This window comes from Pinisolibacter sp., from assembly GCF_036782435.1.
In the GTDB taxonomy this organism is placed as follows: Bacteria; Pseudomonadota; Alphaproteobacteria; order Rhizobiales; family Ancalomicrobiaceae; genus CALBKH01.
In genome coordinates, this window is record NZ_DAIPZB010000011.1 from 55,693 (window position 1) to 106,375 (window position 50,683).

The following is a 50,683-nucleotide window of genomic DNA, read 5'->3' on the forward strand; positions in this document are numbered from 1 at the left end:
CGCGGCGGTGGTGGCCGCCGTCCTTCTCGCCGCGATCGGCGGCGAACTGTTCCTGACCGGCGTGCTCGGGACGGCGAAGACGCTGCGCCTGCCGCGTGGCCTCGTCGCCACCACACTCGGCGCCGCCGCCACCTCGGCACCGGAACTCTTCGTCTCGGTCGTCGCCGCCGGTTCCGGCCGGCCGGAGATCGGCCTCGGCGACACACTCGGCAGCAACGTCGTCAACATCGCCCTGGTGCTCGGTCTCGTGCTCCTCCACCGCTCGGTCACGGCCGGAACGACCGAGCGCACCACCGCAGCCGCGGCGCTGATCGCCCCCTTCGTGCTCTTCGTCCTCCTTCTCGACGGTCGTCTCGAACGCTGGGAGGGCGGGTTGCTCCTCGCCCTCTTCGTCGCCTGGGCGATCGTCGGTTTCCACACCGGCCGCCGGCGTCACACCGCCGAGGTCGAGGAGATGGCGGCCCTGCCGCGCCGCTCGATGGGCATGGCGGCGGCCTATCTCGCCGTGGGCGTGATGATGTTGGTCGGCGCCGGCCGCCTCTTCGTCTTCGGCGCCGTCGGGCTCGCCACCCGCTTCGGCATCGACGACTACGTCATCGGCGCCACCGTGGTGGCGATCGGCACGTCGCTGCCGGAGCTGACCACCGTCGTCGCCTCGCGCCGCCGCGGCCACGACGACATCGGCCTCGGTACGCTCCTCGGCAGCAATCTCTTCAACGGCCTCGCCATCGTCGGCGTCGCCGCGACGATCACGCCGATCGTCGTGCCGGTCGCCGAGGTCGGCATCGCTCTCGCCTTCGGCTGGGTGAGCATGATCCTCGTCCTGCCGCGTGGGCGGGTGGTGCCGAGGAGCCGCGGCGCGCTGCTGCTCGCCGTCTATGTCGCCTATGTGCTGGCCACCCTCGCCGTCACCATCGCCGAGGCGGTGTGATACCATCGGTCATCGAAAATGGCCGATGGCATTCTTGGCGCGATTTTCTCGCGCCACCGATGCGGATGAGAAATTCGCGCGTCTTCAGAAGGCCGGGCGCTTCGACGCCTTCCGCCTCCGGTGTGACCGAACCGGCCTCCGACGGGGATCAAACCGCCCCTTCGTCGGCGATGTTCAGGATCTCGCCGCAGGCCTTGCAGTGAACGGCGTCGTGATCGTGGCGGGTGAGGCCGCAGCGCGGGCAGCGGTGCTCGACCTTCGGCGGCCGGAGCATCACCTGGACGAGACGCAGGAAGAACGACACGCCGAAGATCATGATCACCACCGAGATCATCCGCCCGCCCCGGCCGTCGAGCGTGATGTCGCCGAAACCGGTGGTCGTCAGCGTCGTCACCGTGAAGTAGAGCGCATCGGCATAGTCGTTGATCTTGTCGTTGGCGTAGTGCTGGGTCTCGTAGACGATCGCCGTCATGACGAAGATGAAGACCGCGAGGTTCACCGCGGCGGTGATCGTCTGCTCGTTGCGCCGGAAGAAGACGAAGTCCTGCCGGAGCCGCCGCATCGTCTGGTAGGAGCGCAGCAGCCGCAACATGCGGGCGACCCGCAGGAAGGCGAAGCCTTCGCCGACCACCGGCGCCAGCAGCGAGCCGATCACCACGATGTCGGCGATACCGAGAGGGTGGACGAGATCGGCGAGGCGATGGCGGCTGATCCACAGCCGCGCGGCGAAGTCGACGACCAGCACGATGCCGATCACCGCGTCGATCGCCTCGATCGCGAACGAATGGTCGGTGAAGGACGAGCCGACGAGGAAGAGGATGGTGACCACGTCGAAGGCCAGGAGCCCGTAGCGGAATCGGACCGCGTCGCGGCTCTCGCCCTCGTAGAGTTTCCTGACCCTGGCCTTCATGCCCGTTCTTTCCCCGCGGTCCTGCCGATCGGTCTCTCCCGACTTCTAGAGCATGTCGCCGATGAACTGAACCACCGCGCCGGGTCGATCATCGACCGCCGGCGGGGTCGGTCGTCCGAAGCCGTCGGCAGGGGGCGAGAAACGAAGACGGGCGGGCCCCGTCGGACCCGCCCGTCGATCGCGTTCGTCGTTCCGTCTCACGCCGGCGCGGAGGTGCGGATCAGGTGGTCGAAGGCCGACAGCGCCGCGGTGGCGCCGGCGCCCATGGCGATGATGATCTGCTTGTAGGGCACGGTGGTCGCGTCGCCGGCGGCGAAGACGCCGGGCACCGAGGTCGCGCCGCGGGCGTCGATCTCGATCTCCTTGCGGTTGGAGAGCCTGACCGCCCCTTCCAGCCACTCGCTGTTGGGCAGGAGACCGATCTGCACGAAGATGCCTTCGAGGTCGACCGCGTGGATCGAACCGTCGACTCGGTTCTCGTACCTGAGGCCGGTGACCTTGTCGCCGTCGCCGACGACCTCGGTGGTCAGCGCCGAGACGTGGATGGTGACGTTCGGCATCGAACGCAGCTTCTTCTGCAGCACCTCGTCGGCCCGGAGCTTCGAATCGAACTCGATCAGCGTGACGTGGGCGACGATGCCGGCGAGATCGATCGCCGCTTCGACGCCGGAGTTGCCGCCGCCGATCACCGCGACGCGCTTGCCCTTGAAGAGGGGACCGTCGCAGTGCGGGCAGAAGCACACGCCCTTGGCCTTGTACTCCTGCTCGCCCGGCACCCCCATCTCGCGCCAGCGCGCGCCGGTCGACAGGATCACCGACTTGGCCTTGAGCGAGGCGCCGGAGGCGAGTTCCACCTCGATCGGGTCGTTCGCGGAAGCCCCCGCCTTGAGGCCGGTCGCCCGCTGCAGCTTCATCACGTCGACCGAATAGTCGGCGACGTGCGCCTCGAGCGCCGCCGCGAGCTTCGGCCCTTCGGTGTGCGGCACCGAGACGAAGTTTTCGATCGACATGGTGTCGAGCACCTGGCCGCCGAATCGCTCGGCGACGACACCGGTGCGGATGCCCTTGCGCGCCGCATAGATCGCCGCCGCCGCGCCGGCCGGTCCGCCGCCGACGACGAGCACGTCGAAGACGTCCTTCTCGGCGATCGCCGCCGCCGCCCGCTCGGCCGCGCCGGTGTCGAGTTTGGCGAGGATCTCCTCCAGCCCCATGCGGCCCTGGCCGAAGACGGCGCCGGCGAGATGCACGGTCGGCACCGCCATGATCTTTTCGCGCTCCACCTCCGCCTGGAACAACGCGCCGTCGACCATGGTGTGGCGGACGTTCGGGTTGAGCGCCGCCAGCAGGTTCAGCGACTGCACCACTTCCGGGCAGTTCTGGCAGGAGAGCGAGATGTAGGTGACGAAGTCGAACGACCCCTGGAGCGCCTTGGCGCCAGCGATCACTTCGTCGGAGACCTTGGGCGGATAGCCCGAGGCCTGCAGCAGGGCGAGCACCAGCGAGGTGAACTCGTGACCCATCGGCAGGCCGGCGAAGGCGATACGCGGCGTCTCGCCGGTGCGACCGATGGTGAAGGACGGCTTGCGGGCGTCGCTGCCGTCGAACCGCGCGGTGATGCGCGAAGACGTCGAGGCGATGTCCTCGATCAACGTCCGCATCTCGGTGGAGGCGGGCGTTTCGTCGAGCGAAGCCACGAGTTCGATGGGCGAGACCAGACGCTCCATGTAGGCGCGCAGTTGTTCCTTGATGCCGGCGTCGAGCATGGCATGCCTCCGAAGACGGTGATGATTGCGAGGAGGATACGCCGGGGATCGGGAACCGTCCGGCGTCTCGTCGTCGCAATCGCCGAGGGCGATGGGATCGAGAGGGGGGCGTCCGGAGCCCGAAGGCTCCGGACGCGAAAGATCGATCAGATCTTGCCGACGAGGTCGAGCGACGGAGCGAGGGTCTTCTCGCCCGGGGTCCACTTGGCCGGGCAGACCTCGCCCGGATGCGAGGCGACGTACTGCGCCGCCTGCACCTTGCGCAGCAGCTCCTTGGCGTCGCGGCCGATGCCGAGGTCGTGGATCTCGGCGACCTTGATCACGCCCTCCGGATCGCAGACGAAGGTGCCGCGCAGCGCCAGACCCTCTTCCTCGATCATCACGTCGAAGGCGCGCGTGATGGCGCCGGTCGGGTCGCCGATCATCGGGTAGTTGATCTTCTTGATGGTCTCGGAGGCGTCGGCCCAGGCCTTGTGCACGAAGTGCGTGTCGGTGGAGACCGAATAGCACTCGACGCCGAGCTTCTGGAACTCCGGATAGAGGTCGGCGAGGTCGCCGAGCTCGGTCGGGCAGACGAAGGTGAAGTCGGCCGGATAGAAGAAGAAGATCGACCACTTGCCCTTGACGGCGGCGTCGGTCACCTCGACGAACTTGCCGTTGTGATAGGCCTGGGCCTTGAAGGGCTTGATGGTGGTGTTGATCAGAGACATGGAACAGCTCCCGCTGGTTGGTCGATGATGCCTGCTTCCTGGCGGTCCCCGCACCGTCGCCGAGGCGGCGGTCTCTCCGGCGGTCGTCGATTCGAACCCTCGGTCCGAAGTCGCTCTCCCGCGGAGCGGACGGTTCGAAGAACCGCGAACCTCCTCGCCCCGCGAAGCCCTCGCCTCTCGGGACGAGGGCAAGCTAACGCGGGGCAGGACATCGTTCAAATAGATTGTCCCTGTTTTTTCGATCGGTGAGACCGATCGAAAAAACAGATCATCGGCGATGGCGATCGAGGTTCAGATTGAACTGGGTGCAACTCGACGTGTAGAGCCCGCCGGTGTGCATGCTGGCACCGAAGCGGCCGACGAAACCGTTGCGGTAGTCGACGCCGCAGGCCGCCGGGCTGGGTGCGGAGAAGAGCGTGACGACGCCGGATTTCGGCGCGCGGCCGCGGATCATCCGCTCGACCCGAACATGGATGACCGCCGCCTTGTGGCCGGCGAGGTCGATGCCGGGACGCTGATCGACCACATGGCCCTCGAAGAGCACCTCGACCCGCGCCGCCACCCGTTTCGGGTTGGGCGGACCGCAGGAGCAGGCGAGCGCCGGCGTGGCGGCGAGAAGCAGGGCGATGGTGAGTGGGAACAGGATACGGGTCATGCGAGAGCCTCCCGTCTCCGGCGGCCTCGCGTCCTCACGACGCCGTCACGAAGCGGAAACATGGACCCTACACACGCTGCGGGCAATCGGGATGTTTCCCAGCGCGGCGACGCGTCGCCGCGCCACCTTCTCGAACCCTGCGGCGACGCGTCGCCGCGCCCCTCCACCGAACCCTGCGGCGACGCGTCGTCTCACCGACCGGATGAAATTCCGACTCGTATCGACGTAGAATTTTCGAAGACGCTCGCATCCGGTCCTCTCCCCCTTTGTGGGGGAGAGACAGAGAGAGGGGTCACGAAGGCTCTTCGGGCGCCGAATTGGCCGATCGACCGCATACCCCTCTCCCTCCTCCACGAGGGGGGAGGGGACGTCGGAGCACCGACCTTCGAAACAGATGCGCCTCCCGAAGGGGCGGAACTTCATACGGCGGGTTTCACACCGCGATCCGCGCGACCTCGCCGCGCAGCGCCGCCGCATCGTGGTAGGGCGATTCGGTGAGGGCCACGAGGTTCGCCACCCGTCCCGGTGAGATCGTCGCCGGATCGAGCCCCCACGCTCGCCGCGGCCGCGACGTGGCCGAGATCAGAGCCGAGGTCATCGACAGGCCGGCGTCGAGGAAATGGAAGATCTCGTCGACGAGCCCGGTGCCGTGCGGCACGCCCGGGCTTCCCGCGTCCGAGCCGGCGACCAGCGGCACGCCGAGCCGGTCGGCGAGGCCGACGTGTTCGAGGTGACCGTCGAGGATGCGCCGGAGGTTGCCGATCGTCGCCGCGCTCCAGCCGGCGAGCTCCGGCCGAGCCCACTGGAAATGCACCGGCGAGAAGGTCGGAACCCAGGCGATGCGCTTCTCCGCCATGCGTACCAGGATGTCGCGGGTCATGAAGAAGCCGTGCTCGATCGAGTCGATTTCCGCCTCGACCGCCACCTCGAGCCCGTCGAGGCCCGAACAGTGGGCGAAGGTCTTCCGGCCCGCCCGATGGGCGACGTCGACGATCGCCCGCAGCTCCTCGACCGAGAACTGCGGCTCGCCCTTCACGCCGCCGGCGTCGAAATCGATGATGCCGGTGAGGATCACCTTGACGTCGTCGGCGTGTACCACCATCGCCTGAATGGTCTCGGTCGGGTCGATGCCTTCGCCGACGTCGCGCGCCATGAAGCCGCCGTAGCGCTTCGGCCGCTTCACCCCGAGGCCGGGCGAGCGCAGCCGGACCGGCGCGGTCGGATCGGCGGCGGTCTCGGCGCGCATGCGATCGTTGACACCGAACCGGTCGCCGGCATCGCGCACCAGCGTCACCCCGGCCGCCGCCGATCGCGCGAGGTTCGCCCGGGCCGTCGCGCACATCGTGTCGAAATCGGCCTTGAGGTACTCGTTGCGCTTGGCGAAATCGAGTTCGCCACCGTCGAGGAAGATGTGGGCGTGGGCCTCGACGAGCCCCGGCATGACGAAGGCGGCCTCGACGTCCGGCCGCACCTCCGGCGAGGCGGGGCCGACGGCGACGATGCGGCCCGCTTCGACGACGATGTCGCTCGGGCCGAGATGCGCCGGGTGATGGCGATCGCCGTCGAAGAAGGCGGCGGCACGGACGATGGTGCGGGACCTCGAACCGGTCATGGCCTCATGCCTTGTAGAACTTGCGCACCGCGCGCAGCGCGTTGGAGCCCGACTGCTCGAGGAAGTTGCGATAGGCGGCGAGCACGTAGCTGTCCTCGGGGAGCGGATGATACGCCCGCCACGGCGTGCCGAGTACCGTGTCGAAGCCGTGCGGCACCGCCAGTGTCAGAAAGGCGCATTCGAGCGCGTGCTTGAGATCGGAGCCGTCGACCGCCTTGGGCGGCATCTGCTGGCCGATGTTGGAGAGCCCGCCCATCATGTGGATGCCCTTCAGCTCCGGATCGGCGCCGATCGCCTTCACCGCGTCGAGGGTGGCGCGATTGAGCCCGGTGGTGTCGGCGATGATCGCCGAGACCGACATGTCGACGAAGATGTCGTCGAGGTTCATGCCGTACTCGCCGACGAGTCGCAGTGCCCCGCGCTTGGCGGTGCCGTGGATCTCCTCGGCCGTCTTGTTGCCTTTGGCGACGCCGTCCTCGACCCGCTCCGACGCCATCAGGATGACCTTGAACGGCCCATGGCTGGCGTAGAGGTCCATCAGGTCCCAGCGGTGCTCGGTGATCGAATTGACGATCGGCATCGCGCCGCCGGCTTTGGCCCGGTCGTAGGCGTTCAGACACACCTCCTGCACCGCCTTCGACGGGAAGTCGAAGGAGATCGGCACGCTCACCACTTCCTGGATCGCCCGGATCACTTCGGCCATGAAGCCGGTGTCGGTCAGGGCGCGGGCGCCGATGTTGACGTTGAGATAGGCCGCACCCGCCTCGGCCTGCTTCACCGCCAGCGCCTGGATGCCGGGAAGATCGCTCTCGTCGAACAGCCGCTTGGTGCTCTTGAAGCCCGGATTGATCCGCTCGCCGATGATGCGGATGTCGAAGCCCTTGCCCTCGGTCATGATTTCCCCCCGTGGCCCCTGTGTGCGAAGCCGATGTTGTGCATGAAGCGTTTCTGAAAGTCGGCGGCCGACGACAGCTCGACGTAGCGGCAGCGCCGCGCCAGATCGGCGGCGATGCGTCGTTCGTCGGCCGAGGTGAGCATGCGCGCCACCCCGACCCCGGCGGCGTTGCCGACCGCCCGGATCCGCTCGCGCGGGATGTCCGGGAAGAGGCCGATCTCGATCGCCGATTCGACGTCGACATGCGCCCCGAAGGCGCCGGCGACGACGAAGCGGTCGACCGCCTCGATGGCGATGCCGGCGTCGCGCAGCAACAGCTCGACGCCGGTCATGATCGCCGCCTTGGCGAGCTGTACGGCGCGCACGTCGGCTTGCGTGAAGAACACATGCGGGGCCGCCACCGCCATCGGCTTGCCGTCGTCGTCGGCCTCCGTGTCCGGGTGGCCGCCGTGCAGCCGGCCGCGTACGTCGACGATGCCGGCGCGGCGCAGGCTCGCCAGCATGTCGATGACGCCGGAACCGCAGAGCCCGACCGGGGTCTTGCCTCCGATGGTGGCGATGGTCAGTCGACCGTCCGCGAGCCCGACCCGCTCGATCGCCCCTTCCGCCGCGCGCATGCCGGAGGCGATGTGGCCACCCTCCAGCGCCGGCCCCGACGGGCACGAGGCGGAGCGGATGACCCCGTCGTGGACGAGGCTGATCTCGGTGTTGGTGCCGATGTCCATGACGATGGTGGTGCCGTCGCGCTCCCACACCGGGCGTGCGGCGAGCATGGCGGTGACGTGATCGGACCCGACGAAGCCACCGATGTTCGCCGCCACGTGGACCGTCGCACCGCCCGCGAAGGGTAGGGGGAAGTCGGCCGCCGGCACGTCGATCGCGTCGCGCAACGCCGCCACGAAGGGCGAGCGGCCGAGCTGGCGCACCGGCAGTCCGAGCAGCAGGTGCTGCATCGCCGTGTTGCCGCATGCCGTCGCCTCGACGATGTCGCCCGCCGTCGCACCGACCGCATGGGTGAGGTCGTGGGCGAGCGCCGCGATCGCGGTGACCGCGGCGGCGCGCAACTCGGCGACCTGCGCCGGCCCGCCGATGGCGTGATTGACCCGGGCGACGAGATCGGCGCCCCAGGCGACCTGCGGGTTCTCGAGCCCGAGCCGGGCCAGTTGGGTCCCCGTTTCGAGGTCGACCAGATGCCCGACCACGTTGGTGGTGCCGAGATCGACGGCGAGGCCGAGGAGCGGCCGGCCCGGTGGGCGCACCAGCGCGATGCGTCGATCGCGAACGATCGCATCGACCGTCCAGTCGTGGCGGCGCAGCAGATCCGGCAGGTCGCGCAGGGCGGGAAGGTCGATACCCGAGACGTCGCTGCCGGCCGCAGCGACCAGTCGTTCGCCGTCGGCGCGGTTGTCGGCGAGGCTCGGCGGCGGCACGGTGAGGGTGAGACGTCGCAGCGTCGGGGCGAGCGGCAACGGCTCGGACGGCCCGCCGTGATGGACGTCGGCGCGCACGATCGGCGCCAGCGACCGCGGCGCCACCTGGATGGTGCAGTCGCTCTTCGGCGTCACCTTGCAGGCGCGCACCCATTTGCGCCGGGTCTTCGCCGTGCCCTCGATGTCGGCGCCGACCACCCAGTCCTCGCCCTCGCCATGGCGGAAGGCGCCTTCGCCGACCCGGATTGTGCAGGCCCCGCAGGTGCCGCGCCCACCGCAGGCGCCGACGATCCTCAGCCCCTGGCGTCGCGCCGCCTGGAACACCGTTTCGTCGGACCGGCAGGCGATCTCGCGATCGAGATCGGGAAACGTCAGTCGGTATTCGTGGGGCGGATGAGGAATGGTCATGTCCGCTCCCTCACGCCGTCACCGCGGCGGCGGCTTCGCGCGCCACCCGGCAGGTCGGCCGGGACCGGCAGTCGTCGCACTGCGACCAGGTGACGGCGGGCAGGTCGTGCCCGACGCCGTAGACGACTGTCGTCGACTTGGCCGGATGGAGCGCCAGCGAGCCGGTGGTCGAAAGCCCCATCGCCGCCGCCCCGGCGAGGCGCAGCACCGCCGGCTGCGCCGCGAGCGCCAGCCCCGGATCGCCCGGTCGAAGCTCGCCCGCCATGGTCAGGCCGGCGCGTTTCACCGCCGCCATCACCATGTCCTGCAGCCGCCGGCTCGCCTCGAGCAGCATGCGGTTGGCGATCTCGTCGAGGGCGATGGCGAGCGACATGCGCCGCTCGGCGAAGAGGGCGGAGATCCGCGCCGGAACATCCGGCCCGAGCGTCGCCGCGGCGAAGGCCAGCGCGGTGAGTTCGCCGCTCTCCGGCAACATCCGCGGCGCCTGGAAGCGCTCGCCCCCGGCGACGAGGATGTCGCCGTCGATGGCGTCGAGGTCGACGATGCGGTGGACGATGCGCGCCCGCCCGAGCCCTTCGGCGCGGACGAGATCGATCGCCTGGGTGCGGAATCGCGCGGTGACGGAACCGGTCGTCACCAGCGAGGCGACGATCGGTTCCAACACGTCGAGGGTCCGCACTCGGCTCATCACGCCCTCCGTCAGCCGGCGTAGCGCCGCGCCGCGTCGAACATGGCGCGCACGTTCTCGATCGGCGTCTCGTCGGGGAGCCCGAAGGCCCCGTCGAGGATCAGCTTGCCGCCCTTGGCCCAGACGTTGTCGACGAGATGCTTGACCGCAGCGTCGACTTCCTCCGGCTTGCCGGTGGTCATCAGCGACGGCGACAGGTTGCCGCGCAGCGCCACCACGTCGCCGAGCACCTCGAAGGCCTTGACCATGTCGGTGCGCTCGAACCAGTAGATGCACTTGCCGGCGGGGATGTCGCGGATGATCTCCAGCCGCTTGGTGCAGTCCGCCTCCCACAGCGGCATGGGGACGAGGCCGGCCTCGATCATCCCCATCATCATCTTGCGGAAGGGCGGCCACCAGAAGGTCTCGAACTGCTTGCCCGACATGAAGGCGTCCGGCGCCCAATGGATCGGGATCATGACGATCTCCTGGCCCGAGAGCTTCGCCGTGGCGATGGTCTGGCGGGTCAGGAACTCCGACGCCTTGTCGAGGAGCGCCAGCAGCTTGTCCTTGTGGCGGAAGAGGTCCTTCATCATCCCCGTGGCGCCACGGAAATAATCGGCGATGAAGTCGTAAGGCGACACTGCGATGGCGCCGTTGATCAGCGGGTAGCCCTTGCGTGCCATGTCTTCGTTGAAGGCGATCGAATGGCCGACGAAGCGGTCGACCTCCTCGGCCGCCGCGATCACCTTCTCCAGCGCGGCGCGCACGCTCGGCTTGGCGAAGGGCCGGATGCCGGCGACGAGACGGAAATAGTGCAGGCCCGGGAAGATCGGCAGATCCTCGAAGCCCTCGAAGGCCGAGGCGACGCGCGGCAGGTAGGTGCGCAGGTAGTAGCCGGTCGGATCGAACAGGAAGTCGTCGTACTCGTCCGCCTTCATGTACTCGCGATCGAGATACTGGAACGGCTGGTTGTCGCCGACGCCGTGGCCCGGCCACTGCAACTGCTTGAAGCCGATGGCTTCCAGCGACTTGCCCGCCGCCGTCACCTGGACGAAGGGGGCGATGGCGTCCGGCTCGAACTCTTCGACGGCGCGCGCCGCGACCGCGGCGGTCTTCTCGTAGTCGTACATCAGCTCCTTGCAGGTGATGCCGCCGTATTTCGCCAGCCAGAAGGTGCCGTAGAGGGCGACCGGCATACGGTCCGGCTGCTTCAGCGCGATGCAGTCGAGGATGCGCTGGCGGCGGGCGTCGTAGGCGAGTTTGGTCTCGCCCTGGGGAAGATCGTGGATGGTCATGCCGCCGCTCCCGTCCAGCTCTTGCACAGCGCCACCGCCTCGACGGCGTTGACGCCGAAGGCGTCGGCGCCGGTATAGGCGCGGACCGTCTCGTCGATCTGGCCGCCGCCGATCATGATCTTGAAGTCGTTGCGCATCCCCGCCGCGTCGAAGGCGGCGATCGTCTCCTTCATCGAGTCGAAGGCGAGGGTGAGGAAGCCGGAGAGGCCGACGACATCCGGCTCGTAGGCCTTGATCTCGTCGATGAAGGTGGCGACGGGGACGTCGACGCCGATGTCCTTAACCTCGAAGCCGTTGATGTCGAGCATGAAGGTGACGATGTTCTTGCCGATGTCGTGCAGGTCGCCGTGCACGGTGCCGATCAGCACCTTGCCGAGCTTCTTCGCGGCGCCGCCCTCCTCCTGCTTGATCAGCGGCTTGGCGATGGCGCCGATGGTGTCGAGCATCTCGCCGGCGAGCACCAGCTCGGGCAGGAAGTACTCGCCCTCCTCGAAGCGCTTGCCGACCACGTCCATGGCGGTGCGGCAGAGCTCCAGCACGCGCAAGGGATCGGCGCCCTCTTCGAGCAGCATCCGCTTGGCGATCTCCAGCGCCTCGTCCTCTTCCATGTCGGCGAGGTGTTTGACCAGAGCCTCTTCCTGCGCATTCATCTCCATGACCGTCTCCTCTGTCGTTCCCTCACGCCGAACGGGCGGCGGAGCGCGCGAGCCCCGACCGCCGGATCGCCTCGGCGAGCACGTCTTCGTTGCGATGTCCCATCAGATGGACGCCGGCGACGCCGGGGATCGCCCGCACTGCCGCGATGGTCTCCACCAGAACCTCGAGCCCCTCGGCCCGCTGGTCCTTCGCCGCCGCGATGCGGGCGATGACCTCGGCGGGGATGTGGACCCCCGGCACGTGATGCGCCATCCAGGTGAGCGCCTTGGCGGTCGACAACGTGCCGACGCCGACGATGATCGCGGCCCGCCGCTCGAGCCCACGATCACGGACGCGCGCCATGAAGCGCTCGAACCGGGCGACGTCGAAACAGAACTGGGTCTGGATGAACTGCGCTCCGGCGGCGATCTTGGCGGCGAGATTGTCGATGCGGTCCTCGAACGGCGGCACGAACGGATTGGCCGTCGCCCCGAGGAAGAGATCCGGGGCCACCTCGAGCTTGCGCCCCGAAGCGAAGACGCCGTCGTCGCGCATCCGTCGGGCGACGGTGAGGAGGCCGATGCTGTCGAGATCGAACACCCGCTTGGCGTCGGGGTGATCGCCCTGGCCGACGTCGTCGCCGGTGATGCACAGGATGTTGCGCACCCCGAGCGCCGCCGCGCCGAGCATGTCGCCCTGAACCGCGATGCGGTTGCGGTCGCGCCCGGCGATCTGGCAGACCGGCACGTGGCCGTTCGCGGCGAGAATGGCCGCCGCCGCGGCGCTCGACATGTGGCAGTTGCCGCCGGCGCCGTCGGTGATGTTGATCGCGTCGACCAAGCCGCGGAAGCGCTCGGCGCGGGCGAGCAGGGTCGCCGGGTCGGCCGAGTCCGGCGGCGCGATCTCGACGGTGGTGACGAAGCCGCCCGAGGCGCAGGCCGTCTCGAACGAGTGGATCACCCGCTCGTGGTCCCTCGGCCCCGCCGCGCCGATCGGCGTGACCTGTTCCTTCTCGCCCTCGATCACCCGGATCCAGGTCGACCGCCCCTCGCGCCGCCGATCGATCGGCGGCAGGATCTCGCCGGCGCCGGCGCCGGCGCCGGAGCCGATCCGCGCCCGTCCCTCGCCCGCCTCGATCCACACGCAGCGCATGGTCGGATCGACCTCGCAGGTCTCGTCGGAACGTACGCCGCCGCACGGACCGTTGCGCATCTCCTTGCCGCAGTTGGTGGGGCACGCCATGCCGGTCTTCGACAGCACGCAGCTGCCGCACATCCGGCAGTCGAAGAAGGTGCCCTTGGCGAGACGTTCGACCGGGGTGAGCAGGGTCTCGGCGCGGTCGCGACCGAGGAGGCGCAGGGGCCGGGCGAGCATCGGCGCGATCGCGCTGCAGGCGTCGTAGACCGCCTTCAGCCCCGCCGCATGCCGCACACTCCAGCGTCTCGCCGTCCGCATGGCCCGTTTCTCTCCACCGGGGTCCGATGACCCTCTCTTATGTATACAGAGAGAATACGATCAGCTGGCGAAGGCGATCAAGTGCTGGTTGGGGGTCTAGCGGGTTCTACGTATGAAAATGGGAGCAACCCAGACAATTGTTGCGAAAAGTTCGCAAAAACCGCCGATTTTACCACCTTTTCCGGCCCGAGGTCGCGGATCCCGACGGTCGGGCGCGTCACCGACGCCGCGGATCTCGGTATACTGCATTCGATATCAGTATACAGAATTGCCCCAGGGAGAGGGTTCGACGGAAACGGCGGCGCCTCGGGTGAGGTCGCCGCCGTCGTCGATCCGGAATGCCCGGCGATCTCAGATCTCGTCCGGCCGATAGTTCGTGTCGACGGTGATGCGGCCGCCGTCGAGGCGCGACACGCAGGGACAGATGTGGTGGCCCTCCGCCTTTTCGGCGTCCGAGAGGAAGACGTCGGCGTGGACGATCGACCCGCCCTCGACCGCGACGACCGGAAGGGCGCAGAGCCCGCATTCGCCGCGCAGGCAGAACGACATCAGGTCGAGCCCGGCGCCCTCCATCGCTTCCAGCATCGACTTGTCGGCCGGCACGGTGATCTCCAGCCCGTGACGCGGCACCGCGACGGTGAAGCTCGCCGTGCCGGCGTCGGAATGGCCGCCGAAGTTCTCGAAGCGGAAGTCGAGCCACGACCGCCCGGACGCCTTCCAGGCGTGGCGCAGACCGTCGAGGAGGCGATGCGGCCCGCAGAACCACAGCGCTCCACCCTCCGCCAGCCGCTCGACCTCGGCCGCCGGATCGATCCGCGTCCCCTCCTCGGAGATGCGCAGCTCCAACCGATCGCCGAATTCGGCGGCGAGCTCTTCGACATAGGCCATGCCGGTCCGCGACCGTCCGGCGTAGACGAGGCGGAAGGGTTCGCCGCGCGCCGCGCAGGCCCGGGCGTGGGAGATCATCGGCGTGATGCCGATGCCGCCGGCGACGAGCAGTTTTTCGCGGCCGTCGAAATGGGCCGGGAAGTCGTTGCTCGGCCCGGCGATCACCAGTCGATCGCCGGGGGCGAGCCGCGACATCGCCGCCGAGCCGCCGCGGCTCGCCGCCTCGCGCTTGACCGCGATGCGCCAGCAGCCGGCCGGCGCCGGGATCAGGCTGTAGCTGCGCGTCTCGCGCCGTCCGTCGATCGTCACCTCGACGTCGATGTGGGCGCCCGAGACGAAACCGGTCTCGCCGTCGGCCGGCGCAAGATCGATCTGGGTGATGTCGGTGGCGATGATTCTGGACGCGACGACGGTGGCCGCGCGCCCGCTGAGGGTGCGCATCGTGAATTCCTCCCGGATGTGGGCGGCGCGGGGCCGCCCTTGTTTTCGATGGATCAGAGACTGGCGGCGTGGCGGATCAGCGGGCCGCCGGGCAATTCGTCGAGACGTCCGCGATCGGCCAGCGCCGCCTGCAGATTGCGCCGGGCGAGACGGGCGTGTTCGCGCATCAAGGCTTCCGCCCGCGCCCCCTCGCGCGCCTCGATCGCCTCGATCACCGAGGCGTGGTGATCCTGCGCCAGCATCACCACGGCGCGCGCCTCCGGCAGATGCGCCTGCAACCGCACGAAGCCCGAGGGCGAGGCGAAGGGCAGGGACGCCACCCGCTCGACCTCGCGGAAGATGGTCGGGCTCTGGGCGAGATCCCACAAGGCGCGGTGGAAACGGGCGTTGAGGTCGACGTAGGTGTCGAAGTCCTCGGCGCTCATCTCCGGCTTCAGGAGCAGCTTGTCGATGCCGGCGAGGATCAACTTCGCCTCGGCGAGTTCGCCGCGGCTCGGCCCCCGTTCGGCGGCACGCCGCGCGGCGAAGCCCTCGAGCAGGCCGCGCAGGTCGATGGCGTCGGTGAGGTCGGCCTCGGAGAAGGCGCGCACCACGTAGCCGCCGCTCGGCAGCGTCTCGATCAGCCCCTCCGCCTCGGCACGGGCCAGCGCGGCACGCACCGGGGTGCGCGACACGCCGAACCGCTCGGTCAGCGTCAGTTCCGACAGGCGCTCGCCGGCACGGAACTCACCCTCGACGATCGCCTGCCGCAGCGCCAGTTCCGCCTTGCGGGTCTGCGATCCTTCCGCCTCCCGGCTCATGCGCTCTCTCCCGGCTTCGTCATTCCGCCGCCACGGCCCGCGGGCCGGGACGTTCGGCGGCGACCATACGGTCGATCAGCCGGCGCGCCCACATCGAACCGGCGTCGATGTTGAGATTGAAGAACACCTTTTCCGGGTGCTCGTCCATCGCCCGCTGCTGCGCCTCGAGGATCGCCTCGTCCTCGCGGAAGACGCCGGAGACACCCTCGCGCAGGTCGGTGGTGCGCTTCTGGTTGAGGATGTCGTAGTTGCGGGCGAAGGCCCAGAAATAGAGGCAGGTCTTCTCCGTCGACGGCGTGATGGTGTTGAGCACCATGCCGTTGACCCCCTTGGAGCGGTCGCCCTGCTTGGCGCCGGTCCCGGCTTCCGCCACGCCGACGTCGATGGCGATGGTGCAGGGCGCTTCGAAGCGGATGATCTGCCAGCGGTCGACCGGTCCCGGCCGGCCGTACTGCGCCGCCCACAGCGGCGGCGGCAGGATGCCTTCCATCCAGCGGGTGACGGTGACGGTCCTGTCGCCGTGGGTCACCTCGAAAGGCGCTTCGGCGACGTTGCGGTCACCGATCGACGAGGAATGGACGAAGGTCTCGTGGGTGAGATCCATCAGATTGTCGAGCACCAGCCGGTAGTCGCAGGCGACCTCGATCAGCTTGCCGTCGCCGGCCCATTCGGGATCGTGGTTCCAGTGCAGGTCCGGCACCTTGGCCGGATCGGCCAGCGCCGGATCGCCCATCCACAGCCAGATGAAGCGATGCTTCTCGGCGACCGGATAGGTGCGCACGCAGGCCGACGGATTGATCGTGTCCTGCGACGGCATGTGGGTGCAGCGGCCGGATGTGTCGAAGACGAGGCCGTGATAACCGCACACCACCTCGTCACCGTCGAGCCGGCCCATCGAGAGCGGCAACAGGCGATGCCAGCAGGCGTCCTCGAGCGCCGCCACGCGCCCGTCGGTGCGGCGGTAGAGCACGACCTTCTTGCCGCAGATCGTCCGTGGCATCAGCTTGTGCTTCACCTCGTGATCCCAGGCCGCCGCATACCAGGCATTCATCGGCCACGGCTGTGCCGTCTCCTGCGTCGTGACGCTCATGGCGCCCTCCCTCTCGGTTGGTTTGTTGTATACAGAATTGCGTAGATCAGAGGAATTTGCAAGAGGGGAGGCCGGGAAAGGGGCGGAATTTGAGTGTGGGGCGAGGTGCGCAGCTCCATGCTGTATACCAGTTGTCCGACGATCGGCGTGCGGCGGCTGCTGCCTGCTCTCCGCGGGTCGTCATCCGCGCGCGACCCTTCGAGACGCGCCTGCGGCGCTCCTCAGGGTGAGGCGTCGGACATTTTTCGGGGAAAACAAGCGCCTCATGCTGAGGAGGCGTCCACGGGACGCCGTCTCGAAGCATCTCGCACGGCGCTGTCGCGCGCAGGGGATGGACCGACACGGTGCGATCCGGGTGCGGGTCGCTGCGCGCGCCGCCATCGCGATCCTCGGCCGAGCGGCCCCTCCGGTTCGACGGCGGGGAGCCGGCCCATCGGCCCCTCCGACCGCCGCGATTCTCCCGCGTTGGCCGCTTTCGCCATTGACGCGCGGCCCCGCGGCCCTATTCAAGCCGCATGGACAAGGCCAAACCCCTCTTCTCCTGGCGCAAGCACTGGGCGCATCGCTTCGGCACGGCGCCGTTCCTGCCCATGTCGCGCGCCGAGATGGACGCCCTCGGATGGGATGCCTGCGACATCATCCTGGTGACCGGCGACGCCTACGTCGACCATCCGAGCTTCGGCATGGCGATCGTCGGCCGGCTGCTCGAGGCGCAGGGCTTCCGCGTCGGCATCCTCGCCCAGCCCGACTGGTCGGGGCCCGAACCGTTCCGGGCGTTGGGCAGGCCGACGCTGTTCTTCGGCGTCACCGGGGGCAACATGGATTCGATGGTGAACCGCTACACCTCGGATCGCCGCCTGCGCCACGACGACGCCTACACGCCGGGTGGCGAGGGCGGCAAGCGCCCGGACCGCGCCGTGCTGGTCTATTCCCAGCGCGTCCGCGAGGCCTACAAGGACGTCCCCATCGTCCTCGGCGGCATCGAATCCTCGCTGCGCCGCATCGCCCATTACGACTACTGGTCCGACAAGGTCCGCCGCTCGATCCTGGTCGACGCCAAGGCCGACATCCTCCTCTACGGCAACGCCGAACGTGCCCTGGTCGAGATCGCCCACCGTCTGGCCAAGGGCGAGACGCCGGCGGCCTTCGACGACGTTCGCGGTGTCGCGCTGATGAAGCCCGGCGTCGCCGACGACTGGACAGTGGTCCACGCCGACGATCTCGACAGCGCCGACGACGGCGCCCGCAAGTCGGGTGAGAAGTCGGTCGTGCGGCTGCCGAGCTTCGAGCAGGTGGCGGTGGACCGCGAGGCCTATGCCCGCGCCTCGCGCGTCCTCCATCGCGAAAGCAATCCCGGCAACGCCCGCCCGCTCGTCCAGAGGCACGGCGACCGCGAACTCTGGGTCACCGCCCCGCCGATCCCGCTCGACACGCCCGAGATGGACGCCGTCTACGGCCTGCCCTTCGCCCGCGGCCCGCATCCCGCCTATGGCGGAGCGAAGATCCCCGCCTGGGAGATGATCCGCTTCTCGGTCACGATCATGCGCGGCTGCTTCGGCGGTTGCTCCTTCTGCTCGATCACCGAGCACGAGGGCCGAGTGATCCAGTCGCGTTCGGAGGCCTCGGTCCTGAAGGAGATCGAGGAGGTCCGCGACCGGACGGAGGGCTTCACCGGCATCATCTCCGACATCGGCGGTCCCACCGCCAACATGTATCGGATGGCCTGCAAGGACGAGAAGATCCACGATCTCTGCCGCAAGCTCTCCTGCGTCTACCCCGACGTCTGCGAGAACCTCGACACTTCCCACGAGGCCCTGATCGGCCTCTATCGCAAGGCCCGGGCGATCCCGGGCGTCAAGCGGGTGATGGTCGCTTCGGGCGTGCGCTACGACCTCGCGGTGAAATCGCCGGCCTACATCAAGGAACTCGTCGCCCACCACGTCGGCGGCTATCTGAAGATCGCGCCCGAGCACACCGAGAGCGGGCCGCTGTCGAAGATGATGAAGCCCGGCATCGGCACCTACGATCGCTTCAAGCAGCTCTTCGACGCTGCCGTCCAGGCCGCCGGCAAGAAGTACTTCCTCATCCCCTACTTCATCGCCGCCCATCCCGGCACCACCGACGAGGACATGATGAACCTCGCCCTGTGGCTGAAGAAGAACAAGTACCGCGCCGATCAGGTCCAGACCTATCTGCCCTCGCCGATGGCGCTGTCGACGGCGATGTACCACTCCGGCGTCAACCCGCTCAAAGGCGTGCGCCACGGCGGCTCGGAGGAGGTCGAGACGGTCAAGGGTCTGCGCCAGCGCCGCCTGCACAAGGCCTTCCTGCGCTACCACGACGCCGAGAACTGGCCGCTCCTGCGCGAGGCGCTGAAGGAGATGGGCCGCGCCGATCTCATCGGTCCCGGCAAGCACCAGCTCGTCCCCACTTGGCAGCCCGCCGGCACCGGCACCACCGGCGGCGAGGGCCGCCGCATGGGCGCGAAGAAGGGGGCGCAGGTGTTCCTGACCAAGGGGGCGGACAAGGGCGCGCTCGGCCGCTCCGGCGGCGAGGATGCGGCGCCGGCCGCCGCCCGTCCGTCGCGTCCGGGACCTTCGCGCTCCGGTCCGAAACGCGGTCCCGGCCCGAAGCGGCGCGGGTGAACCCACCTCACGGCATCTTCGACGGCAGGTGCAGCTTGCGCCCGTCGACGACGAAGTCGCCGAAGCCGTGGTGATGGATCGTCCTGGCGTCGTGCTTCGCCGGGTCGCGCCACGCCTTCACCACCTCGAGGATCCTCAGCCCGTAGGTCTCGGCGAGCGTCGCGTCGACCACCCGGCACTCGAGATTGACGAAGCATTCCGCCACCAGGGGAGCGCCGACCTTCTCGGCACCGAGCGGCGTCAGCCCGTACTCGGCGAATTTGTCGATCCGCCGCCCCGAGGCGTTGCCGATCGCCACCACGGCGCGGGCGATCTCCACCGCCGGGATGGCGACGACGCATTCGCCGGTTTCGTCCATCGCCTCCGAGCTGAGGCAGCCGGCGACGACGCAGGCGATCAGCGGCGGCGAGAAGTCGACCATCATGTGCCACGACAGGGTCATGACGTTGGCGAGATGGCCGCGTGTGGTGGTGAGCAGCACCACCGGTCCGGGCTCGATCAGGCGGTAGACCTCACCGAGCGGGATGTCTTCGAAGCGAGCGGAGGGCGGCGGAAAGCCGTCGCGCGGGACGGGGGTCGTCATCGTCGTTCTCCCCATACCGATCGGGCGATCGCACTTCGCCACGAGGGTGGGAAGTATAGAGCCGGAACCGCGTTCCCGGTCTCTCGTGCCGGCACGGCGGTTCTGCGCCGTGCGCACGACGAACGAGCCACGGCCTCGGCCGCGGCTCGCGCGGGTATCGCCTCGGTTGGTGCTCCGTGATTTCTCGGCGACTTTTCGGCCACGATCGCCGCTCATCCACGGGGTTTTCCCCAGGGCGCGTAGCGTCGGCTGCAAGCCTCCGGTAATGATGGAGGTGTTAAGGATCCGTTAACGAGTGTCGGCCTCTCGAGAGGGGACAGGGTGATTCGTCACGTCGCCGCCATCTGTATCGCGTTGTTGCTGGCGAGCTGCTCGGACCTCGAGAGGCGCGAGCTGGGTGTGAACGAGTCCGCCCCGGACGGCGTCTTCTCCCAGGATCTGCGCGCCCGTTTCGGCAACAATCTGAACCAGCCCCACGGCAGCGGCGCATCCGTCGGCGGCTCGGTACCGGCCGCTCAGGTCTATCACGGGGCCTCCGAGGCCTTCGCCTCCGGCGCACCGGGCGTGCGGGTCAACGGCGGCGGCGACAGCTACGACCTCAATTTCGAGAACACCGACGTCGCCGGCGTCTCCAAGGTCGTCCTCGGCGACATCCTGGGGATGACCTACACGATCGACCCGCGGGTATCCGGCCCGATCAGCCTGTCTTCGGCCCGGCCGGTGGCCAAGCGCGATCTCCTGCCGCTCTACGAGAGCGCGCTCAAGATCGCCAACGCCGTGCTGGTCAAGGAGGGGCCGCTCCACAAGGTGATGCCGGCCGGCGAGGTCTCCTCGGGCGGCGGGATCGACGACGGACGCCGTCTCGAACCGGGGTTCGGCCTGACGGTGCTGCCGCTGCGTTGGGTCTCCGCCCAGGCGGTGGTGCGCACCCTCGACAGTTTCGCGGCTCGCCCCGGCTCGATCCGCGCCGATGCGGCCCGCAACCTGCTCGTCATCCAGGGCACGGCGACCGAGCGGGCCTCGGCGCTCGACACGGCGCTCGCCCTCGACGTCGACTTCATGAAGAACCAGTCGGTGGGAGTGTTCCCCGTCGCCAACGTCGCCCCCGACGCGGTCGTCTCGGAGTTGCAGAACATCTTCGACGCCGGCAAGGAAGGCGGCGGCCAGGACGCGGTGCGTTTCCAGTCGATGCCGCGCCTCAACGCCATCCTCGCGGTTGCCAGGACGCCCACCGCCATCGACCGGGTGCGCACCTGGATCGCGCGTCTCGACCGCTCCGACTTCGGCGACAGTTCGCTGCGCGTCTATCGGCTGAAATACGGCAACGCCAAGGTCATCGCCGGGTTGCTGCGCGAGGTTTTCGGCGGCCAGGGCGGTGGGTCGGCGAGCGACGCCGGTTCGTCGAGCGCCTCGGCGCTCTCCCCGGGTTCGGAAACGCGCCGCTCCTCCTCGTCCGCATCGGGCGGCGGTTTCGGCTCGGGCGGCAGCGGCTTCGGCTCCTCCTCGTCCTCCGGCGGCGGCATGTTCTCGCGCGCCGACCTGCGCGGCTTCGGCAAGAGCGCCGACGGCACCGGCGACGGCACGGGGCAATCGGGCACCTCGGGCGGCTCTTCCGGGTCGGCGCTCGCCGCCCTCGGTGAGGGACGCGGCGGCGGATCGGGCGCCATCCGCATCACCGCCGACGTCGCCAACAACACGATCCTCGTCTCCGCCCCGCGCGAGCAGTACAAGTTGATCGAGCGCGCCATCCAGGAGATGGACACCGCGCCCGTCCAGGTGGCGATCGAGGCGACCATCGCCGAAGTCACGCTGAAGAACGAACTGCAATACGGCGTCCAGTTCTTCCTGCGCGACAAGTCCGGCTCGGCGATCGGCTTCAACAGCGGCTCGTCGCAGCCGATCGCGAAGTCGCTGCCCGGCTTCAACGCCATCCTCGGCCCCGGCTCGAATCCGCGGGTGATCATCAACGGCCTCAAGGCACTGACCGACGTGAAGGTGCTGTCGTCGCCGTCGCTGGTGGTGGTCAACAATCAGGTGGCGTCACTGGAGGTCGGCGATCAGGTGCCGATCACCACGCGAACGGCGACCTCGACCGAGAACCCGCTCGCCCCCACGGTCAACAGCATCGATTACCGCGATACCGGCGTCATCCTGCGTGTCCTGCCGCGCGTCGCCGCCAACGGTGCCGTCAACCTCGAGGTCGAACAGGAAGTCTCCAACGTCGTCGGCACGACGACGACGACGAGCGACAGCGGCACCCTGACCCCGACCATCGCCCAACGCCGCATCAAGTCCGCCGTCACCGTGATGAGCGGCCAGACGGTGGTGCTCGGCGGCCTCATCGGCAGCCGCCAGGAGAAGAGCCGCTCGGGCCTGCCCTTCCTCGGCAACCTCGCCAATTCACTGCAGAACGGCCACGGTACCACCAACACCGAGATCATCGTCTTCATTCGCCCGCAGGTCGTCCGCGACAGCGTCGACGCTCAGGCGGTCTCGGAGGAGCTGCGCAACAAGCTGCAACTGCTCAGGCGCGGTGTCGGCGGTCCGACGGTGGTGCGGTACTGAGACGGCGGCTCGCATCTCGACGAGCCTTCGACGCGAGGGCGTGAAATCGGCATGAACCTCGTCCTCGCCCTCCTTCCCGACGTCGGCCTCGCCGTCGCGGCGGTCGCCGTGGGGGCGTGGGCGTTGCCCCTGCCGCAGGCCGCCTTCGCCGGTGTTCTCGCGGGTCTCGTCGCGATCGTCGCCGCCGTCGATCGCCGCCTCTACATCATCCCCGACACCGCCAGTCTCGGCCTCGCCGTGACAGGTCTCGCCCTCGTCCTGTGGGAGGCCCCTCCCGGCGACTGGACCACGCCTCTCGCCGAGGCGGTGGCCCGCGCCCTCCTCGCCGGCCTCGTTTTCTGGTCGCTGCGCGCCCTCCATCGTGCGGCGCGTGGCGTCGAGGGGCTCGGCCTCGGCGACGTCAAACTCGCCGCCGCCGGCGCGCCCTGGCTCGCCTGGACCTCGCTGGTGCCGGTTCTCGAACTGGCGGTGGTGGCGGCGCTGATCGCGGTGGTGATCGACGCGCGGGCGCGCCGGACGGGGCCGCGCCTCGACGACACGGTGCCCTTCGGCGTCTTCCTCGCCCCCGCCCTGTGGCTCGGCTTCCTCGCCGAGCGGACCGGCGCCCTCGATCGGTTCTCGCCCTGGTGATGCGAAATTCGAGCGGGTCCATCCGAATTTCCTATTCCGTTCGTCGAGAAGCCCGTCCGAACAAGGGCTTTCGGCGAATCGAATCCGGCATCGCGCGACACGGTCCGCCGGATTCGGTAGGAGCGCGATCAGCCGCCGTCCTGTCCCTCGACCATCGGGGGCTGTCCGGGCACGGGGGGCGCCCCGGGTCGGTGTCCGCGGTGATCGGACGGCGAGACGCCCGGCGGCTTCAACGCCAGGACCGCTTCCTCCCCGTCACGGTGGAACGTCACGGCGACCCGATCGATCCGGGTCAGGCGCCAGCCGTCGTGTTCGTCGCCGATGCGCATCCGCTTGGTCGTGCCGTCGGACGGGTCGACGAGGATCGCCACCTCGACGTCGGGGCCGGCGACCACGCCGGTCAGCGTCAGCGTCAACGGCGGAGCGGCTTCCTCCACCGGCTCCGGCGCCGGGGGCGGAGTGAACACGGGCGCGGCGGGCTCCGGCTGGACGCCGCGGCGGGCCGGGACGAACAAGGGCCGATCCCGCGTCTGCCGGAGGGTCGACAGAGCCGGTAGACCGTGCGGTCCCCGTGACGGTGGCGGCACGGCATCACCGAAGCTCGGGACGGCCGGTCGTGGTGCGGAAGGCTCCGGCCGCGGACGGGTGTCCGACCCGCCGGGGGCGAAAGGCGGCGTCGTCGCCGCCGACGGGCGACGCGATCCACCCGAGCCGCCGAGCGGTGCCGGTGCACCGAGGGGCGACGGCGGCGAGGCGGTCGCACCGTCGTCGGCCGTCGCGGCCGGGTCCCGAGCGCCGCCGCCGTCCTTCGGCGCGGCATCGTCGATCGGCGTGTCCGCTTCGGTGTCCGCGTCCCCGGCGCCGCGGGTCTCGCCGGGTCGCGTCGTCGCCGTGGTGCCGCCACCGGCCGTCTCGGCGGCCTGCGTCTCCGCCGCGTGGCTCGACGCCGGTGTCGAGACGGTGGCCAGGGCGAAGAGGAGGGTGGCGAGGAGCGGACGGATGTCCATGTCAGCCCTCCTTCCGCCCGAGGTAGCCGATCAGCCGCAACTCGATCTCGAGTTCGGGGTCGAGTGCGGCGCTCCCCGCCGGTCCGCCGGCCTGTGGCGCGCGGAGGGTCGCCTCGTCGACGAGGATGAACGGGGCTTCGGTCTCGATCCGATAGAGCAGCTTCTGCACCGCGGCGATCCGCGCCCCGGCGCTCAGCTGCAGCGTGACGTGGGGCAGTGCGCCGGGGTCGACGTCGGTGGCCGTCTCCGCCCCGATGGTGCGCAGCCGCACGCCGCAGTCCTCCGCCAGCGCCACGATGCGCCGTTGCAGAGCGTTGGCGGCGAGGGTCGGCGTCGCGCCCGGCAGGAACGGATTGGCGGCCAGCGCCTGTTCGGCGCGCGCCAGACCCGGCCCCTGCGCCTCCAGCCGCTTCACCAACGACCGGAGTTCGAAACGCTTCTCCTCGAGCATCGCCTCGCGGGCGTCGAGGTCGTTCTTCGCCACGACGCCCGCCGCGACGAGAACCAGGACGATGGCACCGAGGACGGCGCTCGCGAGATGGGCCCGGCGATGGGGCGATGCGGTGGAGGCGGCGATCATCGTCCCCCTCCGTCCGCCCCGCTCACCCGCAGGTCGAGCGTGAATTTGTCGCCGCGCGCCAGACGCACCGTCGGCGCCGTGAACACCGGTTCGGTGAAGAGTGCGGTCGCTTCCAGGGTGGTGGTCAGGGCGGCGATGTCCCGCGTCACGCCGCTCATGCGCAGACGGCCGTGGCCGATCTGCAGCGCCGTGAGATGGGTGTCGTCCGGCAGCGCGGTGGAGAGGTTCTCCAGCGCGATCACGCTCATCGGCGTGTCGCGCGACAGCGCGGCGATGATGTCCCGGTCGCTCTTCGCCGCTCCGCCGGCCGGCATCAGACGGCGGCGATGGGCGTCGAGCCGCTCCTCGATCTCGCTCACCCGCGAGCCGATGTCGTCGGCGGCGGAGACGTACCACCAGGCGCCGGCGACGGTCGCGGCGACGATCGCCGCCAGACCGATGCGCAGCGTCAGGCCGATCCGCGCCCGCTCGGCCCCGACGTCGGCGGCCGCCACCGGCAGCACCACTTCGCTCCGCCCGTCCGCCGCGGCCCGCACCAGCCGGAGCTCCTTGGGCCGCCGGGCGGTGATCGCCGCGATCGCCGCACCGTGCATCGCCTTCGACGTCGCCGTGACCGTCACCATCAACCGCGGATCGTCGGCGTCGACGGTCTCGATCGTGTGGTGGGAGAGCGTGTCGTTCGCCTGCCAGGGCGTCATTCGTTCGAGCTGATGGGCGACGATGCCTTCGACATAGGGCCGGCTCTCCGGCGGGAGCGGCCCCAGGCGGCGGGTGAGGGTCTCCTCGTCGCACACCACGAGATCGACGATCCGATCCTCGAGAGCCCGCGCGAGGCGGCGCGGTTCGAGCCCGTTCGATCCCGGCCGCAGCACGCGTCGGCCGAGACGGCCGCCGGCGTGGACGACGACGTGGCCGCCCTCGACCGGCGCGAGACGCATCGGCCGATTGCGCCGGAACCGCTCCTCCACCAGGAGGACGGCGTCGACGAGCCCGTCGATCCACCACCGCCAAGCTTCGATCGGATGGATGTCCATCTGCCCGCCGCTCCCTGTCCCGCCTATCGACCCGGTCCGCCGACGGCGGCGGGCAGGGCGTTGCCGTTCCACGACAGGATACGATACGGCTCGCCGTCGCCCGGAAGCGTCACCACGATCACCTCGTAACCGCGGATCCGATGGGAGCCGATCCGGACCACCATGGTCAACCGGGTCGCGTTCGGTCCCACATTCGATACATGATCGTGGGCGATTCCGTAACGTCGCAGCAGCGCCTCGAAATCACCTTCGCGGCCGATCCGATCGGCCATGAAGGCCTGGAGCTTGGCGCCGGTCATCCCCGGCAGCGCCGCCACCACCTCGCGCGGCGCCGTGAGCACCGCGATCCGCCCGTCGAGCGCGGTGACGGTGACGAAGGGACGGATCGCGTCGATCGCCTCGGGGGGGATCTCGGTGAGGGCGTCGAGTTCGCGGACGTGTTCGAGGATGCCGTGGGCCGGCACCGTGGGCGTGCGACCCGGTTCCGGTGGCCGTCGCGGGTCGCGCCGCCAGTCGACGATCAGCCGCGCGTATCGGGCCGCCGCCCGTTCGTCGATGCCGACGACGCGGAACAGTCCTGCGATCAGTTCCTCGGGGGCGAGGTCGAGGTCGACACGCTCACCTTCGTTGCGGGCGACGACGTCGACGGCGATCCCGGGATAGGAGACGCTCGCGGTCGGCGGCAGCCGGTCGAGACGTCCGCCGGACGCCGCCCACAGCCGCTCCACCGCCCCCTCGACCGCCACGTCGGCGGCGATGTCCTCGGCGGCGCTGCGGGTCGCCGCGCTCGCCACCCTGAGACGCTCGGTGGCGACGCCGACGAAGACGGTGAGCAGGCTCGCCAGCAGGAGCACCGCGACCAGGATCGAGCCGCGCCGATTCATCGCCCGCTCCCCCCGGCCGCATCGCCCGATGTCGCCTCCTCCGGCGACTTCGTCGCCTGCGGACCCGTGGCGCAGCGTCGGCGTCGATCTTCGGGTGCCTCGCCGGCCGGCTTCGCGCGCGCGTCCCGCGGTGCGCCGGCGTCGACGTCATCGCCGCCCGGCGTGGGCGCTCCGCCGGCGGGAGGCGTCGGCGGTGCCGCGTCAGGCGCCTCGATCAGACACGAGACCGAGATCGCCACCGGGATCGGCAACATCACCTCGACCGGCAGCCCGCCGCTGCCGCGCGGACCGCGCAACGTGACGATCACGCCGCGTGGCACCTCGCCGGCCTTGGTCCAGGTGGCGACGCGTCGTCCCGCCTGATCGCGATAGGAGAAAGCGAGGTCGAGCGGTCCGGAGAGCAGCACCACGCGGTCGCCGCCGCGCAGCGCCCGGTCGCGACCGCGCCGCAGACGCCGCGACAGAACCGCACCGTCGCCGGTCGCCTCCACCCCGATCTCGACGACCGCGATGCCGTCGCGGGTGCGATCGAGCGGCGTCGCCGCCGTGAAGGCCATGCCGCGCGCGTCCCCGGCGAAGAGGATGGCCGGATCGTCGGCGCTCGCCAGCCGCACCGGCAACAGCGACGCGAGATCGGCCGCGATGCGCCCGAGCGCCACGTCGGTGCGTTCCACCGCCGCCACCGTGGCGAAGCCGGCGTTCCACGAGCGCAGCGTCCGTCCGGCGATCTCGGTCACCGCCGCCAACACCAGCCCGGCGATCGCCAGAGCGAGGATCGCTTCGATCAGCCCGAAACCGGCGCACGACCCGTCGTCCCACCGGGCGCGGCACCGGCGATCTCGACGACGGAGGCGGTCGGGTCGAGCCACGCGTCACCCCCGATCCTGTCGGCGTCCGAGGCGATGGGTCTCGAGCGTCGTGCGTCGCCCGTCCGGCGCCTCCACGGCGACGCCGATCCGGTAGAGCGTCCAGATGGGCTTCCTCGACCCGTCTCCACCCTCCTGATCGGCCTTCGAGACCTTCCCCTCCGGCGCGACGTCGTCGAGACGGTCGGTCACCACCACCCATCGGAAATCACCCGCCGTGCCGCGTCGTTCGCCGGCCTCGATCCTGTCGCGATCCGACATCTCCTCAAGCACGCTGCGCGCCACCGCCATGGCGCCGGAGGTGCCGGCGATCGCCACGACCCGATGGCGGTTGTCGCCGGCGAGGCGGGTGAGCAGCGTGATCAGCACCGCCGCCACCACAGCCGCCACCAGAACCTCGAGCAGCATGAAACCGGAGCGCCTATCCGCGTCCACGCACCCCTCCCGTCACTTCGACGAGGCCGGTCAGCCAGTTGACCGAAATCCGGTTGGCGACGCCGGCCGGTGCTCGCAGGGTGACGACCAGCCCGCAGGATCGGCCGTCGGGTGCGAAGCCGACGGCGAAACGATCGCCGTCGACGGTGCAGTCGGCGGTGGTGGCGACGTCGAGCGTCACGTCGCGCGGAAGCTTCACCACGCCACCCCGCGTACCGCCGACGAAGCGCTTGTCGCGGACGTCGATGCGGGTCGCCACCACCCGCCCGACGCGCGCCGCCGACACCCGATCCTCCTCGATCAGCGCCGCGATCTCGTGGGTCCAGGCGGCGAGGCGGGCCGGCGAGGTCGAGGTCGGCAGGATCGGCCAGACGATGCGCACCATGAGCAGCAACACCGCGACCGCCAACACCATGTCGAGCAGGATCACGCCGCGTTTGCCCGTGCGGGCGCGGGTCCGATCGCCGCGCCGGTCCGCGCCGTCAGGGTTTCCGGCTCCCGCCCGCACCGCCGCCGCCTCCTTGGGGTCCGACCGAGGTGATCTCGAACGGCGCCTTGTCCGCCGGCGAGCGATAGACGTAGGCGTGGCCCCAGGGGTCCACCGGCACGTTGCCGCCTCTCAGATAGGGACCGTTCCAGCCGTCGACGCCGCTCGGCTTCTTGACCAGGGCGCCGAGCCCTTCGTTGGTCGAGGGATAGCGGCCGGTGTCGAGGAAATAGAGGTCGACGGCGTTCTTGAAGCTCTCGATCTGGATCTTCGCCGTCTTCTCGCGCGCATCGGTCAGATAATTGAGAACCCGCGGTCCGACGAGGCCCATGATCAGGCCGATGATGACGAGGACGACCAGCATCTCCACCAGGGTGAAGCCGGCGCGTGCCGACCCCGCCAGCGTCGACCGTTCCACGGTTCCGGTCACCCGCATGAGATCTGCTCCTTCTCGTCCCACCGTCGCCGATCGCGGCGTCACAGTACCAATTGATTGATGCTCAATAGCGCGGAAAGTATGGAAACGATCAAGCCGCCCACCATCACCGCGATGCCGATGATCGCCGCCGGTCCGACGATGCCGGCGAGCCGGTCGAGCCGCGTGGTCAGTTTCACCTCGTAGAACTCGGCGGTTCGTCGCGCGATTTCGGCGAGTTCGCCGGTTTCCTCGCCGAGCCGCAGCATGTTGAGGGCGAGCGGCGGCAGGTAGTTCTCTTCGGTGATCGCCTCGACCAGCCGCTTGCCGCGCCTGACCCCTTCGCCGACCCGGGCGAGCCCCGCCCCCGTCGCCCCCGGCAGATCGGCGAGCACGCGCAGCGCTTCCGTCAGGGTCACGCCGTTGGCGAGCAGGGTCGCGAGCCCGCCGCAGAAGACCGCGGTGCGCCGCAGCGCCACGATGCCGGCGAGCCCCGGCAGTCGCGCCACCCGGGTCCAGAACCACGACCGCGCCGCCGGTCGGCGGAAGATCATGAGGAGGGCGAGAAGCGCGGCGGCGAGAAGCGCGGCGAGGACCTCGCCCTCGGCGATCAGGAAGTCCGATGCCGACAGGACGAAGCCGACGAGGCCGGTCTTGCCCGCGCCGAAGTCCCGCAGCACCCCGGCGAACTGCGGCACCACCGCGATCAGGAAGAAGACCAGGACGGCTGTCGCCGCCATCAGCAGGAACGCCGGATAGCGCAGCGACGAGCCGATGGTGTCGAGCATGCGCTGCGAGCGTGTCCGCGCCTCGGCGACCGAGCGCAGCACCGATTCGAGATTGCCCGCCGCTTCCGCCACCCGCACCATGGTGACCACGTCGGTTCCGAACAGGCGGCCATGCCCGGCCATCGCCTCGGCGAGGCTGGCGCCCCCGGTGACCGAGCGCCGCAGATCCCGCGCCACCGCGGCGATGGCGCTCGTCTCCTCCGAGGCGACGAGGTCGAGCGCCTCGTCGAGCGGCAGACCGGCACGCAGCACCAGCGCCAGATCGGCGAGGAAGGTGGTGACGTCGCGCCCGTTCGCCCGGCCGCGGAACGACAGGAGGCTCGTCTTGTCGCCGGCCGCCGTCCCGCTCGACGTCTCCAGCACCACGTGACCGGTACGGCCGAGGCGGTCGGCGACCTCCGCCTCGCTGCCGCCCTCCATCACCCCGGTGGTGAAGCGACCGGCGGTGTCGAGGGCCTTGTAGCGCACCTGGACCATGATCAGCGGCTCGCCGTGACGCGCAGGATCTCGTCGACCGAGGTGAGGCCGGCGCGGCATTTCGCCAGACCGTCGGCGATCATCGTCGACATGCCCTCGGCCTCCGCCTGCGCCTCGATCTCGCCGTCTCCCGAGCCCCGGGTGATCAGCCGCCGGATCGGCTCGGTGACTTCGAGCACCTCGAACACCGCCACCCGGCCGCGATGGCCGGTTCCGCCGCAATGCGGACAGCCGACCGGCCGGCCGACCTCGTCGCCCTCGACGAGTCCGAGCGCAGCGTAACGCGGCTCCCGCATCAGGGCCGCGGCGTCGATCCGCTCCGTCGTCCGGCATTCCGGGCAGAGCAGGCGCACCAGCCGCTGGCCGATGATCATCCGGAGCGTCGAGGCGAGCAGGTAGGGCTCCACCCCCATGTCGGCGAGGCGCATCACCGCCGCCGCGGCGGTGTTGGTGTGCAGCGTGGTGACGACCAGATGGCCGGTGAGCGAGGCCTGCACGCCGATTCGCGCCGTCTCGCCGTCGCGCATTTCGCCGACCATGATCACATCCGGATCCTGGCGCAGGAAGGCGCGCAACGCGGTGGCGAAGGTCAGCCCGACCGCCGGCTTCACCTGGGATTGGTTGACCCCCGGGATCTCGTATTCGATCGGGTCCTCGATGGTCAGGATCTTGCGCAGCGGCCGATTGAGATGGGCGAGGATGGCGGCGATGGTCGTCGTCTTGCCCGAGCCGGTCGGCCCGGTGACGACGATCATGCCGTGCGGCGCCTCGATGTGGTGTTCGACGACGGCCCTGTCCCGATCCGCGAGCCCGAGCCGGGTCAGGTTGACCAGCCTCGGATTGCGCTCGAGCAGGCGCACGATCGCCGCCTCGCCGTGCGCCGTCGGCATGGTGGCGATGCGCAGGTCGATCTCCGCCGCGCCGACGCGGATGCGGGCGCGACCGTCCTGCGGCAGCCGTCGCTCGGCGATGTTGAGCGAGGCGAGGATCTTGATGCGCGACACGATCGCCCGCGCCATCGCCGGCGGCGGCGACGGGATCGGCCTGAGCAGGCCGTCGACGCGCAGCCGCACCTGCAGCGAATTGCGGAAGGGTTCGACGTGGATGTCGGTCGCCCGCGCCTCCACCGCCCGCTCGAAGAGTTCGTTGACGGCCCGCACCACCGGGGCGCCGCTCGCCATGTCGCGCAGGTCCTCGAGATCGTCGGTCTCGCGCGGCGCGAGGAGTTCCGCCGATCCTTCGATCGCCCCCGGCTCGTCGCCCGGTTGCGCTCTCAGGAGCGCGTCGATCTCCTCGAAGCTCGCCACTTCGCGCGCCACGGCGCGTCCCAGGGTGAGTTCGAGCACCCGGAGCGATGCCCCGTCGGTCGGATCGGCGACGGCGAGCCGCGCCTCGCCCTTCGCCGTTTCCCACGGATAGACCGCGTGGTCGCGCAGGAACGGGCGTGACAGGCCCGAGATCAGTGGCCGCCCGCTCTGCATCGCCTCGAGGCCGGCGCGGACGAGGCCGAAATGATCGGCGACCTGATCGGCGAAGGCCGCCGGTTCCAGCGTCGAGCGTTCGAGGAGGGCGCGCAGCCCCCCGGTCTCCGGCGACGCCTCCACCGTACCCGCCGCGACGAAGCCGAGGCGGGTGAGCCGTTCCGTGAAGGTCTCGTTCGTCGTCGTCGCCATGTCGCCGTCGGATCACGCGAAGTCGCCGCCGCTTCGCCCGCAGGCGGAGTCAACACGCCCGTCGCGGCGATGGCAAGGCCGACCTCACCGTCCGGGCTGCGTCGCCGGTGTCCATGCCCGGCTCATCATCGACGGTCCGATCGGCATGGTCAGCCCCGCCGTCGCGAGCCGAGCCATCGCCTCGGCTCCGTCGATGCGACCGGCGAGGCGATCGCGATAGGCGGTCGCGACCACCCCCATGTCGCCGGTCTGCGGGCTGAGGCGGAAGGCGCCGACGCTCGCCGCGACCAGCGCGTCGAGCTCGTCCATCACCACCGCACAGTCCTGCGACATGGTCTGGACGCCGTTGACCGCCAGGAAGGCCTCGCCGTCGAGCGTGTCGACCTCGAGCCCGTCGGGGTCCTCCGAACAGACGTAGCGGCAGCTGTCCTTGGCGAGGCCGTGGATGCGGGCGTGGTAGCAGCGCCCCGAGATGGCGAGCGGCAGCCGGCCGAAGGCGAAGACCTGGGTCTCGACCCCGAGCCGCGCCCCTTCCCTCGCCAGCGCCTCGACCTGGGCGAGCGGCAGTTCCGGCGGCAGGCAGACGCTCCAGGCGCCGCGCGACGCCAGGAAGGCGAGGGTGCCCTCGTTGTAGACGTTGACCAGCGGCGACACGGCGAAGCGCCGGCCGAAGTCGAGAGTCGCGAGCGGCGTGAGGTCGTTGATCTCGATCTCGACGCCGTCGAGGGCCGCGAGATCGCCGACCAGCTGGCGTTCGCGCTTCACCGTCACCAGGGCGAGCGTGTCGACGACGACGGTCTTGCCGCCGCGCTGCAGACGCTCGATCACCTCCGGCAGGCGGTCGGCGAAGAACGGCTCGCGCTTGGAGCACACCACTTCGCCGACATGGACGCGGTCGACGTCGATCTCGTCGGCGACCCGGGCGTGGAAGTCGACCCAGGCGTCGACCGACCAGTTGTAGAGCACCGGACCCATGACCAGGGTGGGGTTCGCAGCGGTCACGGCGGTCATCTCCAGGTCTTCTTGTAGGCGCCGGCGGTGGTGGTCTGGCCCTCGGCCAGCCGCTTGGTCATGTCGCTCGCGATCGGCCGACCGGCGACATGGTCGTCGATCGCCTTGCGGAAGGCGCCGACCACGGCCTGCGTATAGGCGCGGCTCCGCTGCCGCCCCTCGATCTTGAAGGCGGTGACCCCGGCTTCGATCAGTGGCGGAATGAGTTGCGCCGCGTCGAGGCTCACCGGATCTTCGAACACGTGGCCGGAATAGCCGCCGGCCGAGAACCGCCCCTTGCACAGGGTGGGGTAGGGGGCCGGCACGCCTTTCGGCGTGCGGTCGATGGTCCAGCCCCCGAGCTCGGCGACGAGGTCGTCGCCCTCTTCTCGGTAGAGGACGTGGCTCGGCGGCGAGCACACGCCGTTCATGTTGGGCGACTTGCCGGTGGCATGGGAGGAGAGCGAGCAGCGCCCCTCGGCCATGACGCACAGCCCGCCGAAGACGAAGACCTCGGTCTCGCAGGAGATCTCGAGGTTGATCGCGGCGATCTCCGGCACGGTGAGGACGCGCGGCAGCACCACCCGTTTGATGTCGAACGTCGCGGCCCAGAAGCGGATGACGTCGGGGTTCGACGCCGCCGCCTGGACCGACAGATGGCGGCGCAGCTTCGGATGTTTCACCGTCGCATGGGCGACCAGCCCGAGATCGGCGAGGATCACCGCGTCGGCGCCGGCACCTTCGGCGCGCGCCACCGCGTCGTGCCACAGCGTCTCGGCCCCGGCGCGCGGGAAGGTGTTGATCGCCACCAGCACCTTGGCCCCGTGGTCGTGGGCGAAGCGGATCGATTCGGTGAGTTCGGCGGGCGAGAAATTGAGGCCGGGGAAGTTGCGGGCGTTGGTCTCGTCGCGGAAGCCGCAATAGACCGCGTCGGCCCCGGCCTCGACGGCGGTCCGGAGCGCCGCCGGCGTTCCGGCCGGACAGACCAGTTCGGGACGGAAGATCTCGGCGACCATGTTCATGCCGTCGTGCCTCCGGCGCGAGTGAGCGTGACACCGGTCATCCGCTCCGCCACCGGCGCGGCGCGGCGGAAGATCTCGGCGACGAATTTCGACGCCGGCCCGGTGATCGCCGCGACCTCGTCCGCCAGATCGATCTCGCTGTCGTCGACGGCGTTCCTCAGCGCCAGCACCGCCTCGGTGTCGCCCTCGATGACGATGTCGCGCGAGAAGAACAGCGCGTCGCCGTCGAGCGCCCCGTGAACCATGCCGACGAGCGCGGCGAGCGGCCCGGCGATGCGCGCGTCACGCGCCGCCACGATCGTCCCGTCGGGCGCCCGCTTCACCGCCTCGAGCCGCGGTAGCGCCGGGTCCGGCCGGAGCAGGAAGGCGATCGACACGTCGGTCGGATCGATCAGGAAGGTCTTGCGCGCCTGATCGTCGAGCCGCGAGAACAGCGACGGATGGCGCTCGGTCAGCGAGGTGATGAACCGCCTCAGCGCCAGATCGAGCGGCAGCGTCGGCAGCCGCGCCACCAGATGGTCGACGAGGCGGGGAAAGTGGGGGATCGAAGCTTCGGTCATCGCGGTTCCGGTGCAGACACCCATCGGGTCCGGCCGCCCGATGCGATCGAACCACGCCCGACCATTTCACCTTCGCGACGGTTCCGTCCTTGAGGTCGATCAACGAACATGAGGATGAATGGAGCGACCCGAACCGGCCGGCCCGAGGATCGCGCGACGCCTCGAAGGCAGGTGTCGGACCGGACCACGTCCGTGCGCGATGGTTCGAGGCTCGCTCCGCTCGCACCTCACCATGAAGCGCCTGATTTCGTGCCGATGATCGCCGAGGCTTCATGGTGAGGTGCCGGCCGCAGGCCGGCCCCGAACCATCGCGCACGGACATCCCCGCCGAGCAGCGATCGAGCTGTCGGTGAGAGAGGGTGCGACCCTGTGGCCACTCACCCCGTCACTTTGCCTCGCCACACCTCGACGTCCGGCGTCTCGATCAGCGGCCACACGAAGGCCCAGGCCGCGTCCAGCCCCTCGGCCGCCGCCGCGCCGAGCCCGCTGCCGAGTTCGAAGGCCTCGCCGCGCATCGCCAGCACGAAGGCCGGCGGCGGATCGCGGCCGAGCACCCGGGCGAAGACCGCGAGTACCGCCTCCGGCGACAGCGCGTGGGTCGAATGCGAAGCGTCGTCGCGCGGGCCCGTCTCGGTGAAGGCGAACGGCGCGGGCGCCGCGACGGAAGCGTCGAGGAAGAGCGCGAGATCGGCCGCCTCGAGGTCCATCGCGTGTTCGATCTGCAGCTGGAAGTCCTCGACCACCGTCACATGGGGAAGATCGAGCGCGGCGATGCGGCCTAGCAGCAGCGGTCCGAGCCCGTCGTCGCCGCGCGCGTCGTTGCCCCAGCCGAGGACGACGAGCCGGTTCGCCGTCCCCGCCGTCGCCGCCTCGTTCAACGCTCGGGACCCATGTTGCGCCGGGCACGCTGGACGAGCGTGCCTTCGGCGTCGATGAGATCGACCTCGAGCGGCATCTTGCCGAGCGCGTGGGTGGCGCAGGAGAGGCACGGATCGTAGGCGCGGATCGCCACCTCGATGTGGTTGAGCAGCCCCTCGGTGATGGTCTTGCCGTCGAGATGGCTGAGCGCCACCGACCGGATCGCCTCGTTCATCGCCTGATTGTTGTTGGTCGTCGAGACGATGAGATTGCAGAAGGTGACCTGGTCGTTCTCGTCCACCCGGTAGTGGTGGAAGAGCGTGCCGCGCGGCGCCTCGATGACGCCGACCGCTTCCGATCGCCGCTCACCCTTGTCGGCCATCAGATCCGAACCGAGCAGGTCCGGATCGTCGAGCAGATCGCGGATCACCTCCGTCGCATGCAGAAGCTCGATCAGCCGCGCCCAGTGATAGTAGAGCGTGCCCATCACCGGCTTGCCCTCGCCGCGGGCGACGAGCTTGCGGCGCTCCATCTCGGCGAGTGGCGTCGGGATGCGGTCGCAGGTCTGGACGCGGGCGAGCGGGCCGACCTTGTACCAGCCGTTCTCCGGCCCGAGCGAGCGGATGTGCGGGAACTTCATGTAGCTCCACGGCTTGACCTCTTCCTCCAGCACCTGCTGGTAGCCGCTATAGTCGACGCCGTCGAAGATCGTGCCGCCGTCCGCGTCGAGGGCGCGCAGGCCCCCGTGGTAGAAGTCCATCGCGCCGTCGGCGTCGACGAGGCTCATCATGGCGGAGGAGAACTCGCCGAAGTGGTCGTAGAACTCGGGCTTGGCGCGATGCAGCTCGGCCACCAGATGGACGGCGGAGAGCGCCCACTCGATCATCCGGTCGATGTCGCGGCGCATCTCGTCGCGCTCGGCCCGGCTGATCCCCTTGTTGACGCCACCCGGGACGGCGCCGGTGCCGTGGATGCGCTTGCCGGCGGTGTGGCGGATCACCTCCTGGCCGTACTTGCGTAGGAAAACGCCCTGCTTGGCGATCTCCGGGAACTCGCGCGCCACGCCGACGATGTTGCGGCGGGTCGGCTCGCTGTCGAAGCCGAGGAGGAGGTCGGGCGAGGAGAGGTGGAAGAAATGCAGCGCATGGCTCTGCATCATCTGGCCGTAGTGCATCAGCCGGCGGATCTTCTCCGCCGTCGGCGTCAGCCGGTCGTAGCCGGCGATCAGGTCCATCGCCTTGGTGGCGGCGAGCAGATGCGACACCGGGCAGATGCCGCACAGCCGCTGCACCGAGATCGGCACCTCCCAGAACGGCCGCCCCTCGATGAAGATCTCGAAGCCGCGGAATTCGACGATGTGGAGGCGCACCTGATGGACGTGATCGGCGTCGTCGAGCAGCAACGTCACCTTGCCGTGGCCCTCGACCCGGGTCAGCGGCTCGATGGCGATGCGGCGCAACGTCTGCGGGTTCTCGGCGGTTTCCAGGCGGAACATGGGCGCGCTCCCCTCAGTCGAAGTGCAGCATCGGATGCTCGAGACGCGGCATCCGGCCCGAGATGAGATCGGTGAGGTATTTCCAGATGGCGTCGCCCGAGGGCGGGCATCCGGGAATGAAGAAGTCGATGCGGACCACCTCGTTGAGCGGCCGGACCTTGTCGAGCAGCAGCGGCAGCTCGGGATCGTCGGGCACCTCGCCGCCGGCCCGGTCACGGTAGACCCGGGCGAGGCAACTGCCGACGTCGAGGTGGTTCCTCTGCGCCGGCAGGCCGCCGTTGACCGCACAGGCCCCGAGCGCCACCAGGACCTTGCAGTTGGCCCGGAGTTCCCACAGCACGTGGACGTTCTCGGCGTTGCACACCCCGCCCTCGATGATGCCGATGTCGCAGGGGCCGCAGTGCTTGATGTCGGTGATCGGCGACCGGTCGAACTCCACCAGATCGATCAGATCGAGCAGCCGCTCGTCGATGTCGAGGAACGACATGTGGCAGCCGAAACAGCCGGCGAGCGAGGCGGTGGCGACGCGCAGCTTGCGGCGTGGCGGTGTGGGGGCGACGTGACGCATCGGTTCATCCCCTCGGTTCGGCGTGGGCGGCATGGGCCGCCTGGACGCTGATCGGCTCTATGTCGAAGGGCCGTTCGCCGATCGGCACGGCGAAGCCGACCCGCTTCGGCAGGATCGCCCCGACCGGGCAGACCTCGGCCGCCTTGTCGGTCGCCGCGAAGTCGGTGTCGCCGAGTTTGCCCGACGGGCAGTCGACGACGAGATGCTGCGCGGTGCCGCGTCCGGCCAGCGCGAAGACGGTCTTGCCGTCGACGTCGCGTGAGGCCCGGACGCAGAGAGCGCACAGGATGCAGCGGTTGAAGTCGATCAGCACGTCCGGGTGCGACGCGTCGATCGGCCGGGGCGGATAGAAGTGCTCGTAATGCGGGTTGAGCATCTCGAGATCGTAGGCGAGCGCCTGCAGCCGGCACTGGCCGCTCTTCTCGCAGCCCGGGCAGAAGTGGTTGCCCTCGACGAACAGCATCTGCAGCAGGGTGCGGCGATGCCGGTTCAGTTCCGGCGTGTCGGAGGCGACCTCCTGGCCGGCCCGCGCCCGGGTGGTGCAGGCCGACGAGGCGCGGCCGTTGACCTTGACCGTGCACAGTTTGCACGAGCCGTGCGGCTTGAACTCCGGGTGATGGCACAGGTTGGGGATGAACGCCCCGGCGGCCAGCGCCGCCTGGAGGATCGACTGGCCCGCCTCGAAGCGGATCGGGCGCCCGTCCAGCATGAAGGTGGCGTCGTCGCTCATCGCGTCGTCTCCCTGAGCTGCCAGCCCTCTTCGACCAACCGGCTGTCGGCGTCGTCGCGGCCGGTGACCTCGCGCGCCCGGGCGAGGGCCGCATCGAGATCGAAGGCGGGTTCGAAGTCGCGGCGGGCGAGGCGTTTCTCGTAGTCGCCGCGGAACTCGGCGATGGTGTCGGCGATCGCCTGACCGGCGGTCTGGCCGAGGCCGCAGTGGCTCGCCGTGCGCATCACCTCGTGCAGATGCTCGAGCTCGTTCATCTCGTACTGGGTGCCGTGTCCGGCGGCGATCTTGTCCATGATCTTCGCCTGGATCGTCGTGCCGACCCGGCACGGCGTGCAGAAGCCGCAGCTCTCGTGACGGAAGAAGTGGGCGAAGTTCAGCGCCACCTCGAACATGTCGCGGTGATCGCCGAAGATCATCAGCGCACCCGCCGTCGGCACGTCCTCGAAGGCGATGCGCCGGCCGAATTCGCGCGGGGTGAGACACTGGCCGGACGCGCCGGAGATCTGCACCGCCCGCGGCCGGACCGCACCGCAATCCTCGAGCACCTGCGAGATGCGCACCCCGAAGGGATACTCGTAGATGCCCGGCCGGGCGCAGTCGCCCGAGACCGAGAGGATCTTGGTGCCGGTCGACTGCTTGGTGCCGTAGCCGCGGTACCAGGCGCCGCCGTGCAGCGCGATCTCGGTGACCTTGCACAGCGTCTCGACGTTGTTGACCACCGTCGGCAGGCCGCGATAGCCGCTGGTCACCGGGAACGGCGGCCGGATGCGCGGCCGTCCGGCCTTGCCCTCGAGGCTCTCGATGAGCGCGGTCTCCTCGCCGCAGACATAGGCGCCGGCGCCCATGTGGATCTCGATGTCGAAGGCGAAGTCGCCGACCCCGAAGATCGACCGGCCGAGGACGCCGAGTGCCCGCAGCTCGACGAGCTTCTCCTCGAGCATCGGCCGCAGATAGAGGTACTCGCCGCGCAGATAGAGGAAGCCGTGCCGCGCCCCGATGGCGTAGGCCGCGAGCGCCATGCCCTCGAACACCCGCTCGGGATAGTACTGCAGCAGCACCCGGTCCTTGAACGTGCCCGGTTCGCCCTCGTCGGCGTTGCAGACGACGTAGCGTTCGTCGCCGCTCGCGTTGCGCGCCGCTTCCCATTTCACCGCGGTGGTGAAGCCGGCGCCGCCGCGGCCGCGCAGGTTGGAGATCCGCATCTCCTCGAGGAAGCGATCGCGCCCCAGAGCGATCGCCGCCTTCACCGCCGAACCGGGCATGAAGTCGGCCCCGAGCAGCATGTCGGCGCGACGGATGTTGTGCTCGACGCGGAAGAAGTCGGCCGGCCATTCGGCGACCGGCACCCGGTTGCGGACGAGATCGCAGACCTGATCGGCGCGGCGCAGCGTCATCCGGGTGATGGCGATGCCGTTGACCAGGATCGCCGGCCCCTGGTCGCACATGCCGGTGCAGGACGTGGTGTCGAGCGAAACGAGCCCGTCCTCGGAGACCTCGCCGGCCCTGACCCCGAGGCGCTTGGCCATGTGGTCGAGGATCGTCTGGTTGCCGAGCATCCGGTCGGTGATGTTGTCGGAGAACAGGATCCGATAGTCGCCGACCGGGGTCCGCGACAGGAAGGAATAGAATTCGACCGTGCTCTCCACCTCGCCGATCGGCAGGTCGAGAGCGGCGGCGAGCTTCGGCACCGCCTCCGGCGGCACCCGGGTGAAGCGGGCCTGGACGTCGAGCAGGATCTGCAGCAGACGCCCCGGATCACGCCCGTGACGGGCGAGAAGGTCGGCGAGTACGGTGTCGAGCGCGGCTTCTCTCGTCGTCACCTCACCCTCCTGTCTCTCGTGGGACCGGTCGGCGCGCGGCCACCGCAGGCGCCGGCAGGGGGACGATTCGTTCGGTAACGGAAGCAGATCGCGAATTGGCGACACCGTCCACCGGTTCCGCGAAGAATCGGACGGTCGGCGCCGACATTTCATCGGTGCGGAGTCTACAGAAAAATCTCAGGATGCACAGTCGCACGCTCTACGTATGGCGCGCCTCGGCACTGCTCATTTCTTGCGCAACGCGTCGAGCAGCGCCGCCCCCAGCGCGCCGGGCTGCGTCGAGGGCGGCGTCTGGCCGGGCCGCCCTCCCTTCGGCCCGCTCGGCGGGGGGGCGCGGCGATCATCGGGGCCGGGGCGTCCGCCGGCGCCGCCCATCCGCGCCCCGCCGTCGTCCTTGCGCATCGAGAGACCGATGCGCTTCCGGCGCGCGTCGACTTCGACCACCCGCACCTTCACCACGTCGCCGGCCTTCACCACCTCGCGCGGATCCTTGACGAAGCGATCGGCGAGCTGGGAGACGTGGACGAGCCCGTCCTGATGCACGCCGATGTCGACGAAGGCGCCGAAGGCGGCGACGTTGGTCACGGTGCCTTCGAGCACCATCCCCGGCTTCAGGTCCTCGATCTTCTCGATGCCCTCGGCGAAGGCCGCGGTCTTGAAGTGCGGTCGCGGGTCGCGGCCGGGCTTTTCCAGTTCGGCGAGGATGTCCTTCACCGTCGGCAGGCCGAAGCGCTCGTCGACGAAACTGCGCGGGTCGAGCGACTTCAGCGCCGCCCCGTCGCCCATCAGAGTGCGCAGGTCACGCCCGCAGGCCTTGACGATGCGCTTGGCCACCGCATAGGCCTCCGGGTGGACGGAGGAGGCGTCGAGCGGCTCGTCGCCGTCGCGGATGCGCAGGAAGCCGGCCGCCTGTTCGAAGGTCTTCGGCCCGAGCCGCGCCACCTCGAGCAGCTGCTTGCGATTGCGGAAGCGGCCGACGGCGTCGCGATGGTCGACGATCGCCTGGGCGAGCGCCGTGCCGAGACCGGAGACGCGGGCGAGCAGCGACGCCGACGCCGTGTTGAGATCGACGCCGACGGCGTTGACCGCGTCCTCGACCACCGCGTCGAGCGCGCGTGCCAGCCGCGCCTGATCGACGTCGTGCTGATATTGCCCGACGCCGATCGCCTTGGGCTCGATCTTCACCAACTCGGCGAGCGGGTCCTGCAGTCGCCGGGCGATCGACACCGCGCCGCGAAGCGAGACGTCGAGGGTCGGCATCTCCGCCGCGGCGAGCGCCGAGGCCGAATAGACCGAGGCGCCGGCCTCCGAGACGATCACCTTGATCGGCTTCGGCGGCGCCATCTCGCCGATCAGATGGGCGACAAGCCGATCGGTCTCGCGGCTGCCGGTGCCGTTGCCGATGGCGACCAGCTCGACGCGATGCTTCTGGATCAGGTGCTTCAGCGTCGCCAGCGTCCCCTGCACGTCCTGCTTCGGCGGGAACGGGTAGACGGTGGTGGTCTCGACCACCTTGCCGGTGGCGTCGACCACCGCGACCTTGACGCCCGTCCGGATGCCCGGGTCGAGCCCCAGGGTGGCGCGCGTCCCGGCCGGCGCAGCGAGCAGCAGGTCCTGGAGATTGTGGGCGAAGACGCGGATCGCCTCCTCCTCCGCCTTCTCCCGCATCGCCCCCATCACCTCGATCGACAGCGACAGCGACAGCTTCACCCGCCAGCACCAGCGCGCCACGTCGAAGAGCCACTGGTCGGCCGCGCCCGGCTTGCGGGTCGCCGACGGCAACTCGATGCCGAAGGCTTGCGAGATCATCCGCTCGACCGGCTTCACCGGGCTCGTGTCGTCGGCATCGACCTCGACGTCGAGCGACAGCACCTCCTCGTTGCGACCGCGCAGCATGGCGAGCGCGCGATGACTCGGCACGTCGGCGAGGCGCTCGACGTGGTCGAAATAGTCGGCGAACTTCTCGCCCGCCTGCTCCTTGCCCTCGACGACCTTGGAGCGCAGCCGCGCGCCGCTCTGGACATGGCTGCGCAGCCGGCCGACCAGTTCGGCGTTCTCGGCGAACTGCTCGGTGAGGATGTCGCGCGCCCCGTCGAGCGCCGCCTTCACGTCGGCGACCTCTTCCGTGACGAACTGGGCGGCGAGCGCCTTCGGGTCGACCGCGCGATCGGCGAGGATCTGCTCGGCGAGCGGTCCGAGGCCCTTCTCGCGGGCGATCTCGGCGCGGGTCCGCCGCTTCGGCTTGAAGGGCAGATAGAGATCCTCGATCTCCGCCTTGGTCGAGGCTCTGGCCAGTTTCTCTTCGAGCTCCGGCGTCAACTTGCCCTGGCCGCGGATCGACTCGATCACCGCGATGCGGCGCGCTTCCATCTCGCGCAGGTAGGCGAGACGTTCCTCGAGCGTGCGCAGTTGGGTGTCGTCGAGACCGCCGGTCGCCTCCTTGCGGTAGCGCGCCACGAAGGGAACGGTCGAACCCTCGTCGAGCAGTCCGACCGCGGCGGAGACCTGTGCCGGCCGGCAGCCGATCTCGGCGGCGATCTGCGTCGCGATACGGGCGGCGACCTGCGGGTCGAGAGCGGCGGTCATGGCGGATCTCCGAGCGAGCTGCGGGGCCGTGGACCTTAGTGAGGCGGCTCGTCCGTTTCCAGTCCGCGCGTCCGCGCCGGCCCGATTATCCCCCGTGTCCGCTCCGCGACCAAAACGAAGGTCGCGGTCGCCGCGGGCTTTCGCACCGCGGCGCGAGTCCTGTAGTGTGCGGCGCACGATGGCCCGCATCCCGTCCGCCGCGGCGGACGGGACGGCATCGCGAACGCCTCCCCGGCGCTTCGCATCGGCGGACCACGGCCACTTCGTCTCATCCATCACCGAGGAAGACGGGACACATGAAAAAACTCTTTCCGAACGCCGCCGCGGCCCTCGAGGGCGTGGTGAAGGACGGACAGACCTTCGCCGTCGGCGGCTTCGGTCTGTGCGGCATTCCCGAGGCCCTGATCGAGGCGCTGCGCGACTCGGGCGTCACCGGCCTCACCTGCGTCTCCAACAACGCCGGCGTCGACGGCTTCGGCCTCGGCCTGCTGCTCGAGACCCGTCAGATCAAGAAGATGATCTCGTCCTACGTCGGCGAGAACAAGCTCTTCGCCCAGCAGTTCCTCTCCGGCGAGCTCGAACTCGAATTCGCGCCGCAGGGCACGCTCGCCGAGCGTCTGCGCGCCGGCGGCGCCGGCATCCCGGCCTTCTTCACCGCCACCGGCGTCGGCACCGTGGTCGCCGACGGCAAGGAAGTGCGCGAGTTCGACGGCCGCAAATACGTCATGGAGCGCGGCATCGTCACCGACGTCGCCCTGGTCAAAGCCTGGCGCGCCGACACCTCCGGCAACCTGATCTATCGGAAGACCGCGCGGAACTTCAATCCGATGTGCGCCATGGCCGGCCGCGTCACCATCGCCGAGGTCGAGGAGATCGTGCCGATCGGCTCGCTCGACCCGGACGAGATCCACACCCCCGGCATCTTCGTGCAGCGTCTCGTCCTGAACGCCAATCCGGAGAAGCGCATCGAACAGCGCACTCTGCGCAAGACCGCCTGAGGAGGAACGCCCCATGCCCTGGACGCGTGACGAAATGGCGGCCCGCGCCGCCCGTGAGCTCGAAGACGGCTTCTATGTCAATCTCGGCATCGGCCTGCCGACCCTCGTCGCCAACTACATCCCGGAGGGGATGAAGGTGTGGCTGCAATCGGAGAACGGCCTGCTCGGCATCGGCCCCTTCCCGACCGAGCTGGAGCTCGACGCCGATCTCATCAACGCCGGCAAGCAGACGGTGACGGCGCTGCCCGGCGCCTCGTTCTTCTCCTCGGCCGACAGTTTCGCCATGATCCGTGGCGGCCACATCAATCTCGCCATCCTCGGCGCCATGCAGGTGTCGAAGGACGGCGACCTCGCCAACTGGATGATCCCCGGTTCGATGGTCAAGGGCATGGGCGGCGCCATGGATCTCGTCGCCGGCGTCCGCCGCGTCATCGTGCTGATGGAGCACGTCGCCAAGGGCGGCGTCCACAAGATCGTCCCCGAATGCACCCTGCCGCTGACCGGCCAGGGTGTGGTCGACCGTATCATCACCGATCTGGCGGTGATCGACGTGACCGAAGAAGGCTTGAAAGTGCTCGAGATGGCCCCGGGCGTCGGCATCGCCGACCTCACGGCGGCGACCGGCGTGCCGCTCGACTTCTCGGCCGTCGAGGGCTGAGACCCGGGCTCCGCGAGACCATCGAAGGGCGGCCGCGAGGCCGCCCTTCGTCGTTCACGAATACCGATCGCCGCACTTGTCCGATCTCGAGGACCGGCGTCGGCAATCGGGGCATCTTCGCCTCTCTGCCCCGACGGGCGGCGGAGGCCGAGGAACGGCGGAGAGACGTTGACGCACGACGACGACACGACCGGCTCGACAGGAGCACGATGGCCGCGCCGCGCGGCGCTCGCCGTCGCGTTCGCGCTTCTCGGCGCGGTGCGTCTGGTCGTTCCGGCCGCCCCGCCGTCGGCGCCCGCCGTCGTCCGCCCGCTCCAACCGCTCATCGACGCCACCCCCGCCGGGACGACGCTGCGGCTCTCGCCCGGCCTCTACGCCGGCCCGGCGGTGATCGCCAAGCCGATGGTGCTGCGCGGCGGCGGCCGGGCGACGATCGACGGCGGCGGCGTGGGCACGGTGCTGGCGGTCGAAGCCGACGGCGTCACCGTCTCCGGCCTGACGCTGCGCGGCTCGGGCGATCGCAACGACGGCATCGACGCGGCGCTCAGGCTCGCCGGCGCCAACGGCATCGTCGAGGATCTGATGATCGAAGATTGCCTCTACGGCATCCAGTTGCAGCAGGCGAACGGCAACATCGTCCGCCGCAACCGCATCACTTCCAAGAACCTGCCGGAGGAGCGCCGTGGCGACGCGATCCGGCTGTGGTACTCGACCGGCAATCTCGTCGAGGCCAACGACATCTTCCGCGTCCGCGACGGCTTCGCCATCCACGCCCCCGGCAATCGCCTCGTCGGCAACACCGTCGCCGACAGCCGCTACGGCGTGCAGATCCTCCAGTCGACCGACATCGAGATCCGCGCCAACCGCTTCGACGGCAATGCCGTCGGGATGATGGTGGTCTTCTCCGAGGACGTCGCGATCGAGGGCAACTTCATCCGTTCGGGGCGCGACATCGCCGGCCAGGGGCTGGTCCTCAAGGACGCGAGCCGCGTTCGCGTCCTGAGCAACGACCTCGTCGCCAATTCCGTCGCCGTCTATCTCGACGGCTCGCCCGGCGATCCGGACGACACCAATCTCTTCCGGGCCAATCGCATCGCCTTCTCCGGCACCGCGGTGATGCTGCACTCCTCGCTCGCCGGCAACCTCTTCGAGGCCAACGCCTTCACCGGCAACCATGGGGAAGTGGTGGTGCGCGGCGGCGGCACGGCGCTGAAGAGCGTCTGGCGCGACAACCACTGGGACGCCTTCGAGGGCTTCGACCGCGACGGCGACGGCATCGGCGACACCCCCTTCGAGGTCTGGGCCTGGGCCGATCGCCTGTGGATGGATGTCCCCGACGCCCAGTTCTTCCGTTCCTCGCCGACCCTCTCCCTGATCGATTTCGCCGAGCGCCTGACCCTCGCCGCCGAGCCGCGGCTGATCCTACGCGACCCGAAGCCGCGGATGGGAACTGCGGCGCCCTGATCCGAATCGAACAACGTATGATCCTCATATACCCGCATATATTGCAATTCCATTCGGTCTCGCGAAAATAGGCTACCCATTCTTCGCTCGCAGGAGTCGAGTGTGACCCCGAAAGAATTCGCCCAAAAGGTAAGATCCGGTCATGTTCATCGCAGTCTGTATCACTTCACCGATGCCTCCAATCTGCCCACGATTCGAATGCATGGATTGCTTTCGAAGCAACGGATGCGGACCAGCGGGTTCGCGCCCGAACGACCGGGGGGCAATGACCTGAGTCATCGTCTCGACGAGGCCTGTGGGATATCCGACTATGTCAGTCTATGCCTGACTAAAAATCATCCGATGGAGCATGTGGCTCGGAACGACGGGCGTATCCTAGACCCGCGTTATCTCAGGATCGACACCAGCGTACTGGAACTTCCAGGAGTTAGATTTGCATTCGGAGTCGCAAATGCCGCCGATACGAGAATCGTCGATCTCGCGGAAGCACTACCGGATGTGGATACCGAGGTCCTCTACAAGCAAATGGTTTGGCGCGATCCGGAAATCCAACTGAGGTTGAGGGCCGCCGAGAAGTATGAAATCCTGATACCCGGATGCGTCCCCGTCCAAATGATCCTGGATTTTCGCTGATGGCCGTCCGACCCGTCTTCGTGCCGAGAGAGACCGGCAGATTCCTCGTCGACGAGATCCCGATCGAATTCGACTGGGCGCCGGGATTTGCCGAGGTTCAGAAGAAGAAGAACGTCAAGGCGCTGCACGAGGCAGCGATGGGGAGGGGTCTCAACTCCCTTCTCGAAATTTCGTCCAAGTCGGAAATCGAGGTGGGTCGAAGGTTGAGCGCCTTCAGTCTGAAGCTCGAGGTCGACGGTGAGATGTACGGCCTTGAGAGTGTCTATCAGGGATCCAAGGTCTTCGAGCGATGCGGCCCGCGGGAGGAATTTTTTCACTTGGCTCCGCGTGAGGCGAAGCGTGCCGTCCGGGAGACGGACTGTGGGCAGTTGATCGCGTTCGAGTTGGAAGGGGTTCGCTACCCACTCAGTCCCAAGAACGCGTTCTACGATTGGCTCTACATCCGTGCCATCGCTCCGCATTTTGATTGGATCGAGAGGAAGATCCGCTACGAGGCTTTCACGGATATCGAATTCAACCCTTCTAAACAAGTTAATTGCCAAGCGCGTGCCTTCGCAGAGTTCCTCGGACTGCTTCGGTCGGGCAAGCTCAGAGAGGCGGTTAGTGACTTCTACTATTTCGCTTCGTTATTGAAGCCGATTTGAGCTTCACTTCGGTTGTGTTTTTTCCTACCGATCCGGCCGTCGCCGCTCAGAACACCGTTCCGTCGCTCTCCACCATCAGCGGCGGCGAGCCGTCGGGGCGGATCTCGCGCGCCAGACGGCGGCCGGCGAGCCAGGTGCCGCCCTCGAGCACGCAGGCGAGCGGGAAGTTCCAGGCGTTACGGTCGAGGATCTGCCGCACCACCCCGGCGAGCCGGTCGATCAGCGCCACGGTCAGCGCCCGCCACTCCACCACCAGTTCCGAATCGATCGGATGGACATGGGCGAGCTGCGATCGGTCGCGCAGCTGCAGCAGCCCGGAATCGATCATCAGCCCACCGTTGCGGTAGCAGGAGAGGCCGGTCAGCCCGTCGAGATCGGTGATCTCGAGCCCGGCCCAGGTCAGCGGCTCGATCAGCGAATAGGTCAGCCACTGCGGCGCCTTGTGCAGCGGCATCAGCCCGGAGGTGGCGTCGTCGGTGACCAGCTTGCGATGGATCCAGGTGTCGCCGAGCGGCACCCCGCCGAGGAGATAGGACCCCGGCCACACCCCGCCGAGCCCGTCGAGCAGGATCTCGAGCACCCGCGGTGCCGGCACCCGCCCGTCGGGGAAGAGGCGGAAGAGATGGTCGACCAAGCCGCCCGGCCGGATCGAGCCGTCGTCGGTGGTGAAGATGTCGCCGCGGTAGGCCATCGCCTGCCCCAGACGGTTGATCAGCCCGAGCCGGCCCTCGAGACCGACCAGCGGATTGGAGGTCGAGACCTGGAAGCCGTCGGCCAACTCCTCGGCCGTCAGTCCGGCCAGCGCCCGCGCATCGGCGCGCAAGGGATCGAACGGCTCGGAGGAGAAGATGCCGGAGGCGAACATGGCGAGCGACGCGACCGCCAGTCCCTCCGAGCGCGCGTAGGTCTCGCCGGTCGAAGCCTCGGCATAGACCCAGCGCGGCCCGGCACCGGCGTCCGTCAGCACAGACACCGTGGCCAGATCGACCGCGGCGCGGCCGATCTCGCGTTCGTCCGTCCACTCGCGCGCCGCCGCGAGCATGCCCCAGCGGTCGCACTCGCCGACGTCGAAGTCGCGCCAGCGGGCGTGCGGCGGCACCTCGAGCGCCGGGTGTTCCGAGCGCGTCAGTTCGGCGACGAAGCGGGCGGTGGTGTCGAGGCGGGAGAGATCGACGGTGAAATGCTCGAGCCGATCCATCAGAGCGAGGTCGAACAGCCGATTGGCGCGCTCCCTCACCGCGCTCGCCGTCAGCATCCGCCGGGCCGCGCGGGAGAGGGTGGGATCGACGGGGGCCTGATCCTCGGTCATCGGCGGCGGCGTCCTCCATCTCCGCGGGTGGGGCGGCGGCGAATCGCCCGCCGCTCGTCTCGGTCGAGCCATCGAGTCTCGCCCGAAGGGGGGCGCGTCGCAAGGAAGTCGCGGCAACGAGCGGTGGACCGACGCGGTCGCGCCCTTGCGGCACGGGTGTCGTCGGTTATGGTCGACGCCGAGCGAACAGGTGAGGAGAAGGGTGATGACGGCGAACGGCGTGACGGTGGTCGACCATCCGCTGGTGGCGCACAAGCTGACGCTGATGCGCGACAAGACCGCCTCCACCAAGAGTTTCCGCGAGCTCCTGCGCGAGATCTCGCTGCTGCTCTGCTACGAAGCGACCCGCGACCTCGAGTTGACCATGGTCGACATCGAGACGCCGCTGAAGGCGATCCGCGCGCCCATGCTCGAGGGTAAGAAGCTGGTCTTCGCGCCGATCCTGCGCGCCGGCATGGGCCTGCTCGAGGGCATGCTGGAACTGGTGCCTTCCGCCCGCGTCGCCCATGTCGGCCTCTACCGCGATCCGAAGACGCTGAAGGCGGTCGAGTACTACTTCAAGGCGCCCGAGGACATCGCCGACCGCACCGTCATCGTCCTCGATCCGATGCTGGCGACCGCCAATTCCGCCTGCGCCGCCATCGAGCGGTTGAAGCAGGCCGGCGCCCACCGCATCATCTTCGTCTGCCTGCTCGCGGCGCCGGAGGGCGTCGACCGCTTCCGTACCGAGCATCCCGACGTGCCGATCTACACCGCCGCGATCGACGATCATCTCAACGATCACGGCTACATCGTCCCCGGTCTCGGCGACGCCGGCGACCGCATGTACGGGACCAGGTGACGGGCGGGGGAGGGGGCCGTGATCGTCGCCTTCGGCACCATCAACGTCGACATGGTCACGGTCGTGCCGCGCTTCCCGGTCCCCGGCGAGACCGTCAAGGGACGCGACTACCAGCTCTTTCCCGGCGGCAAGGGGGCCAACCAGGCGGTGGCGGCGGCGCTCGCCGGGGCGAAGGTGACGTTGGTCGGCTGCGTCGGCCGCGACGGCTTCGCCGACGTGGCGCTCGAGGGCGCGAAGCGGCTCGGCGTCGATCTCTCCCGCGTCCGCCGCTCCGACAGCCCGACCGGTGCCCAGATGATCGCCGTCGATCCCACGGGCGAGAACCTGATGATCGGCGCCGACGCTGCCAATCGCGCCACCCGCGCCGATCAGCTCGACGGCCTCCTCGGCCCCGGCGTCACCCTCCTCACCCAGAATTCGCTGGGAACGACGGAGGTCGAACGCGCCATCGCCCGGGCCCGGTCCGCCGGCGCCCGCATCGTCTACAACGCCGCCCCCGCCGAATCGATCGCCGAGACCGCCTTCGCCGCCGCCGACGTGGTCGTCGTCAACGAACACGAAGCGCGCGGCTACGCCGCGCTCTTCGGCCTGCCGCACGAGTACCGCGCCTTCGCCGAGGCCGCGGCGGAGCGCTTCGCCACTCTGGTCGTCGTCACCCTGGGGCCGCGCGGCCTCGTCGCCGCCCGCCCCGACGGGCCCACCCTGATCGGCACCTCGCCGACCGTCACCGCCGTCGATTCGACCGGCGCCGGCGACGCCCTGTGCGGCGCGCTGGCGGCCGCCCTCGATCGCGGCGAGAGCGTCGAGACCGCCCTGCGCCAGGGCCTCGCCGCCGGCGCGCTCGCCTGCCGCGAGACCGGCGCCCAGACGAGCTTCCGCGACCTCGCCGAGATCCGCCGTTTCGCCGCCGGCGCACGCCTGGAAGCGGCCGTTTCCGCCTGAAATTCGACATTCGCGGCCAATTGCGACGCCGGTCTTCAGAACTCGTTAGTCCCATGCGCCTAGCATCGACCGGGATCGGAGATGCCCAGGCCATGTATCGCAATGCCCTGCGACTGACCCTCTTCGGCGCGATGGCGGCGCTCATGTCCCCGGCCTGGGTGCCGTGGCTCCTGCACGTCGTCGCCTTCGTCACCGAACGCCCCGTCGCCATGGAGACGCGGGCCGTCGGCTATCGCGTCGAAGAAGGCGCCGGCGCCACCGCCCGTGTGCTGCCGAGCCACGGACGTACCGTCACCCTCAAGTCCGATTCGCGCGGTCACTTCCTGACCGAGGCGGCGATCAACGGCCGCGCCGTCGCCGTCATGGTCGACACCGGCGCCACCTCCGTCGCCCTGCGCAACGAGGACGCGGCGGCGATCGGCGTCCGCCCGCTGCTGCCGTCCGACTACACCGTGCCGATCGCCACCGCCAACGGCACCGCCCGCGCCGCTCGCGTCACCCTCACCGAGGTTCGCGTCGGTGCCGTGCGGGTGAAGAACGTCGAGGCGCTGGTGATGCCCGAACGTGCGCTCGGCACCAATCTCCTCGGCATGAGCTTCATCCGCCGCCTGCGCAACGTCGAGCTCGCCTCCGGCCGGCTGACCTTCGTCGAGTGAGGGTCGCGACAGCAGGGCGATCGCTCGAAGTTCACGAGGTGACGGTTCGGACAGCTGCGAAGAGATAGTCGTCGTCCCATCCGAGGGTCTTTCTTCGGGTCTTGAGGCTCGCCTTGTCGGGTATGGCTTTGATCAGGTTGAGCGCGGCATGGCGGATGGTTGCCATGTTGGCGGGTCCTCCTTCGGTTCTGAGCCGCATGATACCAGCCGGATGAATTTCTGACTCGTGGGGGATTTTCACGAAGGCGCGA

47 protein-coding genes and 1 pseudogene (1 of these 48 cut by a window edge) are annotated in these 50,683 nt (G+C 69.3%); 12 read left to right on the forward strand and 36 right to left on the reverse strand.

What is annotated here, in order from left to right; translation table 11 throughout:
- Positions 1-931, forward strand: partial view of a sodium:calcium antiporter gene (locus V7Q42_RS06785; protein WP_333823143.1) — the 3' portion only. Its footprint begins 23 nt before the window's first position; only the last 931 of its 954 coding nucleotides appear in the window; the start codon falls outside the window, past its left edge; the stop codon is at positions 929-931.
- Between the two features lie 148 nt (positions 932-1,079).
- Here the strand turns inward: V7Q42_RS06785 and V7Q42_RS06790 are convergent, their stop codons facing one another.
- The 14 genes from V7Q42_RS06790 to V7Q42_RS06855 form a co-directional block, all read right to left on the reverse strand.
- Positions 1,080-1,841, reverse strand: a complete 762-nt coding sequence (locus tag V7Q42_RS06790; protein ID WP_333823144.1) for an ion channel — start codon at positions 1,839-1,841, stop codon at positions 1,080-1,082.
- A gap of 197 nt (positions 1,842-2,038) precedes the next feature.
- Positions 2,039-3,604, reverse strand: a complete 1,566-nt coding sequence (gene ahpF / locus V7Q42_RS06795) for an alkyl hydroperoxide reductase subunit F (RefSeq protein WP_333823145.1) — start codon at positions 3,602-3,604, stop codon at positions 2,039-2,041.
- Between the two features lie 146 nt (positions 3,605-3,750).
- The gene (gene ahpC / locus V7Q42_RS06800; RefSeq protein ID WP_333823146.1) at positions 3,751-4,314 is read right to left on the reverse strand and encodes an alkyl hydroperoxide reductase subunit C; all 564 of its coding nucleotides are present in this window, start codon (positions 4,312-4,314) and stop codon (positions 3,751-3,753) included.
- 268 nt (positions 4,315-4,582) lie between these two features.
- Positions 4,583-4,969 carry a hypothetical protein gene (locus tag V7Q42_RS06805; RefSeq protein ID WP_333823148.1) on the reverse strand — a complete coding sequence of 129 codons (387 nt, stop codon included), beginning with the start codon at positions 4,967-4,969 and terminating at the stop codon, positions 4,583-4,585.
- 433 nt (positions 4,970-5,402) lie between these two features.
- Positions 5,403-6,581: an amidohydrolase family protein gene (locus tag V7Q42_RS06810; protein WP_333823150.1), complete on the reverse strand. Its 1,179-nt coding sequence runs from the start codon at positions 6,579-6,581 to the stop codon at positions 5,403-5,405.
- A gap of 4 nt (positions 6,582-6,585) precedes the next feature.
- On the reverse strand, positions 6,586-7,476 hold the full coding sequence (locus V7Q42_RS06815; protein WP_333823151.1) for a dihydropteroate synthase: 891 nt from the start codon (positions 7,474-7,476) through the stop codon (positions 6,586-6,588).
- Positions 7,473-9,314, reverse strand: coding sequence for an ASKHA domain-containing protein (locus V7Q42_RS06820; protein WP_333823153.1), 1,842 nt, complete (start codon positions 9,312-9,314; stop codon positions 7,473-7,475). The genes V7Q42_RS06815 and V7Q42_RS06820 overlap by 4 nt, the downstream gene beginning before the upstream one ends.
- Before the next feature lie 10 nt (positions 9,315-9,324).
- Entirely contained in the window at positions 9,325-10,002 is a 678-nt protein-coding gene (locus tag V7Q42_RS06825) for a hypothetical protein (RefSeq protein WP_333823155.1), read from the reverse strand.
- 11 nt (positions 10,003-10,013) lie between these two features.
- Positions 10,014-11,279 (reverse strand): uroporphyrinogen decarboxylase family protein, encoded by a 1,266-nt coding sequence (locus V7Q42_RS06830; protein ID WP_333823156.1) that lies wholly within the window; start codon positions 11,277-11,279, stop codon positions 10,014-10,016.
- Entirely contained in the window at positions 11,276-11,935 is a 660-nt protein-coding gene (locus tag V7Q42_RS06835) for a cobalamin B12-binding domain-containing protein (protein WP_333823157.1), read from the reverse strand. The genes V7Q42_RS06830 and V7Q42_RS06835 overlap by 4 nt, the downstream gene beginning before the upstream one ends.
- 22 nt (positions 11,936-11,957) lie before the next feature.
- Positions 11,958-13,370, reverse strand: a complete 1,413-nt coding sequence (locus V7Q42_RS06840) for a methylenetetrahydrofolate reductase C-terminal domain-containing protein (RefSeq protein WP_333823158.1) — start codon at positions 13,368-13,370, stop codon at positions 11,958-11,960.
- A 351-nt stretch (positions 13,371-13,721) separates the two neighbouring features.
- A complete protein-coding gene (locus V7Q42_RS06845) occupies positions 13,722-14,699 on the reverse strand; it encodes a PDR/VanB family oxidoreductase (RefSeq protein ID WP_333823159.1) in 978 nt (325 codons plus the stop codon).
- 53 nt (positions 14,700-14,752) lie between these two features.
- Complete coding sequence (locus tag V7Q42_RS06850; protein ID WP_333823160.1) at positions 14,753-15,499, reverse strand: GntR family transcriptional regulator; 747 nt, start codon at positions 15,497-15,499, stop codon at positions 14,753-14,755.
- Positions 15,500-15,518: 19 nt separating this feature from the next.
- Positions 15,519-16,589: an aromatic ring-hydroxylating dioxygenase subunit alpha gene (locus tag V7Q42_RS06855; protein WP_333823161.1), complete on the reverse strand. Its 1,071-nt coding sequence runs from the start codon at positions 16,587-16,589 to the stop codon at positions 15,519-15,521.
- 515 nt (positions 16,590-17,104) lie between these two features.
- Between V7Q42_RS06855 and V7Q42_RS06860 the strand changes: the two genes are divergently transcribed.
- The gene (locus tag V7Q42_RS06860) at positions 17,105-19,234 is read left to right on the forward strand and encodes a YgiQ family radical SAM protein (RefSeq protein ID WP_442958168.1); all 2,130 of its coding nucleotides are present in this window, start codon (positions 17,105-17,107) and stop codon (positions 19,232-19,234) included.
- Between the two features lie 7 nt (positions 19,235-19,241).
- Here V7Q42_RS06860 and V7Q42_RS06865 read toward each other — a convergent pair whose 3' ends face one another.
- Complete coding sequence (locus V7Q42_RS06865) at positions 19,242-19,817, reverse strand: flavin reductase family protein (protein WP_333823162.1); 576 nt, start codon at positions 19,815-19,817, stop codon at positions 19,242-19,244.
- A 321-nt stretch (positions 19,818-20,138) separates the two neighbouring features.
- Between V7Q42_RS06865 and gspD the strand changes: the two genes are divergently transcribed.
- Both gspD and V7Q42_RS06875 read left to right on the forward strand, forming a co-directional pair.
- Entirely contained in the window at positions 20,139-22,382 is a 2,244-nt protein-coding gene (gene gspD / locus V7Q42_RS06870; RefSeq protein ID WP_333823163.1) for a type II secretion system secretin GspD, read from the forward strand.
- 51 nt (positions 22,383-22,433) lie between these two features.
- A complete protein-coding gene (locus V7Q42_RS06875; protein WP_333823164.1) occupies positions 22,434-23,012 on the forward strand; it encodes an A24 family peptidase in 579 nt (192 codons plus the stop codon).
- A 128-nt stretch (positions 23,013-23,140) separates the two neighbouring features.
- Here the strand turns inward: V7Q42_RS06875 and V7Q42_RS06880 are convergent, their stop codons facing one another.
- The 19 genes from V7Q42_RS06880 to V7Q42_RS06970 form a co-directional block, all read right to left on the reverse strand.
- Positions 23,141-24,019 (reverse strand): hypothetical protein, encoded by an 879-nt coding sequence (locus V7Q42_RS06880; protein ID WP_333823165.1) that lies wholly within the window; start codon positions 24,017-24,019, stop codon positions 23,141-23,143.
- Position 24,020: 1 nt separating this feature from the next.
- Positions 24,021-24,599 carry a type II secretion system protein GspM gene (gspM, locus tag V7Q42_RS06885; RefSeq protein WP_333823166.1) on the reverse strand — a complete coding sequence of 193 codons (579 nt, stop codon included), beginning with the start codon at positions 24,597-24,599 and terminating at the stop codon, positions 24,021-24,023.
- On the reverse strand, positions 24,596-25,633 hold the full coding sequence (locus V7Q42_RS06890; protein ID WP_333823167.1) for a PilN domain-containing protein: 1,038 nt from the start codon (positions 25,631-25,633) through the stop codon (positions 24,596-24,598). The genes gspM and V7Q42_RS06890 overlap by 4 nt, the downstream gene beginning before the upstream one ends.
- Positions 25,634-25,656: 23 nt before the next feature.
- Entirely contained in the window at positions 25,657-26,517 is an 861-nt protein-coding gene (locus tag V7Q42_RS06895; protein WP_333823168.1) for a hypothetical protein, read from the reverse strand.
- Positions 26,514-27,386 (reverse strand): PulJ/GspJ family protein, encoded by an 873-nt coding sequence (locus V7Q42_RS06900; protein ID WP_333823170.1) that lies wholly within the window; start codon positions 27,384-27,386, stop codon positions 26,514-26,516. The genes V7Q42_RS06895 and V7Q42_RS06900 overlap by 4 nt, the downstream gene beginning before the upstream one ends.
- A gap of 3 nt (positions 27,387-27,389) precedes the next feature.
- Entirely contained in the window at positions 27,390-27,818 is a 429-nt protein-coding gene (locus V7Q42_RS06905; protein WP_333823171.1) for a hypothetical protein, read from the reverse strand.
- Positions 27,805-28,248, reverse strand: coding sequence for a hypothetical protein (locus V7Q42_RS06910; RefSeq protein ID WP_333823172.1), 444 nt, complete (start codon positions 28,246-28,248; stop codon positions 27,805-27,807). Before V7Q42_RS06910 ends, V7Q42_RS06905 begins: the two co-directional genes overlap by 14 nt.
- 52 nt (positions 28,249-28,300) lie before the next feature.
- Positions 28,301-28,741, reverse strand: coding sequence for a type II secretion system major pseudopilin GspG (gene gspG / locus V7Q42_RS06915; RefSeq protein ID WP_333823173.1), 441 nt, complete (start codon positions 28,739-28,741; stop codon positions 28,301-28,303).
- Between the two features lie 41 nt (positions 28,742-28,782).
- Positions 28,783-29,985 (reverse strand): type II secretion system F family protein, encoded by a 1,203-nt coding sequence (locus V7Q42_RS06920; RefSeq protein ID WP_333823174.1) that lies wholly within the window; start codon positions 29,983-29,985, stop codon positions 28,783-28,785.
- Between the two features lie 2 nt (positions 29,986-29,987).
- Positions 29,988-31,658: a GspE/PulE family protein gene (locus V7Q42_RS06925; RefSeq protein ID WP_333823176.1), complete on the reverse strand. Its 1,671-nt coding sequence runs from the start codon at positions 31,656-31,658 to the stop codon at positions 29,988-29,990.
- Between the two features lie 84 nt (positions 31,659-31,742).
- A complete protein-coding gene (ubiV, locus tag V7Q42_RS06930) occupies positions 31,743-32,669 on the reverse strand; it encodes a ubiquinone anaerobic biosynthesis protein UbiV (protein ID WP_333823177.1) in 927 nt (308 codons plus the stop codon).
- Entirely contained in the window at positions 32,666-33,664 is a 999-nt protein-coding gene (gene ubiU, locus V7Q42_RS06935; RefSeq protein ID WP_442958172.1) for a ubiquinone anaerobic biosynthesis protein UbiU, read from the reverse strand. Before ubiU ends, ubiV begins: the two co-directional genes overlap by 4 nt.
- A gap of 2 nt (positions 33,665-33,666) precedes the next feature.
- Complete coding sequence (gene ubiT / locus V7Q42_RS06940; protein ID WP_333823179.1) at positions 33,667-34,230, reverse strand: ubiquinone anaerobic biosynthesis accessory factor UbiT; 564 nt, start codon at positions 34,228-34,230, stop codon at positions 33,667-33,669.
- Between the two features lie 377 nt (positions 34,231-34,607).
- Positions 34,608-35,108 (reverse strand): hydrogenase maturation protease, encoded by a 501-nt coding sequence (locus V7Q42_RS06945; protein ID WP_333823181.1) that lies wholly within the window; start codon positions 35,106-35,108, stop codon positions 34,608-34,610.
- Complete coding sequence (locus V7Q42_RS06950; protein ID WP_333823182.1) at positions 35,105-36,583, reverse strand: Ni/Fe hydrogenase subunit alpha; 1,479 nt, start codon at positions 36,581-36,583, stop codon at positions 35,105-35,107. Before V7Q42_RS06950 ends, V7Q42_RS06945 begins: the two co-directional genes overlap by 4 nt.
- A 13-nt stretch (positions 36,584-36,596) precedes the next feature.
- Positions 36,597-37,151 (reverse strand): NADP oxidoreductase, encoded by a 555-nt coding sequence (locus V7Q42_RS06955; protein ID WP_333823183.1) that lies wholly within the window; start codon positions 37,149-37,151, stop codon positions 36,597-36,599.
- A 4-nt stretch (positions 37,152-37,155) separates the two neighbouring features.
- A complete protein-coding gene (locus V7Q42_RS06960) occupies positions 37,156-37,881 on the reverse strand; it encodes a 2Fe-2S iron-sulfur cluster-binding protein (protein WP_333823184.1) in 726 nt (241 codons plus the stop codon).
- Positions 37,878-39,701 (reverse strand): NAD(P)H-dependent oxidoreductase subunit E, encoded by a 1,824-nt coding sequence (locus V7Q42_RS06965; RefSeq protein WP_333823185.1) that lies wholly within the window; start codon positions 39,699-39,701, stop codon positions 37,878-37,880. The genes V7Q42_RS06960 and V7Q42_RS06965 overlap by 4 nt, the downstream gene beginning before the upstream one ends.
- 225 nt (positions 39,702-39,926) lie before the next feature.
- The gene (locus V7Q42_RS06970; protein WP_333823186.1) at positions 39,927-42,287 is read right to left on the reverse strand and encodes a Tex family protein; all 2,361 of its coding nucleotides are present in this window, start codon (positions 42,285-42,287) and stop codon (positions 39,927-39,929) included.
- Positions 42,288-42,583: 296 nt separating this feature from the next.
- On the opposite strand from V7Q42_RS06970, the gene V7Q42_RS06975 reads away from it, so the two are divergent.
- The 5 genes from V7Q42_RS06975 to V7Q42_RS06995 all read left to right on the forward strand — a co-directional run bounded on the left by V7Q42_RS06975 (position 42,584) and on the right by V7Q42_RS06995 (position 46,684).
- A complete protein-coding gene (locus V7Q42_RS06975; protein WP_333823187.1) occupies positions 42,584-43,285 on the forward strand; it encodes a CoA transferase subunit A in 702 nt (233 codons plus the stop codon).
- 13 nt (positions 43,286-43,298) lie between these two features.
- A complete protein-coding gene (locus V7Q42_RS06980) occupies positions 43,299-43,943 on the forward strand; it encodes a CoA transferase subunit B (protein WP_333823188.1) in 645 nt (214 codons plus the stop codon).
- Positions 43,944-44,111: 168 nt separating this feature from the next.
- Positions 44,112-45,407, forward strand: a complete 1,296-nt coding sequence (gene nosD / locus V7Q42_RS06985) for a nitrous oxide reductase family maturation protein NosD (RefSeq protein ID WP_333823189.1) — start codon at positions 44,112-44,114, stop codon at positions 45,405-45,407.
- 102 nt (positions 45,408-45,509) lie between these two features.
- On the forward strand, positions 45,510-46,040 hold the full coding sequence (locus V7Q42_RS06990) for a DarT ssDNA thymidine ADP-ribosyltransferase family protein (protein ID WP_333823190.1): 531 nt from the start codon (positions 45,510-45,512) through the stop codon (positions 46,038-46,040).
- On the forward strand, positions 46,040-46,684 hold the full coding sequence (locus V7Q42_RS06995; RefSeq protein WP_333823191.1) for a DarT1-associated NADAR antitoxin family protein: 645 nt from the start codon (positions 46,040-46,042) through the stop codon (positions 46,682-46,684). Before V7Q42_RS06990 ends, V7Q42_RS06995 begins: the two co-directional genes overlap by 1 nt.
- Positions 46,685-46,730: 46 nt before the next feature.
- Here the strand turns inward: V7Q42_RS06995 and V7Q42_RS07000 are convergent, their stop codons facing one another.
- On the reverse strand, positions 46,731-47,993 hold the full coding sequence (locus V7Q42_RS07000) for a DUF1688 family protein (RefSeq protein ID WP_333823192.1): 1,263 nt from the start codon (positions 47,991-47,993) through the stop codon (positions 46,731-46,733).
- Between the two features lie 205 nt (positions 47,994-48,198).
- Between V7Q42_RS07000 and upp the strand changes: the two genes are divergently transcribed.
- From upp to V7Q42_RS07015, 3 genes are all read left to right on the forward strand, one after another.
- The gene (gene upp / locus V7Q42_RS07005; RefSeq protein WP_333823193.1) at positions 48,199-48,834 is read left to right on the forward strand and encodes a uracil phosphoribosyltransferase; all 636 of its coding nucleotides are present in this window, start codon (positions 48,199-48,201) and stop codon (positions 48,832-48,834) included.
- An 18-nt stretch (positions 48,835-48,852) separates the two neighbouring features.
- On the forward strand, positions 48,853-49,776 hold the full coding sequence (locus tag V7Q42_RS07010; RefSeq protein ID WP_333823194.1) for a PfkB family carbohydrate kinase: 924 nt from the start codon (positions 48,853-48,855) through the stop codon (positions 49,774-49,776).
- A gap of 92 nt (positions 49,777-49,868) precedes the next feature.
- A complete protein-coding gene (locus V7Q42_RS07015) occupies positions 49,869-50,432 on the forward strand; it encodes a retropepsin-like aspartic protease family protein (protein ID WP_333823195.1) in 564 nt (187 codons plus the stop codon).
- Between the two features lie 31 nt (positions 50,433-50,463).
- On the opposite strand, the pseudogene V7Q42_RS07020 reads toward V7Q42_RS07015, so the two are convergent.
- Positions 50,464-50,683, reverse strand: a pseudogene (locus V7Q42_RS07020) (hypothetical protein); the annotation flags it as partial.

What these genes read in the sequence shown, in the direction of transcription:
- V7Q42_RS06790 (WP_333823144.1), bottom strand. Translation starts at nt 1,841, where the DNA reads ATGAAGGCCAGGGTCAGGAAACTCTACGAGGGCGAGAGCCGCGACGCG.
- ahpF (WP_333823145.1), bottom strand. Translation starts at nt 3,604, where the DNA reads ATGCTCGACGCCGGCATCAAGGAACAACTGCGCGCCTACATGGAGCGT.
- ahpC (WP_333823146.1), bottom strand. Translation starts at nt 4,314, where the DNA reads ATGTCTCTGATCAACACCACCATCAAGCCCTTCAAGGCCCAGGCCTAT.
- V7Q42_RS06805 (WP_333823148.1), bottom strand. Translation starts at nt 4,969, where the DNA reads ATGACCCGTATCCTGTTCCCACTCACCATCGCCCTGCTTCTCGCCGCC.
- V7Q42_RS06810 (WP_333823150.1), bottom strand. Translation starts at nt 6,581, where the DNA reads ATGACCGGTTCGAGGTCCCGCACCATCGTCCGTGCCGCCGCCTTCTTC.
- V7Q42_RS06815 (WP_333823151.1), bottom strand. Translation starts at nt 7,476, where the DNA reads ATGACCGAGGGCAAGGGCTTCGACATCCGCATCATCGGCGAGCGGATC.
- V7Q42_RS06820 (WP_333823153.1), bottom strand. Translation starts at nt 9,314, where the DNA reads ATGACCATTCCTCATCCGCCCCACGAATACCGACTGACGTTTCCCGAT.
- V7Q42_RS06825 (WP_333823155.1), bottom strand. Translation starts at nt 10,002, where the DNA reads ATGAGCCGAGTGCGGACCCTCGACGTGTTGGAACCGATCGTCGCCTCG.
- V7Q42_RS06830 (WP_333823156.1), bottom strand. Translation starts at nt 11,279, where the DNA reads ATGACCATCCACGATCTTCCCCAGGGCGAGACCAAACTCGCCTACGAC.
- V7Q42_RS06835 (WP_333823157.1), bottom strand. Translation starts at nt 11,935, where the DNA reads ATGGAGATGAATGCGCAGGAAGAGGCTCTGGTCAAACACCTCGCCGAC.
- V7Q42_RS06840 (WP_333823158.1), bottom strand. Translation starts at nt 13,370, where the DNA reads ATGCGGACGGCGAGACGCTGGAGTGTGCGGCATGCGGCGGGGCTGAAG.
- V7Q42_RS06845 (WP_333823159.1), bottom strand. Translation starts at nt 14,699, where the DNA reads ATGCGCACCCTCAGCGGGCGCGCGGCCACCGTCGTCGCGTCCAGAATC.
- V7Q42_RS06850 (WP_333823160.1), bottom strand. Translation starts at nt 15,499, where the DNA reads ATGAGCCGGGAGGCGGAAGGATCGCAGACCCGCAAGGCGGAACTGGCG.
- V7Q42_RS06855 (WP_333823161.1), bottom strand. Translation starts at nt 16,589, where the DNA reads ATGAGCGTCACGACGCAGGAGACGGCACAGCCGTGGCCGATGAATGCC.
- V7Q42_RS06860 (WP_442958168.1), top strand. Translation starts at nt 17,105, where the DNA reads ATGGACAAGGCCAAACCCCTCTTCTCCTGGCGCAAGCACTGGGCGCAT.
- V7Q42_RS06865 (WP_333823162.1), bottom strand. Translation starts at nt 19,817, where the DNA reads ATGACGACCCCCGTCCCGCGCGACGGCTTTCCGCCGCCCTCCGCTCGC.
- V7Q42_RS06875 (WP_333823164.1), top strand. Translation starts at nt 22,434, where the DNA reads ATGAACCTCGTCCTCGCCCTCCTTCCCGACGTCGGCCTCGCCGTCGCG.
- V7Q42_RS06880 (WP_333823165.1), bottom strand. Translation starts at nt 24,019, where the DNA reads ATGGACATCCGTCCGCTCCTCGCCACCCTCCTCTTCGCCCTGGCCACC.
- gspM (WP_333823166.1), bottom strand. Translation starts at nt 24,599, where the DNA reads ATGATCGCCGCCTCCACCGCATCGCCCCATCGCCGGGCCCATCTCGCG.
- V7Q42_RS06890 (WP_333823167.1), bottom strand. Translation starts at nt 25,633, where the DNA reads ATGGACATCCATCCGATCGAAGCTTGGCGGTGGTGGATCGACGGGCTC.
- V7Q42_RS06895 (WP_333823168.1), bottom strand. Translation starts at nt 26,517, where the DNA reads ATGAATCGGCGCGGCTCGATCCTGGTCGCGGTGCTCCTGCTGGCGAGC.
- gspG (WP_333823173.1), bottom strand. Translation starts at nt 28,741, where the DNA reads ATGCGGGTGACCGGAACCGTGGAACGGTCGACGCTGGCGGGGTCGGCA.
- V7Q42_RS06920 (WP_333823174.1), bottom strand. Translation starts at nt 29,985, where the DNA reads ATGGTCCAGGTGCGCTACAAGGCCCTCGACACCGCCGGTCGCTTCACC.
- V7Q42_RS06925 (WP_333823176.1), bottom strand. Translation starts at nt 31,658, where the DNA reads ATGGCGACGACGACGAACGAGACCTTCACGGAACGGCTCACCCGCCTC.
- ubiV (WP_333823177.1), bottom strand. Translation starts at nt 32,669, where the DNA reads ATGACCGCCGTGACCGCTGCGAACCCCACCCTGGTCATGGGTCCGGTG.
- ubiU (WP_442958172.1), bottom strand. Translation starts at nt 33,664, where the DNA reads ATGGTCGCCGAGATCTTCCGTCCCGAACTGGTCTGTCCGGCCGGAACG.
- ubiT (WP_333823179.1), bottom strand. Translation starts at nt 34,230, where the DNA reads ATGACCGAAGCTTCGATCCCCCACTTTCCCCGCCTCGTCGACCATCTG.
- V7Q42_RS06950 (WP_333823182.1), bottom strand. Translation starts at nt 36,583, where the DNA reads ATGTTCCGCCTGGAAACCGCCGAGAACCCGCAGACGTTGCGCCGCATC.
- V7Q42_RS06955 (WP_333823183.1), bottom strand. Translation starts at nt 37,151, where the DNA reads ATGCGTCACGTCGCCCCCACACCGCCACGCCGCAAGCTGCGCGTCGCC.
- V7Q42_RS06960 (WP_333823184.1), bottom strand. Translation starts at nt 37,881, where the DNA reads ATGAGCGACGACGCCACCTTCATGCTGGACGGGCGCCCGATCCGCTTC.
- V7Q42_RS06970 (WP_333823186.1), bottom strand. Translation starts at nt 42,287, where the DNA reads ATGACCGCCGCTCTCGACCCGCAGGTCGCCGCCCGTATCGCGACGCAG.
- V7Q42_RS06975 (WP_333823187.1), top strand. Translation starts at nt 42,584, where the DNA reads ATGAAAAAACTCTTTCCGAACGCCGCCGCGGCCCTCGAGGGCGTGGTG.
- V7Q42_RS06980 (WP_333823188.1), top strand. Translation starts at nt 43,299, where the DNA reads ATGCCCTGGACGCGTGACGAAATGGCGGCCCGCGCCGCCCGTGAGCTC.
- V7Q42_RS06995 (WP_333823191.1), top strand. Translation starts at nt 46,040, where the DNA reads ATGGCCGTCCGACCCGTCTTCGTGCCGAGAGAGACCGGCAGATTCCTC.
- V7Q42_RS07000 (WP_333823192.1), bottom strand. Translation starts at nt 47,993, where the DNA reads ATGACCGAGGATCAGGCCCCCGTCGATCCCACCCTCTCCCGCGCGGCC.
- upp (WP_333823193.1), top strand. Translation starts at nt 48,199, where the DNA reads ATGACGGCGAACGGCGTGACGGTGGTCGACCATCCGCTGGTGGCGCAC.
- V7Q42_RS07015 (WP_333823195.1), top strand. Translation starts at nt 49,869, where the DNA reads ATGTATCGCAATGCCCTGCGACTGACCCTCTTCGGCGCGATGGCGGCG.